The organism is Limosilactobacillus gastricus PS3, assembly GCF_000247775.1.
GTDB classification, from domain to species: domain Bacteria; phylum Bacillota; class Bacilli; order Lactobacillales; family Lactobacillaceae; genus Limosilactobacillus; species Limosilactobacillus gastricus_A.
Map to the genome: position 1 here is coordinate 1 of NZ_AICN01000042.1, position 54,932 is coordinate 54,932.

The window sequence follows — 54,932 nt, forward strand, 5'->3', positions numbered from 1 at the left end:
GGAATACCCACCACCTTATAGATATTCGATTTATTTTTCTTTAATATTTTAATAATAACCATATACGCACTTTTTTCACTGGAATACCCACCATAAATACTAGTTGGTTTATCCTTTTTTAGAGGTATAAGCTTATTTTTTTCATGAGTATATACTGTATCATTAAAAAGTTTACCACTATACGAATATACTTCTTTTGACACGAGCATATATTTGTATTTATAAACTTTTTCCAGCTCTTCAATCATCTCATGATGACTCCCAACAATTTCACCATCATCATTACTGATAATGTTAATACTGTCATCTTCGAGATCATGCAAGAAATTAAAAGATTTTAAATTTTGTTTCCCACTAAATTTTTTAAATTCGCCATAAACAAAATAGCTACGTAGTTTAGGATATTTTTTATATAAATAATTCCCAATAAATGTTGATAAATAAGCATCCATTCCATGATGATAGTCATTAATATTCCGGTTTTTAAACAATTCCAAGAATCCGCGTAATTGTGAGTTCAAAGCAGCTTTGACAACAATTATCTTAGTATCATCATTTGAATATTGATCATTCAGAATGTTCGCAACTAATTTAATAACCTGACGCGTTTCAACTAACTGTCGATTAATAAAACCATTTTGACTATACTTATTTATTTTCCCAGGAGTAAGGGTCAAGCTTTGGTACTTCTTTCGAGAAATTAATCGATTATCCAATAGCTTTTCCCACCATGCAAGTCGATCTGGTGCCCAAGATTGATCCATTACATAATTGGCTGATTTCCCATTATTAATTGCACCTTTAACTAGTACACGGTTATCTAATGAATCGTCCTTGATAAAGGATTGCGGAAGAATATGGTCTATTTCATATCCACGGCTAATCTCATCAATATTAATTGGTTCACCAGTATACATATCTCTCCCACCTTGAGTGAAGTACAGATATAGACGGTCAGAGATAGATGTAGCCTTCCCAAGCTCTCCTTTTACAGTTGTGGAAACAATTTCATCTGAAACCTGTCGATAAATTGCAGATAATGTAGCTCGCCGGCTTCTAGTCCGACTACTTTCCTGCTCTTCTCGAGCGAATTCAAGTGATATCGATGTCGGAGCATCACCATGCATTGCCTTTTGAATATCTTCAACCACTAATAGAACTTGACGAATCGCCTTTTTATTCTGTGGTGACGTATATGCATCAGCCAGCACATCTTCTACATTATTATTAGAAAGCTCCTTTGTATTAAGATCATTAATTTGCTTATTAAAGGCAGCTTCAGCTTGGATTTGCATAAAGTTCTTCGGACTATTCCATAGGGCATCTATAATTCGCTGCCCGTTCTCGTCGTGAATCCCTGTTAAGAGCCTCTTTGATAATCTCCCCCACCCGCGGTACCGAAGTTTTGCTACTTCTGATCTCTCTTGGTCAGTTAACCAATTAATTTCAGATAACTTGCGCTCAAAAATCTGCTTATCTTCAAAAACAGTTGACCAGTGAATCATTTTCTCAAAATCATCTTGAAGGTCTTGGTCATCGATTCGGTCAGCAAAGATCTTTTTTAAATCAATGTAGGAATCAAGCGAGGAATTAAATTTAGTTAGGTCACTAAAACCTGTAATGTTCAGATGATTAGGTTTATTTAAATTGCATACAAGATAATTATGGAACTTTTTAGTGGAGATAGACTTAGCATTCTGGAATAAATCCCGATATACTTGATGTTTTTCATCTGTAGTTAGATGTTCGCCATTAATCCTAATATTATTGAGTTCATTTAACACAGTAAATTTCTCATACAAGAGGCTTTTGGCAGGCAACACATCTTCTCCAATTAGATAAGTATCCTTGGTAGTCATCCGGTTGATGAACTCTTCAGCCGATTTATCACGGTCCACCACTTGATCAAAGTTCCACGGTGTGATTTCTTTTTCGTCACTCTTTTTAACCATCCATGCAAAATTACTTTGATCTTTAGTAACCATAGGTCCTACATAATACGGGATCCGAAAAGCAACTAACTCACTAAGCTTGTACTTAGCAACTCGTTGCCGATTTTCGTTTGGGTTGAGGGTTGCTAACCAAGGATAATATTTTGCTTGGTTTTCAATAATTTGATCTAACTCATTTTGGTGAAGTTGATGCGGAATAACTCCATTAGAACCAGTCCGCTGCTTTGGCAAGAATTCTCCTTTTTCTTGCCATTCTTTAACGCGTGTTTTTAATTCACCATCAAACAAAGTAAGTACTTTTTTGTAAAAATCATCAGAAGATAATTTCTTAAGCCGATCTGATTCTAATTTTCCATTTACATATTGACTATATAAGTCGTCAAACTTTACCCAATTATCTGTATGTTTTAATTGATCTTTTATTTCTTTTAAATGATCACGGTGCAAGTTGTACTTTTCAATCATTGATTGAGAAAGTGTTTTCCCATCAGGGACAATCTCGTTTAATGTTATCCGAGAATATAAAATTTTTATGTTGTCTAAAATACTCCCACGATCGTCATCAACTTGCTCAGAAATTGATGCTATCTTGTCATCAGCATCATCACTATCTAGTTGAAAATCATCTAAATCTTCATCAGATTGAAGGACAACCTTAAATTTAGTTTTATAACCAAATAGAGCCTTGCTAAATTGAGTAGACCAGTCTTTATCATTATCTTGCGAAAGTTTTGTCGCTAATTGTTTTTGCTTATCTAATTTCCTGGTATTTTTATCAAAAAATAATTCTTGAATTTCGTTATATAGTTCACTAGGGATCTGAGGAGCTTTTTCCTCGCCACATGCACTAATAAAAGCAGAATTAATATCATCAAAACGGTCCGATAAATTAACTTCTCCAGTCTGAAAATTACCATTAAACAGGAAATTACCACGATATTTAACAATATGATGCAAAGCAAGATAAACTTCCCTTATATCGAATTGGCGATTTCCCGTCATTAAAGCATTCCGAAGATGATATATCGTCGGATACTTTTCCGTCCATTCTCTAATCTCCTCTTTGGTTTTTTCCGGAAAAATTAAATTACCGCTATATTGTTTTCTATCATCCTTTGGTGACAGATTTGATTCTTTTAATCGCGCAAAGAAAGTTGGATCAACTTTTACTATTTCTGGATCAAATATCTCTTCTAATAGATTAAGACGCCATTTTCTCCGACTATAGCGACGCCTCGTTGTCCGGTATCCACGCCTTTCTGCAGCGGTCTTTCCTTCTTCAAATAACCGAACTCCAATTCCCTTTTTACCTTTGACCCGCATGATTTTAAAATCATCATCCATTACGGCCCAGCCGATCGAACTCGTCCCTATATCTAAACCAAGGTGATATCTTTTCCCCATGTACCCTACCTCTTCGTTAATTATTACGCTTTTAATTATATTCCTGATCAAGCACATAATCAAAACGCTTTCATTTATAAAAGTAGATCTATTTACTCTTATAATATCTATACATTTTATTTGCTAATGAAATGTTTCGCTTCGTATCGTCGTTATATTTTTATACTTCTTTATACTTTAAATCTAGTTTTATACTTCTTTATACTTTCAAAAAATCGCCGAGCAGTTTCCCACTCGGCGATTCGTGATTCTATCTTATTTCCCGTTTCTTTAATGATGCTCTGCCACCGATTAGTCATCCAAAATCGCCAGCAATTCATCCTTATCAAAACTGGTCGTACTCATCTGATCACCACTCAGCACTTGATCAGCTAAGGCTTGCTTCTTATCCTGCAATTCCTTGATCCGTTCTTCAATCGTGTGCTTAGTAATCATTTGGTAAATCGTAACGGGATTCTCTTGACCGATCCGGTGTGCTCGGTCAGTCGCTTGGTTTTGCGCCGCGGCGTTCCACCATGGATCATAGTGAATCACCACATCCGCGCTAGTTAAATTGATCCCCGTCCCTCCAGCCTTGAGCGAGATCAAAAAGACCGCCGGTTCGTCTTGTTCGTTAAACTGTTTCACCCGCCGCTGCCGTTCCTGCTTATCCACGGCACCGGTAATCGTTTCCGTTTGAATCCGCTCTTTTTGGAGTCTTTGGGCAATAATATCCAGCATTGAAGTAAATTGTGAAAATAAGAGAATTTTATGACCGTTCTCAATTTGATCCTTAATTAGGGCAATCGTTTGGCTTAACTTCGCTGACTTGCCCTTATAGTCATCATACACCAGGTGCGGATCGCAACAAACCTGTCGTAAACGGGTTAATTCGGCTAAGATTTCAATCTTATCGCCCTTAAAATCGGTCTCATCACTGGTTTGGATCCGTTTAATCAGTTGATCCGCCCGAGCCCGATAGAGTTTCAATTGAACTCCACTCATTTCGGCATATTCAACAATTTCGGTCTTAGCCGGCAAGCTGGTTAAGACGTCTTTTTTCAACCGTCGCAAGACAAAGGGACCGATTAACTGACTCAGCTGGGCGCGTTTTGCCTGATCATCATTAAAAATAATTGGCTCTTCAAACCGTTTCGAAAAGTGTTGATAAGTCCCTAAAAAGCCTGGCATTAAGTAATCAAAAATACTCCATAATTCACTCAAGCGGTTTTCAATTGGCGTCCCCGTGAGGGCAAAGCGCTGTTGGGCATGAATCAATTTGACGGTTTGCGCCCCAATCGTCCGTGCGTTCTTGATCGTTTGCGCTTCATCAATAATCTGCACTTGGAATTCTAACTGATCATAAAGGGCAATATCGCGTTTCAAGGAATCATAAGAGGTAATGAAAACATCATATTGATCACTCTTAGCCAATAACTTGCGTCGTTCAACTTTACCACCACCGAGAGTCGCAATCTTCAAAGATGGGGCAAATTTATGGAATTCATCTTGCCAATTATAAACAACTGACGCCGGTGCCACGACTAGACTTGGCAGCTTTTGCTCCTGATTGATCGCTAACAATAAAGTGATGATTTGGATCGTTTTCCCTAATCCCATCTCGTCAGCTAAGAGACCACCAAAGTGATAATGATTCAGCGTCATCAACCATTGAAAGCCCGCTATTTGATATGGCCGCAGCTTTGCTTGAAGGTCCTGTGGAACCGTAAAGCTTCCTACTTGGTTCTGATCGAAATCACGGATCAATTTGGCATAGTGGTCATCAGTTTGATAGGTTAAATCATTTTGCTCTTGCAGACTTTGATTTAGGGCGAGGGCTTGATAAGCCGGTAGTGAGATATCGCCTTGATCCACCTGATCAGCGTCGACTCCTAAATCTTCCAACGTATGAGCCAGAGTAGTTAAGGTTGTTGATTCAACCCCCATGTAATCACCATTTTTTAATTTAAAATACGGACGCCGTTCGTGATAGGCTCGCAAAGCTTGGGCAATATCAGCCGAGTCCATTGCTTCGCCCGCCACTGACAGATTCAAAAGACCACTTTCTAAGGAAATCCCCACCGTTAAGTTTGGCTTATGATCGATTTGGCCGATTAACCGTTGGAAGGGTTTGGTGACTTGAACCTCCCCAAAATCCTCTAGTCGCTTGAGTCCTTGGTTTAAAAAGGCTACTACCTGCTGATCTTCTTCGAGGGGCAGGATTAACCGCCCCTGACGAACCGCTTCAATGGGTAAATATTGGACTAGGACATCTTTAACCGGCGCTTCTTGAGCCGGATCACGCTGGCTATCGTCAGCTAATTGCTCAAACAAGGGATATGCTTGATCCTGATATTGCACCATGGCTTGACCTTCAATTGCATCCGCCGCTAGGTCAAACTTAAAGGTAAATTTGGCATCAGGTAGAATGTATTGATCAATTTGTGGATCTTCATTTAGGGTCAAATCCACTTTATCTTTTATCTTTGGTAGCACCTGACGATAGAAGGCATTCAAATCACTGGCATCAAAAGTATAGTGATCATTATTGGCTAGACCAGCTTGGGCGATCTGACTCGGATTGAGATTCGGATAGGCGACCCAGTCACTTCCATTAAAGTCGTAATACCGCTCATGACCACGGATCAAATCCTTATCGGGAAGGTTTTCTAACTGCATGGTCAACATTGGTTGGTCGTTAATCAATTCAAGGCCTAAGTCCGCCGTTAATTTCCGATCATCAACGCTGTAGTTAACAAGTTGGTTAAGCCGATTATCAATATAAACTTCTCGACCGCTTGCTAAAGCATCATCAACCTGGTCGGCAATGACATCCTCCACCATCAGGTACATATCGGTACTACCATAGTTGTGCTTTTGGTCGGTCAGAGTATTGTACATGGCGGTCATTTCATCCATGAAATCAAACCAGTAGCGACTATCCTCATCTAAGCTCTCGAGATCGATCACTTCATTGAAATATTTTCCTAAAATTACTGGTTCTCCCCGTTTAACCACGGTCACAAAGACTTCTGTGCTTTGTAGTTTATACATATGGTCTGGCGTCCCTACCTTAAAATTCAGGCGCGTCCGTTCGCTATAATAGTCTAATTCAATGTAAGGCCGAATTAATTGCTGATCATGATTAGTAGCTAAGTCAAACATGTCCAGCAGATATGAGCCCGCCTGGTTGGTTTCCGCTTTAGGTTGATGGGCTAGATAGTAATTACAAAGGCTAACTGTGGCCACACCCGCAAATAAATCGAGGTCATCATCTCGTCTTTGTGGGCCAATGAAATAATCCATTTTTTGCCCATCGTACTTAATCGTGACCTGGTGAGGAACCCGATCAATCATGATCAAAGTCATGTATTCAAATTTGTCCTGTCCCTTAGGATGATACTGCTCTTCCAAAACGACGTGGCGGCCATTATATAATTTCACTGCCTGGCGAAGCTTATCGACCTGATGTGGACTCGCTAGTAACTTCGTCATAAAGGGCGTAGTCTTAGCCATAATTTCTAACTGCTCCGTCCACGAGGTTGGGATCAAGTCGCCTAATGGTAGTACCTTATCAGCGTCGACCTGTCCTTGATGGTCTAAAGCCACTGCCACGGCCGCCATATGTTTACATAGTTCGTGGTCCTCTGCATAGGGGCAATTACAGGTAATCCATTTAATATGTTGCTCATCTAAGATTCCACGAACCCGGTATTCATGATCACTCGATCCTTGAACCGTCGCAGAAAAAATTTGTTCATCCCATTCAATCGGCCCCACTTTACCCTTTTCAAAATATTCTTGTCCGCGCTCAAATATCCGCGGGGTAAATGATAATCCTAAAACTTTTGGCATGGCTTCTCCTTTTTAATGGTGGTATTTTGTTGAACGTCCTGCTCCAACTCGAATCAGCAAATTTTCCTCAGTTAATTTCTTCAACAGGCGATTTATCTTACTACTTGAAAGACCGGTTAATGCCACCAAATCCCTCTTCGATAAGTTTTCATCAGTAAATTGTTCCAAAACTAACCTTTCATCTGCCGTTAAATTTTGATTATCAACGACCGGCAAGACGACCCGAATCGCATTTTCGGTAATAAAAAATTGCGGTTGTTGCAGGCTATCTTGATAAGCAGCTTGAATCCGTTTAATCCCCGTCCCAAACATTTCAATATAATTTAACCGGAAAAAGACATTGGCTAAGATCGGATTCCGAGGAACTGAAATATAACCTTTTAAGTATTCAGCTTCGCTTATTCCAAAGGGCAAACCACCTGGTGACACAACTTCTAGCCGATTTTCATACATCGACACCTGGATATTAGCTGCTACATCCCAGGTCCGATGAACTAATGTATTAGCAATCGTTTCCCGAAAGGCCTCGATTGGAATCGATTGTCGTTTTTTCCGGTTTATCCCTTTAATTACTTCGTATTCGTAATAATCCCGAAACTCAGTAATTGATTGGTGAAATTGAGTGAGGATTGAAACATGATTTATGGTTTTGCGCTTTCGAATCTCGTTTTCATTTTGTCCAAAACGCACCATATCAATACCAGCAAATCGATTTTCATCAGCTAATAATTCTGCAGCGTGATTGTAACCTGATGATTCTGAATACAAATTCAAAGTCTTCAAAATGTCTTGGTTAAACTGATCAATCCCAGTTTTTTCTAATAATTCCTGTCTTAACTGAGTGAACTTTAAATCATCAACCATTGCCGGTTGTTCATCATGAGAACTCGAAACCCCAATTAACGTTAATCGGTTCAATTCACCACGTGATACGGGAATTGATGCGGTATCGTTACGCTTGTATGCTTTTCCTTTGTACAAATATGGTTTTTCCATTCCCTCCTGTACTTCAAGAATGATAATTTTATCATCATCGATTGACAAAGAGTAATTAGGTTGTGGACTAATGCTATCGTTGATTCGATTTTCAATATCTAAACACGTCTGTTTAGGATTATCTATTCCGATAACTTGTCCCTCATCATTAATACCAAACTTAATTTGGCCTGTTCCATAATTGGCGTATGCGCTCACTGTTTTTAGAAAAGTATTGGAAACCGTTGCCTTAAACTCAAGTCCTCGTGTTTCTTTTATCATCTAGCGGTCCACCTTAGCATTTTATTACGATAATCGTATCATCGTTGCACCATTTTCGCAACGATTATTATATTCGTTACATTATATTTGACACGATTAGGGAAATCGTTGCATTTGTTTTGCGACGATAATTACTACAGACCAAAAAAGTAGAAAGATCCCTGATTTTACAGTTTCTTTCCACCTTATTTTCTTTAATCACACTAGTAATTACGGTCAAAAAGCGTACTCCTTGAGTCTAACTACGAATTTCCGTCGGTCCGTGCCGAACCAACATTCATTCTGAGTTAGCCTTATGGAATGACTGAATGCTTTTCCCCAGCTCCATTAGTTCTCATTAAAAATCTTCGCAAAATTACTGGAGACATCCTGATTCTGCGTCACTGTCCAGACGTCATTCCCATTGGTCGTCTGGTTAACCAAGGCGACTGGTTGCCCGTTATGAACACAAAAGGCGTAGGTAATCCGCCCCTCCGCTTTGCCAGAATTGTAATTATAAATGGCCACCACATTGTAATCGTATGGTCCCTGTCCATTCGGGGCCCAGCCCATTGAAATTTTGGTTTCCGTACCGTTTCCAGCCCCCTTGGCTGGCGTTGATTGGAAATAGGCTATGTCGAAATCATCAGGATAGGTCATCCCAGAAGCCGACTTAATACTGTTGGTCCCGTCATACTTAACATAACTTTGACCCATTTTAGGGGCCCAGGAAGCCATAAAGTTGGCTAAAGCCTGATCTTTACTCGTATTCCACAAACTAGCTGAAGAACTAGTCGAGCTGGAACTCACGCTTTGTTCACTACTAGCCGTACTGGCCTGACTGGTCGAGCTAGTTGAGCTGTTAGTTAAAGCTGATTGGCTAGTATTCGGCCGTTGGAACCACCAGATACCGAGCCCCACTACCACGATCAAAGCAAGGACTAAAGCAAGCCAAACGCCCTTATGCTGTGGTTTAGTTTGATAATTGGCTCGCGATTGGTTACCTCCCTGCACCGGTTGACCACACTGCGGACAAAAAGCATCATCCGGCGCTAATTTGGCCCCACATTTCCCACAAAAATTCATTTTCTTCTCCCCTGTTTCAATTGATCTTTGACTTTGCCACCCGTAAGCCACTTAAGAAGTTAACCGTTAATTGGGCAATTTCGTCAGGACTTTCTTTAAAATCACTCCCGACCCACAATTCAATATTAGAATAAATTGTATTGGCCGTAAAGTTGACATAGTAAGCAATTTTATCTTCGATCCCCATCGCATGTAGCTTATTTTCCAACTCATTAATATGATTCTGGATTAAATGTTTAATAATTCGTTGCAACTGAGGCAATAAATCATTTTGATCCAACAATTTAAAGGTTTCCTGATGATGATAGATAAAGACAAAGGCCTTTTGCATCGCTTCACTTAAATTAGTTGGACGATTGGTCTTTCGTTCCTGCTGCATTTCATCATATAAATAAAAAGCAATCACATCCATTTTATCATCAAAATTACGGTAAAAAGTTTTGCGCCCGACTTCGGCTTCCTGGCAGATTTGTGTCACGGTCAGTTCGGCAAAGGATTCGGTTGCTAACAATTTCATCATAGCTTGGCTAATCCGCTGTTGGGACTGGGTTACCAGTTGATTTTGGCTATGTTTAAACATGACCCACCTCACTTAATTTGTGTCATTTAAGATTTTTTCCTTGTTTATTCATATATTTATCCCTATAATAGCACCGTTGTCCAAATGACACAAATGAGTCACTTTAGGAGGGATAAGATGAATTCAAATCAACCAACCGATATTTACGGCAAGCCTTATCACCGGGGCCTCTTCGTTGCCGTCTTTCTAATTGGGGCCTTTGTTATGGTCCTCAACCAAACGGTGATTTCAACGGCCCAACCAGCCATTATGAAAAGTTTTGACATCGGAACTTCCACTGTCCAATGGTTAACCACAGGTTTCTCCTTAGTTAACGGGATCATGATTCCGATCTCGGCTTGGCTAATGACCCGCTTCAGAACTAAGCCCCTTATTTTAGTAGCTTTAGCATCCTTCTTTGGCGGAACTTTAGTTGCCTTTTGCGCTAACTCCTTTGGGATGTTACTAGCCGGGCGATTAATTCAAGCCTTAGGAGCCGGAGCTATTATGCCCTTAATGCAAACCGTCTTCTTAACGATTTATCCACCGGAACAACGGGGAGCTGCCATGGGGATCAACGGGATCGTGATTGGTCTCGCACCTGCAGTTGGGCCAACCCTTTCCGGATGGGTCGTTGATAGTATGACCTGGCGGGATCTCTTTGGGATTATATTGCCAATCGTCGCTGTAGCTTTCATTGGTTCTATCTTCTTCATTAAAGACGTCTTACCAATCAAGAAAACCAAGCTCGATCTCCTTTCAGTCATTACCTCAACAATTGGTTTTGGGACCTTACTTTACGGTTTCTCCAATGCCGGGACCGATGGTTGGACCGATACCTGGGTCTTACTTGAAATCTTAATCGGGGTCGTCTTCGTCATTATTTTTGCTTGGCGGCAATTAAAGATGGACGAACCATTCTTAAACTTACGGGTCTTTAAATCCGTTGAATTTACTATGGCTGCCTTGATTTCTGCCGTCGCTACTCTGGCGATGACTGGTGCTGAAATCATCTTACCTTTATATATTCAAAACTTACGGGGCATTTCCGCTTTCCACTCTGGATTACTGCTCCTACCTGGGGCCTTGATGATCGCCGTCATTGCACCGATTGCCGGACGAATTTTTGACCGCTACGGGGCAAAGGATATGACGATTCTAGGGATGTTCTTACTGTCAATTGGAACGGTGCCTTTCTTCTTCCTTACCAAAGATACTTCCATGGCCTACATTGTTATCTTCTACGCCTTCCGAATGGCCGGGATTGCTATGGCCCTCATGACCGTTACGACCGCTGGGATGAATGCCTTACCAATGGAATTAATGTCCCATGGGACCGCTAGCAACAACACTTTCCGTCAAGTGATGTCTTCTATCGGGGTGGCCGTGATGACTTCAGTCTTGACCAATGTCACCAAGAACGCGATGCCATCGAGCTCCGTCTTACACAACACGCCCCTTAAATATCGGGATGAAGCCATTAATGCGGCGCTATCTGGATATCACGCTACCTTTATCCTGGCAACCGGATTTGCTGTTGTGGCCTTAATTCTTTCCCTCTTCTTGAAATCCAAACCGAACCGGTCCACTGATATTGATGTAGATAAATTAAAGGAGGCCAAATAATAATTCTTGCTATTTTAATTATCGCCCTCATTTTAGCCTTCATCTTCCTGGTATTACCAGTCATGAAGGGTTCTAAAATTGTCGGCTTTGCCTTCTTACTCGTGGTGATTGCATGTTCCGTGGGGATTATCGCTAATGACACCTATCATTGGGGAATGAAAGAACAAACGACCACCAAGACTTATCAGCTAACTTCTTCCGCCGGTTCGTCATCTTCTACCAATATGTTACTTTACCAAGGACTTGGAAATGGTTCTGAAAAAGTCTATGTGTACAAGACGACGGCTTCTAGCAAACGCCAAGTAATGAAGACGACTGATTCATCGGCAAAAGTTACCAGTACCACTGGTCAAGCGGTCTTAAAACTGAAAACGACTCGCTATGTCTATAAGAACGGGTTCTACAAGGCCCTCTTCAATCTGGTCTTTGATAATAATGGTCAATTGAAGCATCGGACTTATCAATTTGAAGTTCCTGACTCCTGGTATGTTCTCAGTGTTAAGCAAGCCCAAAAGCTGGCAGCGGCAGCGCAAAAAGACCCTACCGGCATGCAAGCAGCCATTGCCAGTCGGGAGCAAAGTATCGTCACAGCTGAAATGACGAAGAATCCAACGATGTCTACCGAACAGCAACAAGCACTTACTACTAAAGCCACTAAACAAGCGACGATGGAATACATCAATAGTTTGAAATAGTTAAGTTAAAAAGCAGGCATCGAAAATCGGTGCCTGCTTTTGATCATCATGTTGAATTTCCCACTAATTATGTTTAAAATAAGTTATATAAAAAGGGATTCCTAAAGCGAATCCCCTGTAAGCCCGCTTTAAAGGCGGTGGCTTAGTTAATTAGCTTATAAAAGCCGCTTTAACTCGTCCAAAGTTATAGGAGCGGCTTTTATAATGCTTATTTCTTCATAATCATCGCTACCAAGGTTGCAACAGCAATCATCAACGATAACGTTTGAAACGTCGTCATTATAATGGTTGTCCTTACTAATGGATTTCATATTAATCTCCTTTCGTATGACAACCACCGTCCATAAGACTTGCTTACGAAAATTATTATATTTGATTATTATTACTATATCAATTTGAAATAGCTCGTTAAAAGCAGACATCGAATTTCGCTGCCTGCTATTTTTAAGACTAATCAACAAAAAATGCGTCTGAAAGAATTACCCCTTTCAGACGCATTTTTGTTATTTAGCTTTCCGTAGACTGGACAAATACATTAAGATCAAGGCCGCACCACCGACACATCCAAGGATAAACCATGATTGAGCCGAAGTCGATGCCACATTAGCGTAGTAAAGCATATTATTGTAGATATCCATTGCAAAGCGCATCGGAACCCATGAGTAAATGCCGTACCGATAGAATCCACTCAACATTTCTGGAATGTATGACATGGTTCCCATCCCGAAGAGCCAAACTAAAATGAGTAGTGGTCAACCTTTCATTCCAAACCAATCTAAGACGCAGGCTTGAATCAGGTAGAAGATAAAGGTAATCCCAATAAAGTTAGCAACAAAGATCCAGAAGTTTGGCAGATAAAGATCTAAAGCTAAGCCTAAGCAATAGAAGACAACCGACGTAACAACTGTAACTAAGCCCCCACCTAAAATCTGACCAGTGATTGATTTTGCAGAAAGGACATCGTGACCACTCATCTTCTTGTGTTCACGCTAGAGTAGGATCGAAGTAATTAAACCAGCCATCCATGAAATTGCTGTGATTAACAATGGTAACATTCCGCTAATCGTCTTATCTTTAATTGGGTGAACGGTCTTGACGGTCGTCTTAATCGGACTGGTCAAGAAGGACAATTGACTGGTAGCAACCGAAACATTATTTTGCGTTAGAACACTCAATTCTTGTTGACTAATTCGAGTCGATAGAGCTTGACCCATCTTGGTAAAGGCCGTGGTTAAAGCTGAACTAACCGTGGCATTTGCCCCAGCATTCACCTGAAAGTCGATCCCGGCTTGTTGAGGGAGGTTAGCAGCATTAGCATTAGTCGTGGAAGTCTTCGCAGCGATGACCATCGATTGTAGATATTGCGTTTGGGAAGCTAAGTTCTTAGCAAAATCTTTTTTAATCACGATCGCCCCGTAGTACTTCTTGTGATTAAAGTCTTTCGTTAATTGCTTTTGACTATTCACTGTCGTCAATTTCAAGGTTGCATCATCATCTTTGAACTGATTTTTTAAGCGCTTCACGATTTGTTGCGAAGTGGTTGAATGATCCAGATCCACCACGGCGACTGGAATTTGTTGAACCTTCACCGTGCTCCGGGAACCGATCATCGCAAAGGAGAAGACGGCGATCACCACCGCAACTAGTAACAGATATAACCAATACATTTTATTTTTGAAGATTTCGAACATATTTCTCGCTCCTCTTTCTTTTGATAAGTCTAGGATAAAAAGAATCTAGCCTTGTCACAAGAAGCAGAAATCGTTACTATGTATAGTTAAGATACACTATGTTAAAGAGTGTCGTTTAAAACGACATGAAAGCATAAATTAATGCAGGTGAAAAATGACTGATTTACGGACCCAACGCACCCAGAAAGCTATCGCTGACGCCTTTGTTAAACTGGTGAATCAAACTTCCTTTAGAGAAGTAACCGTTTCAATGATCGCTCAAGAGGCTATGATTAACCGTCAGACCTTCTATCGTCACTATGAGGACAAATACCAACTAACGCGTGCCTTGTTAAGTGACTTCATTGCCGATTACCAAGCGGAAATTAATCGTATTATCCCAATGGTTAAGGATAACAATAATTTCCGTAGTCGCTTACTTCATCTCCAGCCCATTATCGGTAATTTCCTACTCAGTCGTATCGAACTCGTCAAGGCGCTGCGGGGGATTAAGTTTGACGATTTTAATTATGAAACGGAAGTAACTAAACTTTATCGTGAAGTCATTCAAGAATTGTTTAATCACGGTGATCCCCTGACCGCTTTTCAAGAAAAGGTAATGACTAACGTCTTACTAACCGTGATTGACTATCTGATTGATAATCATGAACTGCCTAGCAAGACTGACATTGAGGGCATGAAAACTATTATTCTGAATGTGTTTAATTAGTCTGGTTTGACAAATGGAGGTCGCTACCATGTCCGAATTCTTAATTACTTTATTTTTCGTTCTTGTTGGCGTTGCCTTGTACCAAATTTGTAAGTATCTTTTCCTCAAATTCAAGAATAAATAAAGCTCTCAAGCAAGCCTGAGAGCTTTATTTTTATATACTGATTTAACACCATTCGCTAACCTTACATGAAATGATTACATTATTCCCATTCATCATCCAATATCTCATCATCCCCAGTTATATCATCCGTTTGCTTAATATCGTTTTTAAACCAATTACCCTCAAATGGATTTTTATGAGCTGGACGATAAGTAATGATTCCGTTTTCCTTTATTTCTGCAGTATATACTGCCCCTAATTTAACATTAAATGACTTTGGAACGGTTAAAACAAGTGAATCTCCAACCTCTCGAACCCGAATAGTCATTCCAATCACCTCCGTATACACTTGGCATATGTCTCACCAGTAATGTACCAAAAATAGATTCATCGCTCTTTTTTGATTGGTCTTAACTTCTTAAGCTAAAATTGACTATCTGAAGCTATCAATAGTTTTACCATCTTCAGACTTCCAATGAATCCAGCCGTCTGTCGATCCACCAACAACAAAATCTGCGGCTAGTGAAACAGAACCAAAAGAAACATTTTCAGTAACAATCCCATTTCCATCAATATAATCGCTTCGTTGAGCACTTATAGATGATGGGACCGAATTAGTCTCTGTAATGGCAGCTTGTCCTCCCGCTAATACAACATATCGACCATTTTGTACCTTTAACCGACAACTAGTTTCAATGCTATCTCGTTTAATTTTTCGAGTTAAATAATAAACACCATCTGGTATTTCTTGACTACGTTGATCATCTTTATCTTGCTTTACTGCATCGTTAAATACTTGATCTTTACTAATTTCATCAGGAAAGACCTGCTCTCCATCAAATGACGATAATAATTGAATAACTAATTCAACATCCGTGGCAAACAATTCTGTATCAGCGACTCGAGACTTAGCAAATAAAGTATGCAATAGTTGTTCTTTCTCATCATACTCATCAACCTTAATGGCGTAACGACGCTTTAACCCGACAACATTAGCATATCCATTTGATTCCAATGCATTCATTCATTGGTTAAAATTACCTGGACCAGTTTTTCCAATCTTAATTAACCCATCAACCACCGTTGTCATTACATATAGTATTCCTTGTGGCATATTAACTCCTACTCTCTAACAACCAAGCTTTCTACAATCCATGTTGATCTCTTAGCTCTGCCAATTTTTCTCGAGCATTTGAATACTGTTTATCTTTAGCTGCTTTGAGATTTCTAATTCTCAGTATAACTGATCCATTTCAAAAAAATCATTTTTGTAATTTCCATTATAATCGCCTTATATAGTTACATTATAGCTTAACCCCTATATATCTTGCTCTAAAAAGGTGCTAACTGACTTCAGAATCAGCTAGCACCTTTAACTTAAATTTTATTCGTATTCAATTGTAGCCGGTGGCTTACTGGTGACATCGTAGAGTACGCGGTTGATATGGTCAACTTCATTGACGATTCGGACCGAGATCTTTTGTAAGATATCCCATGGAATTTGGGCGAAGTCAGCGGTCATCCCATCAATTGAAGTTACCGCCCGAATGCAAACGGCATAATCATAAGTCCGACCGTCACCCATGATCCCGACACTGCGCATACCAGGTAGGGCCACGAAGTATTGCCAGATTTCTTCATCCAAGCCGGCCTTCTTGACTTCTTCACGTAAAATAGCATCCGCATCGCGAACTAAGGCCAATTTCTCTGGTGTAATTTCACCAATGACCCGAATTCCTAGACCTGGGCCGGGGAAAGGTTGCCGCCAAACTAGGTCATACGGAATTCCCAGCTTTTCACCTAAGACCCGCGTTTCATCCTTAAAGAGTGACCGGAGTGGTTCAATTAACTTGAAGCCTAATTCTTCCGGCAAACCACCCACGTTATGGTGGGACTTAATGGTTTGGGCCGTATCAGTTCCACTTTCAATCACGTCGGTGTATAAGGTCCCTTGGGCTAAGAAGTCGGCATCTTTTAGCTTCCGCGCTTCATCATTAAAGACTTCCACGAATTCATTTCCGATGATCTTGCGTTTCTTTTCGGGATCTATCACCCCTTGGAGTTTCCCTAAGAACCGGTCCGCCGCGTCAACTTTGACGATGTTAATGCCTAAGCCATCGGCTAGGGCACCCATCACTTCATCGGCTTCATTCTTCCGTAAGAGACCATGGTCGACAAAGATGGCCGTGAGTTGATCCCCGATTGCTCGGTTCAATAGGGCTGCCGTTACCGATGAGTCCACCCCACCGGAGAGACCTAGAATGACCTTTTTGTCGCCCACTTCTTCGCGAATACTATTGACTTGCAGATCAATAAAATCGTCCATCGACCAGTTGGCTTGTGCTCCACACACGTCAAAGGCAAACTTCTTGAGAATTTCTAACCCGTGATCAGTATTGCGAACTTCGGTGTGGAATTGGAGACCATAAAACTTCCGGTCATCATCGGCCATGGCCGCAATTGGACAGTTTTGGCTGGTGGCCACGACATGGAATCCATCCGGTACCGCTGTAACCTTGTCACCGTGACTCATCCAAACTGCTTGTTCTTTAGGGAGACCATTAAACATGACCGCTTGATCATCAACAACGGTAATATCGGCCCGCCCATATTCGGAATCATCAGCTGCTTCAACCTTTCCACCAAGGTCGTAAGCCATCAGTTGCATCCCGTAACAAATTCCAAGGATCGGAATTCCTAACTTGAAGATTTCAGGATCAACCTTAAAAGCGTCCTCATCATAAACGCTGTTGGGGCCTCCTGAAAAGATGATTCCCTTGGGGTTCATTGCTTGGATCTCTTGGGCGCTAAGTTTGTGCGACAATAATTCTGAATAAATCCCAAAGTCCCGAATCCGCCGGGTGATCAATTGGTTATATTGACTCCCAAAATCCAAGACCAAGATCTTATCAAAATTATCTAAATTGACCTTTGCCACTAGTTTCACTCCTTATGTTTTTACTTTGCTACTAGATATTGTACGGTGAAAGGCGAACAAGGTCAATTCTAAACAGCCGATCATTTCATAAATCACGGAAATTATCAACCTAATTCGGTTCTCGGCGTTTAAGTTGTTATAATAGAGCATAGTAATTTTATCTGGAGGCGCTTATGAGTATATATGGAGAACAAGGTCAATATTTGCCAATGATTTTAACGGAGATCGAGGATCGTCTCCAGGAAATCAATGCGTCATCCAGCCCCAAGCTATACGAGCACCTGATTGGACGGGTTAAAGCCGAAGATAGCATGATCGAAAAATGCCATCGCAAGGGTTTTCCGGCAACCCCTCAAGGCGCTTTACGCGACTGTCGGGATGCCATTGCCCTCCGCCTAGTTTGCAATTTTATTGACGATGTTTATCGAGCCATTGAAGCCCTACGGCAAGCAGATTGGTGTCAGATCGTAACCGAAAAGGACTACATCACCAACGCCAAACCCAATGGTTACCGGTCATATCATTTGATCCTCGATGTAACGACTCCCTATCCCGATGTCGATCAGCAGACTCCTGGTCACTATTTTGTAGAAATTCAATTAAGGACCATTGCTATGGACTCATGGGCTAGCCTAGAACACGAGCTCAAGTACAAGCACAATATCAAAGACGCCGAACGAATTGCCGGCGAGCTGAAACGGTGTGCCGAACAACTAGCCGCTTGTGACGTCCAAATGCAAACCATTCGGCAATTAATTAATGAAGCAGATTAAAGGAGATTATCATGAAAGTTTTAGTGGCTGAAGATCAAGCCGATTTATCGCGCTTATTGAAAATCGCGATTGAACACGAAGGCTTTACCGTTGATATTGCTAATAATGGTCAAGAGGCCGTCGACTTAGCGGCCCAAAATGCCTATGACGTGATGATCTTGGACATTATGATGCCCGTTAAAGATGGGATTACCGCCCTCAAAGAAATTCGGCAAGCTGGCGATGATACCTATATCATCATGTTGACGGCCATGACGGAAATCGATGATCGGGTTAACGGTCTCGATGCGGGCGCCGATGACTATATGACTAAGCCTTATTCCATTAAGGAATTAATGGCGCGGTTACGCACTTTGGATCGGCGGGAAAAACAATATGAACAACCACTCTTGCAGTTTGGGGATTTAACTTTAGATCCCGATGAACAGCGTATCGAAAGCCATAATTCCATTAGCCTTTCGGGGAAGGAAACCAAACTTTTAGCGATCTTCATGTCTAATCCCAACAAGGAAATTCCGAGTCAACAGTTACTCAATACCGTGTGGGATGATGACGATCAGGCTGAGCCGGCCGATCTATGGATCTACATTTCTTATCTACGTCAAAAGTTACAGTCAATTAATGCCCACGTTCAATTAGTCGGTAACCAAGATGGTCCTTTTGCCTTAACCACGCTTGAATAACTTTTTAAGGAGGTCGAGCTTATGATTCAACGTTTCCGTCGCCTCTTTATCTTTATCTCGTCCACTTCCCTCCTCTTTGTGCTGGCCACGATTATGACGGCGGTCATTGGTGTTTCGGTAATTCAAACCAATCGGCAAGTCGATAGCATTATGGATATTTTAGTGCAGCATGACGGCCAATTAGACCATCGAGAAGCTACTCAAGCCGCCAAAAAAAGCCTGGGAAGTAATTCGACTGCCATTAACATTCTCCAGTACCGTTATTTTACGATTTTTTATAACAAATCCGGTTCCGTGAAGAATGTTGATCTTACTAATTCACCTTCATTAACTAGTGAAGACGCTACTTACTTAGCCAAATTAGTGAAAAAGGATAAAAATACTTCTGGGACCATTGATTCCGATAATGCCATCTATGCTTACCGGATCATTAAGAAAAGTGATGGCACCCGCGAAATCATTTTCCTCGATAAAACGACCTTAAATAATGCCACCTTGGCCATTTCTAAGATTGGTTTATGTATTGCCGTTATCGGCTGGGCGCTCTTCACCGTGGTCCTGATCCTATTCTCGAAACGGGCGATCCGACCGATCATTACCGCCGAAAAACGCCAAAAGCAATTCATCACTAATGCGGGGCACGAACTAAAGACTCCTTTAGCGATCATTTCGGCGAATAATGAAATGGCTGAAATGTTGGATGGGGAGTCCGAATGGACGAAAAACAACAAGCAACAAATTAGTCGTTTAACCCGCCTAATCAATAATTTGATTAACCTGGCTCGGCTCGATGAAGATCCTGAGTTCGATTTTCAAAAAATCGATGCCTCGGCCAATGTCCAACGAGCGGTTGATAGTTTCAAACCCCTCGTCGAAAACGAGGACAAACAGTTTAACTATCAGATCAGCAAGGGCATTCAACTGGTGGTTGATGAAAATTATTTTTACGAACTCTGCAATATCCTACTCGATAATGCCGTAAAATACTGTGATCCTCACGGGACGATTACCGTGGTCCTAAAAAAGGAGGGCCGCAACGCTACCTTAGAAATTGCCAATACTTATGCCGCTGGGAAAGGGGTTGACTACTCCCGCTTCTTTGATCGTTTCTATCGGGATAACGAAGCGCATACCACCAAGGGACAAAGCGGCTTTGGGATTGGTCTCTCTATGGCTCGTAACCTAGTCACCATCTTTAATGGTCGGATCAACGTCACTTATCGCAAAGACCAAATCGTCTTTGTAACTAAATTTAAATTAGCCCGTTAAGCAAAAAGGCAGCCCAGCTGAGTAACCTACTCAAGCTGGGTTGCCTTTTATAGTATCAATATATTAACTAATCCAATTTAGCACCATTGGAAGCAATCACCTGTTGATACCAATAGAAGGAATCTTTCCGGGACCGTTGTAAGCTTCCATTACCTTCATCATCTTTATCAACATAGATGAATCCATACCGTTTTGACATTTGGCCCGTCCCGGCTGACACAAGGTCGATACAGCCCCATGGGGTGTAACCCATCAGATCAACCCCGTCTAAGGCTACGGCCTTTTCGACTTCTGAAATGTGACGCCAAAGATAATCAATCCGGTAGTCATCATGAATTCGCCCATCCTCGGTAACTTGATCATAAGCACCCATGCCGTTTTCCACGATGAATAAAGGCTTATGATACCGGTCAGTTAACCAATTCAAGGCATACCGCAATCCTTCTGGATCAACTTCCCAATCCCAATCGGTTTTATCCAGATATGGGTTATCAACTGTCGATTCATTTAAGTCTCCTAAATGATCCGCATCCACTTTCTTAGCTGAAACGGTCATGGAATTGTAATAAGAGAAGCCGACATAATCAACTGTGCCTTCGCGTAACACTTGGCGATCTTCTTCAGTAATGTCTGGTCGGTAGCCCTTTTGATTTAAATAAGCTTCGACTTCGGCGGGATATTCCCCATGAACATGCACGTCCGAGAACCAGTAACGCCGTTGACCGACCCGCTGGGCTAGTAAAGCATCATCTGGACTGCAAGTAGCGGGATAAACCGTTTGGAAATTGATCATACAACCAATTTGCAGGTCTGGATTAATCTCATGACCAATTTTGACCGCTAAAGCACTGGCAACCAATTCATAGTGCGCTGCTTGGTACATGGCCGCTTCTCGATCTTGACCATCCTTAAAGATGATCCCTGAATTCGTTGCCATCAAAAAGGCATTATTAAAGGCACTTTGATTATCAATTTCATTAAAGGTCATCCAATACTTGACCTTATCTTGATAACGTTCAAAGACTACCCGAGCGTAACGAGTGAAGAAGTCGATTACCTGGCGGGATTGCCAGCCACCATACTGCTCGACTAAATGCCAAGGCATTTCAAAATGATGCAAGGTAATAACTGGTTCAATCCCATATTTATGACATTCATCAAAAAGATCATCATAAAATTTTAAGCCTGCTTCATTCGGTTCTTCCTCATCGCCTTGCGGAAAGATCCGGGTCCAAGCAATTGACGTCCGGAAACATTTAAAGCCCATTTCTGCCATTAACTTAATATCTTCTTTGTAATGATGATAAAAGTCAATTGCTTCATGATTGGGATAGTTCTTGCCCGCAATGACCCCATCCGTGATCTCACGCGGCACCCCATTGGCCCCCGCCGTCATGACATCCGCCACTGATGGCCCTTTCCCGTCAACATTCCACGCACCTTCTAATTGATGGGCAGCAACGGCACCACCCCATAAAAAGCCTTTCGGCATTGCTGTTTGATACATTAATGAAACCTCCTTTAGTTGCTTTGTTTATGAACATTGAGATAGTGAACACAGGCATAGATCGTAATAATGGCATAAGCAACGGTACTTAAAATCATGATCCCACGCGGCGATCCCAAATGAACCCATTGCGCTAACGTATCGACCACCGTTGGTGAAATCGCACAACCAACATTTACTAAGACTAAGACAATCGTGGTGGCTAAGTTAACTGAGTTTTGCGGAGCGGACCAATCAAGCCAATTATACATATAAGGGTTGGCCATCCCGAAACCAAAACCTAGAACAATCACTCCCGCATATAGGACCACTAGATTAGTCGCGAGTGAGATAATCAAAAAGCCCAGGGTAGCCAATACAAAGCCGAGTGGAAAGACTAGATCATGCATCTTTTTGAAGAAGTAACCAAAAGCTGCCCCAATCGGAATCGAAATCAAGGTTGAGAACCCGGCAACAATCGCAGCGGTACTGGCGGTCCCAAATTTACCGGAAACAATCAAACCCGGTAATTCATATGAAATCGGCATATAGAAAATGTAGATGAAAAACATCAAGCTGGCGATTAAAATTACCTTCCCATTGATGCTTTGTTTCTCTTTAGGTTTGGCGGCTATCGCTGCTTGCTCTACGTGAATTTCTTGCCCCTTTAAAGGCACAAACAGCAAAAACATGATTAAAGCCGGCACAACTAAGAAGTAAATAGCAAAGGCCGCATGCCAGCTAATCGTTACTAAATAACTAACCAAGAAAGAAGCAATCGCCCCACCGACAGACGGCATTACGTTTTGAATTCCGACCATGGTGGCTAATTTCTCTTCATCATCGCCGTAAAATTCTGGAATTAAACTGTAGGCTAATGAGTTAAATAAGCCAATCCCAAAGCCTAGTAAGAAACGAGAAACCAAAATCGGGGTATAAGCCCCACTAAACATGGGGAAGACCCCCGCTACCAAAGTGATCAATAAACCCACTAACATGGTGGATTTTTGCCGCATTAATTGGACTAAAAAGGGACTAACTACCAATCCTAATACAATCCCAAAATTAGGAACCGTTGACAGCATTTGTACCCCGGCTGCACTAACTCCCGGAAAGGCCGAATACATTAATGGCAAAGCCGAAGAAATTTGCGGTGCGATCATCAAAAATAGGGAAACCGATAATAGGGAAACCATAAAAATCAAGCGGTCTTGTGGTCGTTTTGTTTTCATAGGTCAAACCTCCAATCTAGACCAAGTATTGCTTAAAGAAAGCCACTTCTTCATCCATTGCTTGCAGGGCCAAGGCGTCCTTTTGATTACAAATAAAGACATGTCCTTCAGGGTGCTCATCATCACCATACGACTTAGTGACATGACTAAGCCCTTTAGCACGTAGAAAACCGTCAAACTTCATAGTTTGGTCCCGAATAAAGTCCTCGTTGGCCGTAGTCATAAAGGATGGTAGGAAGTCTGTTGTAATATACTTTTCGGTATCTATCATGTCATGGAGCTTATGATCATTGAGCACCTCGTCCGTGAAGTATCCGGTCACGGCTCCTTCTAACATCCCTTCATCTAAGGTAAAGAAAGCCGCACTATTAAAGGCAACTGCCCGTATCTTGAGCTGGGTTAATTCGTAGCCAAACAAGTCCCGATATTCAGGATTAGTGAGAATCGTGACATATTGTTCGGCCATTTGACCGCCCGCCGAATCTCCCATTAGGAAAACGTTTTGCCGATCTAACTGATATTCATTAGCGTGTTCATCCACCCAATGCAGATAGCGATTGACATCATCCATTTCCCCCGGGAATTGCACTTCTGGAGCCAGGCGATAATTAGGATTCACAAAGGCAAAGCCCCGTTTAGCCAGCCCCAAGCCAAAGAATTGATATGTTTCTTTCGTTCCATAGCACCAACCACCACCATGGATATTGATAATCAACGGAATTTTACCCTTGATGTCATCTGGTAGGTAGATATCTAAACGATGCCACTTGGGGTCTGGTCCATAAGTCAAATCATTGTGTCGGGTTACTCCCGGAATTTCCGTTGGCAATCCGGCATCCCGTTGGTCATCGCTTTCCTTAAAGGCCACTCGGAGATCTGAAATTGCTTGTTTCGTTGCTTCATCAACCACTATAAATCACCTCTTTATTAATAATTACCTTCATTGTAGAAAAATTAATTACTAAAATAAATAATGATATTAACCACTTTTTGGCGCTGATTGACTAATCGAGAGTCTCACCATTCACGGTTAACAACAAGTTATATAGGGCCCCATACAGATTAGCGTCGTTATTGAATTTAGCGGCAACGATTTCGGGTTGTTGAAAGGTTTGCTGAATAATCGGGTACTTGGCAAAAATTGCTTGATAGGCTTGGCGGATTCCTTGGATCACCTTGGACTGGGCTGAAATCCCGCCACCAATAGCATACTTATCAAGATCCACCACAAACTGCACATCCATGATTAAAGTTGCGATCCCGTAGCAATAATCATTTAGAATCGCTTGGGCGGCTGCATTGCCATCCTCAATGGCCTGAAAAGCCTTGAGTCCATCTGTCTCGTCGTCATTACCGACGACTTGATTGATCCGTTTAATCATCTCAACAGCCGACCCAATCCCACCGACAAAAGCATCATTAAAATCACTCGCATGGTAGTTAAGGTTAACAAAGCTCAGTTCTCCTGCTTGATAATGGGATCCGGCCACCAGATGACCATTCACAATAATGCCGCTACCTACCCCGGTCCCTAAGACGATGGCAGCACAATTTTGCTCGCCCTTTAAACTCCCTAACCAATTTTCTGCTAAGGCTGCCGCTTTTCCGTCATTCAGGCCAATAATTGGGATCGTTAATTCATGAAAATGTCTTTTCAGATCAAGACCATCTAAAAAGGGTAAGGCACCCCCAAAATGGATGGTGGTCTTTTCAATTTGCCCAGGCGCACAAAAGGCCAAGCCTTTAATCTGATCATGGTATTGCTCCACGATTTGATCGAGCGCCTGCAAGAAGTTTTCCCGGTCTTGCGGGGTTTTGATTTTATCTTTCTCGATAATTTGACCAGCAGCGCTAATTAAGGCGTACTTGAGATTCGTTCCCCCAACATCGATGCTTAAGTAATTCATTTTCGGCCTTCCTTTCTAAGTTCAGCAGCAGATTTGCCATATAGTTTTTCCAAGGTTCGATTCATGGTCCGAATTCCACTAAATCCCGTTTGAATCGCGATCATCGTTAAGTTCAACTTTGAGGTTCGGAGACGTTGTCGTGCATGTTGTGCCCGAACGTTATTAATGTATTCACCAACCGTCTGACCCATTTGCGCCTTGAAGAAACGCGCGAGATACTCTTTGGAGATGCCACAAAGCTCGGCTAAACTTTCTAACCTAATGTCACTTTGGTAATTGTCGTTAATGTATTTCGTAATGAGATGGATCCGTTCCATCGAGTAATTACTACTTCGCCCATATTCACCAATCTTATCGACCGTAAAATAAGTCAGCAATTTACATAAAACTTCATCCGTCAGGCACTGTAAGCGTAGATTCTTCAACCGCGAGGTCGTCAAATAGTTTTTCGAAATTTCTAATAACAAACCTTGCAATTGGGCATAAGCGGCTTTTTGGATGTCACTAAATTGACTAGGATCATTAATAGAGATTTGCTGCTGATCAATTAATGGATAGAGTCCCATCACATATTGATAGGGAAAAATTATCGATAAAGCCCGATCACCAGCTTGACCCTTGGAGTAAATTTGATGCAACTCTTGGGAATTAACCACTAAAATATCCCCGGGTTTGGTATGGAATTTTTGATTCTCAATCTTAAATTCCGTAATCTCACCACGAATGGTATAGCTTAATTCAATCGATTGGTGCCAATGCATGGCAATCCGATCGGTCCCTGACCCTTGATGTAGATACAACCAACTGTTAACGGGACCATCAACGGTCACTTGTTCATGTCTTGACTGATTTGGCATCGTCCTCCTCCTTTCCATGAATTAACCTAATTTTAAAAAGGGCTGCTTGGCAAAACAAGGCTGATCTTGATCTGTTTTGGGCGTTCATTAACCTAGTTATTTGCTAAAAAATAAGACGCTTGAAAAATCCAGGCGTCTTACGAATTTAATCCTAACTTAAATCATTCCCGTTTGATTGAATGACTTTCTGGTACCAATAGAAGGAATCTTTTGGATAGCGGTCTAGCGTCCCTTGACCTTCGTCATCTCGGTCCACATAGATGAATCCATACCGCTTGGACATCTGACCAGTCCCAGCTGAAACACAGTCGATACAGCCCCAGGTTGTATAAGCCCGCAAATCAACTCCATTGCCAACTGCGGCATCCATGGCTTGAATGTGTTGGCGTAGATAATCAATCCGGTAGTCATCATGGACGGTCCCATCTTCAAATTTATCGACGGCCCCCAGTCCATTTTCAACCACCATCATTGGGAGGTGGTAACGGTCATACATGGTTTCTAGATAATATTGCAGACCAGTCGGGTCAGTCGCCCAACCCCATTCTGAGTATTGTAAGTATGGGTTCTTGGCTCCAGCTGCGAAGTTACCACCCACTTGATCCTTCACTTCATGGGTTGTGACCATGTTGGACATGTAATAAGAGAAGGTATACATGTCAACTTTCCCCTTTTGTAGATCTTGACGGTCTTCTTCCGTAATGTCCAATTCTACATGATGTTCATCCCACAGCCGTTGGGCAAAGCTTGGGTATTCACCCTTACATTGGGCATCGCTACAATAGAGAATATTTTGTTCCCAATTATAACGATTGAGCATGATGTCTTTTGGATCTGGTGAACCTGGATAGTAAACAATCCCGCAAATCATGTTTCCTACGACATTATTCGGATCAATTTGGTGGGCTACTTGCACTGCTTTAGCCGAAGCCACAAATTGATAATGTAATTTTTGGTAGTTGTGTTGATAATCTTCATCATTGCCATCACCACCAAAAGTACTTAAACCGAGCAGTGCTGAATTAATTTCATTAAAGGTTAACCAGTACTTCACGAGGCCCTTGTATTCCTTAAAAAGGGTGGTGGCGTATTTGACATAGGCATCAATCATGCCTCGATCTTGCCAGTCATTATACTTTTCACTTAAGGCGAGCGGATCTTCATAGTGCGAGATCGTGACTAAGGGTTCAATATCATACTTACGTAATTCCTCAAAAACTCGCCGATAAAAATCAAGCCCGGCTTGGTTAGGTTCCGCTTCACTGCCATTGGGGAAAATCCGTGTCCAAGCAATGGAAAGGCGGTACACTTTAAAGCCCATTTCGGCAAACAGTTTAATATCTTCCTTGTAGCGATGATAAAAGTCAATCGCCACATGGTTAGGATAGTATTCATCTTCAAAGACGGCGCCCTTGGCTCCTTTTGGCAGTCCTTGTCCTGGTAAAGCCACTTGTTTCCCGCGTTGCCCATTTAAGGTATAAGTCAGATAACGGGGCGTTTCTAAGGAACCGGCCGTTTGAATATCAGTGACGGACAGACCTTTCCCACCTTCATCATAACCACCTTCAACTTGGTTGGCAGCAACCGCGCCACCCCATAAGAAATCATCACGAAAATTAGCCATCATTTTTCTCCTTTTTTTATGATAATTCTAGCACTTCATCACCAACTGCCACCGTATCTTTAGCAACGGCTTTAACCTCATGGTATTTAACGGAGTTCGTTACGACCATTGGCATGGTTGGATCATAACCAGCTTGCTTAATTGCCGCTAAATTAAATTTAACTAATGGATCACCGGCTTTGACCGCTTGACCTTTTTCTACTAAGGTTTCAAACCCTTTTCCTTGAAGGTTAACTGTATCCATCCCAATGTGCATTAAGATCTCCGCACCAGCTGCCGTTTGCATTCCAATCGCATGTCCAGTTGGGAAGACTAAGACCACCGTCCCATCAGCTGGGGCCCGTAAGAGACCTTCGGAAGGCACAAAGGCTAATCCTTTCCCCATCGCCTCACTGGAGAACACTTCATCTTTAACCTCGGTCAATGGTAGAGTTTGCCCATTAACTGGCGCATATAGTTTCGTTGGTTGGTTGTATTCAGCCGCGTCCTTAGCAGTTTGTTCGGCGGCCCCGCGCTTAACATCGGCCGCTTGTGCTCCGACTTCCGTCACTGCAGCAGCCTGTAATTCTGCTAATTCTTCCTTCGAATCCACTGCACTCTTACCAAAGATAAATTGTAGTAACAAACCAGCTAAGTAGGAAACAATTACGGAAATTAACCACCAGATTAAGGACGAAGTCACATGACTCTTCCCAATCACCATTGGGAAGGCAAAGACACCCATTCCGGCCATACTAAAGGCTTTTACACCACCTAAAGCAAATGGAATAGCGCCGATCGCCCCACCGATACAGGAGAGGATAAAGGACTTTTTCCGTGGTAAGGTCACCCCATAAATGGCGGGTTCGGTCACCCCAAAGATCCCTGAGATTAAAGCAGGAAGCGCAATCGCTTTGGTCTTGGGATTCTTGGTTTGGAAGATGATCGCCGTAACAACCCCAATTTGCGAGAAACAAACTGAAACGGAGAACAGTAGCATTTGATCCCAACCTTGGGATGATAATTCGGTATAAAAGGCCGCCACAATTCCCCAGTGGACCCCAAACATAACCAATACTTGCCAGAAGCCACCAACAATCACGGCTGCTAAGATAGGACTGAAGTTGATAACCGCTTGAATAGCTGCGGCGATAATATCAGCGATCCAGGTCGCCACCGGTCCGATCACTAGGAAAGTAATCGGCACGGTGATCAAGAGCGTAAAGAATGGGACTAAGAATAACTGAACCACCCCTGGAATCAACTTTGTCACAAACTTTTGAACATAAGAAGCAAACCAAACGGCTAATACAATCGGAATCACCGTGGAGGAATAGTTCATCAAGATGACCGGAATCTTTAAGAAAGTCGCATGAATTGGTGATTCAATGATCGATCCTTTGAAGAGAGTCATTAAGACGGTTTTAGAATTATATAGCGAAAGAATGTTAGGGTAAACCATGGCCGCCCCAATCGCAATCCCAATAAATTCATTCACCTTAAACTTCCGGGCAGCGGTAAGCCCCAAAATAATTGGCAAGAAATAGAAGAAGCCATTCCCGATCGCATACAGGATCGTGTATGTTCCAGAAGTTGTAGAAATCCAGCCAAAGGAACCCATAGCCGAAGTCAAACCTTGAATCATCCCGGCAGCTGCCATGACACCAAGGAAAGGCGTAAAGATCCCCGAGATTAAGTCAATGAAACGATCCATAAGTGACATATTAGACTTATCTTCGTAGTCATCAGCTACTTGACCACCACCGGTTAGACCGCCAACGGCCAAGACGTCATCGTAGACCTTATCAACGTGGGTCCCGATAACCACTTGATATTGTCCACTGGACTTTACCACAGTCACAATCCCATCATTGGCCTTTAATTGATCATCATTGGCCTTGGCTTCATCTTTTAATTTAAAGCGTAGCCGTGTCGTACAATGCACCACCGAAATGATATTTTCTTTTCCACCAACATTATCAATAATAAATTGCGCTAAATCGCGATATCCATTATCTGCCATGAGATAATTCCTCCTTATTTATTAGCAAACAAAAACCTGAGTTGCCAAAACCAGGTCACTATGTCACCATAGCCACTTCGTTTTGACTCCTCAGGTTCATGCCAGCAATGTTGTAACACACCTAAACTGTCAATTATTGTTCTTCTTGATAATTAGTTACTCGCCAGACGTGGAGAATTAAAAAGACTCGTTCATCTGGTGATAAATCCCAGCCCATTTGATTTTTGAGAAAGACCGCAATCCGGTCAACACAGGCAACCGCATCGGGATACTTTTCTTGAATGACCATCATTAAGGATTGATCTAAAGCTTGCCCATTAACCTTGCTGTTGGTTAATTGACGGATCATAAAAGCCCTTAGATGACCGATAAAACGGGTAAAATTAAAGGAATCCGGATCTAATTGGATTTGGTATTGATACTGGACAATATCAATAATTCCCTTAATTAACCGCGAAATTTTCATCGTATCTTGAATGGTCGTGCCATTGGACTCGAGGTTAACAAAATGTTGGGTTAACATCACCGCTTCCCCTTCATCTAAACCCGCTCCCGTCATCCCATTAATCAGCATCAAGGCTTCCTTGGCCACGGCATATTCTTTTGGAAAGAGCCGATTCGTCTCCCAACTAACCGTCGCTGAATCCAAATTGATCCCGTCTCGGGTTCGTTTGATGGCAAAATCAATGTGATCTGCCAAAGACAAATATTGATAATCAGTAAAGGAGCGGGATAGTTGGTCCTTAACCAATTTTTCCACCCGATTAACGACTTCCACAATTTCTGGCGATAGCTGGGTGGCCGTATTTAAGACCGTTTCTTCTTGATCCGCCGCTTTAAAGCGCCGCTCAATCTTTGCTAGATCAATTTCATCCCCACGATGTTTCCCAAAACCTACTCCCTTGCCGATCACAATCCACTCGGTTTGTTGATCGTCTTCAACCAAGGCGGCGTTATTATTAAAATTTTTAACGAATTTCATTCATAGCCTCCTTCTGTTGGAATAAAAAAGCCTACACTATCTCCTGAAAAATCAAAGGAAAAATGTGTAGGTTAATGCCTGGTCGAACCAGTAACACACGCTTTATTCGTGATTATCATACCAATCTATGTAAGCGCTGTCAATAGCTATTCCACATTAATCTTCCCGTAAATAAATCTTATCAATCCGATGATTGTTAGTTTTATGCAAAATGATGTCGGCGCGATTCCGCGTTGGCAAAATATAATCATCTAAATTCGGCAAATCCACCGTTTGCCATACTCGATGGGCCATTGCTAGGGCTTCTTGACGATCACCTTGCGCATATGAATAGTAATAATTAGTGGGGTCTTGAAAGGCCGTATCCAAAAGGGTATTAAATCTTTCCAAATACCACTGCTCAATCAGTTCCGCTTGTGCATCCACATAAATGGAAAAGTCAAAGAAGTCACTCACGTAAATCCGTTGCGCCGAAGGTAACTGTAATACATTAATCCCTTCCACAATTAACAGGTCTGGCTGATCGATGATTTGAACTTGATCCGGAACCACATCATAAACTTGGTGTGAGTATATCGGCGCGGCCACCTGTTCCTCTCCGGCATTTACATCATTTAAAAAGGTGATTAACTTATCCATATCGTAGGATTCCGGGAAACCCTTGCGATCCATAATGCCCCGTCGTTCTAATTCCGCATTGGAATATAAGAAACCATCCGTCGTTAACATCTCAATTTCTCGATCCGGCATTAGGCGTTGCAACAAGATTTGTAATAACCGGGCCGTCGTACTTTTCCCCACCGCTACGGAGCCGGCAATACCAATAATAAATGGGATCCGGCGATTCGGTTTATGCAAAAAGGTCATTTTCTGCAATTGCATTTGCTCATAATTTTGATACTGTAACTGAATCAATTTGATTAGTGGCAAATAGACTTCTTGCACATCTTTTAAGGAAATCTGATCGTTAACTGACTTAATTTCATCTAGATCCGATTGCGAAAGCAGTTGGGTCCGACTCGGGTAAAAACTATACCAAGTCGGTCGGTCAAAACGATCGTAATTTATCCACTCATCCATCTTGTCGTCCTCATTCATTTGGAATGCTATTATTTTAACACTAATTCTATGAGAACGCTTTATTTGTCTTTGTAAGTAAAAAACGCGACCATGACTGATCGCGTATGGCAACTATTTCTCTTGTTCATGAAACAACTCTTCATGTGTTCCCAATCGAATGAATCGAAAACTTCGCTTTTTCTGATTAGGAAAGTAAATAACCAGTAACCCAACTTTTCCATCTAAAAGATGAAATTACATACTCCCCCGATAATTTAGATTGTGATTAGTGAGAACATGCGGATTATACTCATCTGGAATCTGACCATTCTCAATTATCTCCTCCACAACTATCTCCTCCACAACCGCTTTAATCTCGTCCACTAATTCTGGCACTAACCTTTTCCAATAATTAAAGTCATTATAAAATTGTTTTTCATAAATGACAGTATACATACTCGTTACTCCCCATGATTTAACAAGGCATTCATCGCATCCCTGACGTTATTAAACTGCTCCCCCTCATCTTTAATCAGACCTTCTTCTTCGGCTAAGGCTTTAATAATTGCCCGACGTGTTACGGGATTCATCATCTCATCCTGCCCATCATTTGATTTGATTTTAAAAGGCACTTCTTTTTGGATTACCAATTGTTTCACAGCTAAATTCAGATACGCCGTTAATGTTAGCCCCATTTGATTAAGTTCTTTTTCGGCTTCCTCTCGCAGTTCTCGATCTAGCCGAATGGTTGAAGCAACTTTTGACATCATATTACCTCCTTTTGCCACCTTTTCTATACCTAAATTATACCTACAATATATCGTTTTAACAATCAAATGCTTGTTACATCAAAAAAACGCGACCAAGACTGATCGCGTTTTGAAACTACTTAGTTGGATACTTCAAGGAAGTCGAACTAGTCAGTTCTGGAGCGTCCGTTGAGTAATCGGTATCCTTTTTATCGTTTTGATAGTACAAACTTGTCTTGAGCTTTTCTTGAATCTTCTTCAAACTACTCAAGCTCTTCTTGACGTTATAAGTAAAGTTCTTCTTATTCACCTTGGTGAATCCTTTTAACTTGTAGAAACGTAGCAAATCACCATTTAAGACTTTATCAGATAGTCCTAATTCAGTCGTCACTTGCTTTTGAATCGCTTTAAACTTCTTCTTTTGAGCAGCTGTCGGATTCTTAATTTGCTTACCCGACTTAGTGTAGAAGTATTGACCACCATACTTCGTGTATTGTGGAGTTACCCAACTACCATTTCTAAATGGCACAATTTGATCATTTTCTGATGACAAGAGGTCTTGACCGAACTGAATGTACTTATTGGAACTGATCCCCAAGAGGTCCTCCAAGGTTGGTAAGACGTCAATTTCACCACCATAAGTCTCATTGATACCACCAGAAATCCCTTCACCATTAATGATTAATGGAACTTTTTGCCACATCGCTAGGTCATAATTAGTGACCGACTTCTTGCCAAGAATCTTGGCAATGGCATCCTTATGGTTTTCGGAAATCCCATAGTGGTCTCCATATAAGACCAGCACCGTATTCTTCCGTAAGCCCGTTTCATCTAAGTAAGTTAATAACTCCCCAACGGCTTGATCCAAGTAATGGGCCGTTTGCACATATGGATCCACGGTGTTGTCCCCGGTCGTTAACTCAGGGAAGTCCGTGTTCTTCTTATCAATTAAGTATGGATAGTGATTCGTCACCGTAATCAACTTCGCATAGAAGGGTTGTGGTAACTGTTGTAAGTAATGGGCCGCATACTTCATAAATAGCTTATCTTTAGTCCCATAACCAACATCAGAATCTTTAACTTCTGGGAAGAAGTCCTTACTAAAGAAGTATTGATACCCGAAGGACTTATAGGTGTTATCCCGGTTCCAAAAACTTGGCGTGTCCCCGTGGAATGAAGCCGTGGTGTAACCTAACTTTTGTTCTAATAAGGCCGGCGCCGCTTGGAAGGTATTTGATGTCCCCAACGTACTCATGGCCGACCCTTCAGGTAACCCATATAAGGAGTTCTCCAGCATCATCTCGGCATCGGAAGTCTTTCCTTGACCAACCTGATTAAAGAAGTTACTAAAGGAAATCGAATTAGATGAATTATAAAGCGAGTTAATATTAGGCGTGACCTCTTGGCCGTTTACCTTATAGTTAATCAAGAACTGTTGGAAACTTTCCAAGTGGACGATAATGATATTCTTCCCCTTGATCGTTCCGTAATACTGCATATTAGGCGCAGCATAGTTCTTCTTAATATAGTTTAAGATCGGGGTTAAATCCTTTGAAGAAGCCTGTGACCGCACCATACTGGTATGCGTGGTCTTCACCCCATCATAAATCGTGTAAGCTTCTAACCCTAAGTACTTCACCAAATAATTATTATCAAAGGTCCGCGTTAATAGTTGGCTTCGATCAGACTCCGCCATCCCTAAGTTAACTCCAAACAAGAGAAATGCTAAGGCCGAGATCGTCAAAGAATAACGCCGCTTGAAGTAGCGCATATCAATCCGAATCAAATGGAAAGCTAACAATAAGATTAGCAAAATGACATCGGCATAGACGAAAAAATCAGATGGTCGAATAATCTGTCCTAAACTAGTCCCTAAGTTCCCCGAAGAGGTCCCGGACCCTTTAATCACGTTTAGGGTAATAAAATCGGAGAATTCCCGATAATACAAGATATTCGCAAAGAGCCAAGTTGATAATAGAGCATTGATAATAATCATCAACCAGTAGGAAAGCCGTCCTCGGAAATAAAGGGCGATCCCAATAAACAGTAGCGTGGCTGGGATGGTGTTAAAGGCCAGTAAAAATTCTTGAACCGCACCACTTACTCCCAAGTTAAACTTGGTCTGGTAAGCCCAGTAGCTTTTAATTGCAAATAAAAAGACTACCAGCAGGAAGAACCCTAATTTGGTGTTCAGCCCCCGCCGAATTTTTTGCAATAATAATCTCATCTTTTTTCCTCCAGAGAAAAATCTCAACGCTCCTATCATACTATAATGTTGGCGTCCCTGCTGTGGAATTTAAAAACAATAATAAAATTTAAACTTTATCTCAACATCCCTATTATACCGGCTACGGTCAAGGGGTCAATTTGATCCATTCTCACAATAAGAGACCGGGAAAAAAATCTACCCAGTCTCTTATTGGCGTTGATATAGACTAGCATCCACCTCATCAATCAACGGACTTACTGGTCCAATACTGGTGACCGTTAAGGCATGCATGGCGCGAGAACAAATCGTGTAAATTAATTGTCGCTCGGCATCACCATGATACTGCTTGGCATTCGCATTCCAAACAATGACGGCATCAAATTCCAACCCTTTGGCTAAGTAAGACGGCACGACAATCGTCCCTGGCACCAGACGCTGATTCTCCGTGCGAATCAGGGTGACCTGCTCGCCCGCCGCCTTTAGAAGTTCAGCAATTCGTTCGCTATCGGCTAAAGTCTTCCCGATGATAGCCGTTGTATCATGAGCCGCTTGGTAGCGGTCTAAGGTATTAACTACGGTCGCCACCGCCGTTGATTCGTCCGCTAATTCTAAGACTCGCGGCAGTTCACCTTGACGCTCAAAGGCTTCAATCCGCTCCCCATTCACTAAGAGACCCTTGGTAAAGTCAGTTAGCTGTTGCGTAGAGCGATATGATTTGGTTAATTGAATGACCTTCGTATTGTCTTCACCAAACATTGTACCTAACTCTTGTAGAAGGGTATGGCTCTGTTCGTGGGTAAAGATGGCCTGGTTTAAATCACCTAGCAAAGTAAACTTGGCTTTCGGGAAGTTAAATTGTAAATAAGCCAATTGGAAGGCATCGTAATCTTGGACTTCATCCACAAAGACAAAGCGAATCTCACGTTGGCCGCGTTTCCCCGTTAAAAGGTCGTACAGGTATAAGTAGATCGAGACTCCGCTTGTACTAATTCGCTTTTCTTTAAAGGCCATTGTTTGCTGATCAAGATACTGTTGCCATTCTGCAGGACTAATATCAAAATCAGCAATATTAACTAACTTCGGCGTCACCCGCAATAAATGCAGATACTGCGCGTTGATGTTCATCCACCGATTATGATCAATCGCTTTTTTGACGGGTCGCAAAGCATCCATCACAATCCGCCGCGCTAAGAATTTACGCTCCGCTTCTTCACTTTCAAATTCTCCCGGATGTTCATGTAAGGCCACGTCTAGGTCTTCCTTACTCATCGTTTGAATTGCTTCTTCAACCCATTTGGACCGCATTTCATTCCCAATCCGACTATTCAAAATCTTAATAAGACTTTCTTTGGTCGCATCTAGGCGATTACCTAAATGATAATTGCGATTAAAAGAATAATAAATTTCGGCGATCTTTTCCTTACTGAAAAATACCCGCCCCCGAAACATAATGTTTTTAAAGCGCAAATGATGATCTAGTCCTAAATGTTTAGCATAACGAGTGACAGCATTAAAATACTTCAAACTGGTTAATAGTTTGGTAGCTTTTTGATGCACTACTTCTTGATCGGCTTCAAAACGTTCTTGAATCGTGGCGACTTGTAACCGTGGAACCCGCCGTCCCACATATTGATAGTAAGTCATTTGGATCATATTATGTTCCCCAAGTTCCGGTAAAACCTGGTCAATATAATCATTAAATAACTGATTTGGGCTAAACATAATTACTTGCGAGGCCGTTAAATTCCCTCGATAGCGATACAGCAACCACGCCACCCGTTGCAGAACCGCCGCGGTTTTTCCTGAACCAGCCGCTCCTTGAACAAATAACAAACGGGCATCCGTATTCCGAATAATTTGGTTTTGGGTTCGCTGAATGGTTGTAACAATACTCTTCATCTTGGTAGAGGAATGATTATCCAAGGCCGATAACAGCATCTGATCCGTAACAGCTTCTTCAGTATCATACAAGGTCACGATGACGCCATCTTCAATTTGAAATTGGCGTTTTAATTGAACGTCTACTGTTTGAACCCCATCTGGCGCTTGGTATGATACCTTCCCCAACTCTCCTTCATAATAGATAGAAGAAATCGGCGCCCGCCAATCATAGACGAGGAAATGATCAGGTTGATCAGTAAAAGAGGCGAGACCGATATAAATCGTTTCTGCTTCAGCATCATCCGTTTCTTTAAAATCAATCCGGGCAAAGTAAGGCCGACTTTCTAAGCGTTCCAGCGTCTCCAAAAGATCAGCCGCATGTTGCCAAGTATTCTCCCGTTCATCCAGCATTTGCTGTTGGGCGCGCACCGACATGGCTGTATCCATCATTCCCGAATAAGTAGTGGTGTTCATGCGAATATCGTCAAAGCCCTCCTTGATTTGACCAATATCCGTCTTGGTATGTCCTATCTTTTCCTCCGTCGCCACCTTGGCACGTCGAATTTCATCAATGACGTGGTCCAAGTGCTCTTGTTCATATCGCTTTGGATCTGTCATAGTACCCCTCCAAAATAGTTTGATGATCTATTATAGCACCCTCAAGGGCCGAATAGCTTTAATTATGTTAAAATATGGTTAATATGACTTTTGAAAGGGTGTAAAAATGGCAATTGATGTATACATGGTTCGTCATGGTCAAACGTACTTAAATGAATTTGGGAAAATGCAAGGTTGGTCGGATGCGCCCCTTACCGATCAGGGCTGGAAAGATGCTAAACGGGCCGGGGAAGCTTTAAGCGAGATCGACTTTGATTTTGCTTTCACTAGCGACCTCAAGCGGGCCATCGACACAGCTCAAACAATTCTGCGTAATCATCCCACTAAGATCCAAAAAGCCACGCCGAACTCCGCTTTTCGGGAATCATTCTTTGGCTATTTCGAAGGCCTGCACAGTGGCTTTACAGCGACTACTATCGGTGGGGCGCTCGGCGTCAAAACTTGGGAACAACTTACCGAACAAGTTGGGATTGAGAAATCACGGGATCTAACTAAAGCGGCAGATCCCTTCAAGCGGGCCGAAGATAACCGTGATTTCTGGGAACGCTTAGCACCAGGCTTTGAAACCTTACGATCCTTGCCGGACCAAAGTAAAGTTTTATTAGTCTCGCATGGGATGACCATCCGTTCGATTATTAGTAAATATGGTCAACCAGGCCAAGCACTCATTGCCCCACAAAATGGAGCCATTACCAAATTAGTGATTACACCTACAGATATTAAAGTTGCGTTTTATAACCAATTAACCATTCCACAGGGAGATGAAGCTTAATATATGGAAACCACCAAACCGAATCTTGATCAAATTATCATTATCGGCTTAGATACGGGCCAAAGTAATTTCGATTACACCATGAATGAGTTAGTTGAACTTGCTAAAGCCAACAATATGCAAGTCCTCGATCGCTTGGATCAAGCACTGGATCGTCCGAATGCGGCTACCTATTTTGGGAAAGGAAAGGTCGAAGAATTAGCTAATTTGACCGCAGCTTTAAAGGCAACCACGATTGTTGCCAATGACGAATTATCGCCGAGTCAAATTAAAAATCTAACTGATGCAACGAAGACGCGAGTCATTGATCGCACCGCTTTAATCCTCGAAATTTTCGCTCAACGCGCCCAATCTCGAGAAGCAAAGATTCAAGTCGAAATTGCCCAATTACAATATCGCCTTCCCCGCTTACGAACGGCTAACAATATTACCCTCGACCAACAAAGTGGTGGTGGAGCCGGTATGTCCAACCGGGGGGCTGGGGAAACGCAAATGGAAATGGACCGGCGAGTGATCCAACGCCACATTAGCCATTTACGAAATGAATTAAAAGAAATCCAGAAATCAGAAGATACCAAACGGAGTCAGCGTGATAAAAGTGCGATCCCTACGGCAGCCCTAGTTGGTTATACCAACGCTGGAAAATCAACGATTATGAATCAGCTGGTGGAACGGTATGGCGTTTCAGTCGACAAACAGGTCTTTGAAAAGGACATGCTTTTTGCCACGCTAGATACTAGCGTTCGCCAATTAACTTTAAAAGATCAAAAACGTTTCTTATTAAGCGATACCGTTGGTTTCGTCAGCAAACTACCAACCCAACTGGTAGAAGCCTTTAAATCAACCTTAGCAGAAGCCGCTAATGCGGACCTCTTAATTCAAGTAATTGACTATTCAGATCCTCATTATGAAGAAATGATCAAAACCACCGAAAGTACCCTTCACCAAATCGGGATTGAAGATATTCCAATGGTGTATGTTTTCAATAAAGCTGATCGGACTGCGGTTGAGTATCCGGTGATGGAAGGTGAAGACCGGATTGTCATTTCTGCCAAGGATGCTGCTTCGATTGATTTATTAGAGCAAATTATCCGCCAACATCTTTTTAAGGATTACCAAACTGCCACCTTATTAGTTCCCTTTGCTGAAGGGAACGTTGTTTCTTACTTGAATGAACATACTAACATTTTAGAAACGACCTACGAAGAAGCTGGCACGCGTCTAAAAGTCGAGCTATCAAGCGAAGATTTACACCGTTTTGAAAACTACCTAACTGAATAGTCTAAGGAGTACGTTATGACAACGAAGCAAGAATACATCGAGCAACTTAGATTGGAAGCTCATCCCGAAGGTGGTTGGTATCGGCAAGTCTACCACAGCGCTAAAAGCGTTTATGACCAAACTTCCTTAGCCAGTCGCTATCAATACACCTCCATTTATTTCATCTTAGATGGTAGTTCCCCTTCGCACCTGCATCGCTTATTACATGATGAAATTTGGTATTATCACGACGGTGCCCCGATTGTGGTTCACTGTTTTTCACCCAATGGAGATTACACCGCCGTTAAGTTAGGTCGAAATCTGGCAGCGGGTGAACAACTTCAATTTAGGGTCCCAGCCGGCACCATCTTTGGTTCCGAAGTCACTGACCCCACCTCATTTGGTTTTGTGTCTTGTGCTGTTGCTCCAGGTTTTGACTATCATGATTTCGAACTCTATACACAAGCTCAATTATTGCCAATCTTTCCTGAACAGGCGAACATTATTAAACGACTGGCTTATCAAAATTTACCTTAAATCAAAAGGAGACGCGTCAAAAACGTCTCCTTTTTCTTTGTCTATGAATTTAATTGATTTTAACTTTATCGTTAATTGCTTTGGCTACTTCAAGATCCTCGCCATCAACTCGTGAGGCCACGGCCCAGTAATAAAAGAAGATCGAAGCAATGATAATTACCAAAAAGTCATAGGGGTATGGAATCCAATTAATGCCCCCAAATCCATTACTACCTAGATATGAGATCGCCGAAATAAAGATCAGATAAACTAACATCCATAATGACCCTTTCAGCTGGATTTTTAGCGACCGGTGGTTATAACGCAATTCATAGTAAAAGTAGATCGGCAAGCCCAGTAAGACGACTAAAATAACTTCAATCGTGGTTGGCCACATCGCCCAATAAATGACTAATCCGGTCAAAATAAATGAGAGTGGGGCTACCCAAGATAAATGTTTGGAATTAAAAGGCCGTTTAAAGTTGGGCCGCATTTTCCGTAAGGCCACGGTCGTCACGGGACCCGTAGCATAGGCCACAAAGGTCGAAATTGACACGACCGTGGCAAGCTTGCTCCAATCCCGAAAGAAATAGACTAAGACCATTGCCACTAGCAAATCTGCCACCATGGCCAAGCGGGGAATCATGTAACGCCGGTTCATCCGCCCCAGCCAAGCCGGTACGTTTCCATTGCGAGTCATTGCGGCTAAAGTCCGCGATGAGGTGGCAACAAAGGTTACTCCAGTCCCGAAAGGAGATACTAAGGCATCCATGTATAGCAAGATCGACAGCCAATTAATCCCTAAAAGTACCGCTAAATCAGCAAACGGTGAGGAGAAATTAATTCCATGCCAACCGACTTTCGTAAGCATCCCCGATGGTACCGCCGCGATGAAGGCTACCTGTAACATAATGTAAATCACAGCTGTGATGGACAGTGAAATCCAGACCCCCCGGAAAATATTTTTCGAAGGATTAACCATTTCACCCGCCATATTAATCACGGTTTGAAAGGCGTCATAAGATAAGATAAGATAATTCCGGAAACGGCAACGGCTTCAAAGATCCCGCGGGTGCCAAAAGGCATGAAATCACCAAAGTTGGTGGCGAGATGATTTTCATGGAAACCTGACCATAGCAAAACTAGAATGGTCAAGCTAGGGATCACTAACTTAAAGACCGACACTAAACTGGTAAAATGCGTTAACAATTTCACCGACCAGAAGTTAATCAAGGTGAAAATAATCATAATCGCAAAGACCAATAAAAGTCCCTTGGTCGTGATAACCCCATTGTGCATGAATTGCGCCGTCCAATTGGCCCAGGCCCAAGGCCAGCTACTCATATACTGAACACAAGCAACCGCTTCAATGGGAATTAAGGTAATAAGTGATACCCAATTAGCCCAGGCCGCAATAAAGCCTAATAATGAGCCATGACTATACTGAGCAAATCGACTCATTCCTCCACTTTCGGGGAACATGGTTCCGAGTTCCACGTAATTAAAGGCAATCATGATCATGACCACAGCCCCAATTACCCAGGAAATAATGGCTGATGGACCAGCCACGCGGGCCGCCGCTCCTGAGCCAAAGAGCCATCCCGAACCAATCAGAGAACTGAGCGCCAACATAACCCCGGAAAATAAACTTATTTGATGTTTTTTCACGTTTCTACTCCTTACTAATTCACAAATTATATCACAATCCCTTTTTTACCCGGCCTTAAATATGCTAGAATATTTATTGAAACCGCTTACCAATACTTTTGAGGGGGTACTCAAATAATGGAACTTACCGTTACTAAATTTGGTGAATACCAAGATCAAGACGTAATGAAATACACCATGACCAATGATCATGATGTGCGGGTTAGTATTTTGAATCTGGCCGGGATTTGGCAAGAATATAGCATTCCTACTGCTGATGGTCATCAAAATCTCTTATTGAGCTCGGACAGTGTGGAAGGCTTTATGGGCAATGGCCTTTGCTTGAATAAGCTAATCGGCCGAGTGGCTAACCGAATTGACCACGCCACTTTTACGATTGATCAACAGACTTACCATGTCGAGCAAAACGAAGGTGAGAACAACATCCACGGTGGCAACAATGGTTGGAAAGAAAACTTTTGGGAAGTGGAAACTAAAGAAAGTGCTGACAAACTTCAGATTGTGTTAAGCAAACAATTTACGGAAGCAATGGACCATTTTCCGGGAACAGAAACGGCCAAGGTAACCTACACTTTAGCTAACGACAACAGTCTCTCCATTGATTTTGAAGGATCTAGTGATCAACCGACGCTCTTTAATCCAACCAACCATACTTACTGGAACATCAGCGATCATAATGACGTCACTGGTTTGGAGCTACAGTTAAATTCGACTGACCACTTAGCAGTTAATACTACCAAGATTCCTACTGGCGAACGGATCGCCAATGCTGGCACCCCATATGATTTCCAGCAATTCAGCTCTCTTGGCCAAGCTTTATCGGCAATGCAAGCTACTAGCGATGAAGGAGGCTTTGATGATTATTTCGAAGTCACGCCAACTGATGCCAGCACCAATCAACCCGTCGCTCAGCTTTACGATCCAGAAACTAAGCGGCGGATGAAAATGTACTCGGATCGCAATTCGGTCGTGATTTATACTGCTAATGGCTTATCCGGTGACTTAGGGCTAAGCAAACCGGCGCAATCCTGGTTAGCGATCGCCATGGAAGGACAAACTTTGACTGATGCCATCAATCATGATGACTTTGGCAATATCGTTCTCCGTCCCGAAGCGCCTATGCATAATCATTTACGCTACGAAATTGAATTTTAAATTTCATATTAATAAAGGCTGACGATAGCAAGGTTTGGGCCCTACTTCGCCAGCCTTTTAATATGCATTCTAATCTTTAAATCTCGCGATTAGAGAATTTATACAAAACCACGGCAATCCACGATGAAATCAAGGAAGCCAGAATCGCCACCAAAATCACGTTGGAGCTAAGATTCATCACCCAATTGATTTTTAAAATCGATTGCAAATTTTTCAAAAGATTATCAAACACGATTTGATATATAGTTACATAAATCAAGGTCCATTGAATGTAATATTCAATCAAAGTGAGACTAGTGATTGAAAAGGACCAGCGCCGGTGCAATAACTTCAAGAAGCCATATAAGATAAAACCACATAGAATTAAAATCGCACCAAATAGAATGAACAAAGAGCCAATTTTAAGTTCGGTGATCAAATTCGTGAAGAAATAAGAAATCGCAACTGCAATCAAAAAGACGAAGGTGCTAATTATCACCATCATCGCCAATAAACCCGCGGCAGTGATAAAAACATAGCGTTCTTTTCGATGATGCTCCGCAATTACGATCGTCACCATGATCACGAGCAATAAGAACCATCCCATTGCCTCACCTCTTGGCTTGGCGATTCCGGTAAGCAACCTGGACGATCAGCCCGAAATCAGCATCCGTCAGAATCGGGCTCCCACTACGTCCCGGCATTTTCTGCGGACCGCCAGTAATATAAACGTTGGCTAGATATAGTTCATAAGCCTTGGCCGCCGTATTAATCTCAGTTAATCCGACCTTAGTGATGTGCCCAACTGGCCGGCGCTCCATCTGGTTAATCCCAATATAGACTTCATACTGACCAGTTTGGGAATTGTGTTCTAATTCAAAAAATGGTGGTTGCTGGCCCTTATTAACAGCCGGCACTCCCTCACCCGTGGATCGGAAATGTTCCGTAATCCCTTCAGCATCTAGGCCATTATAGTCCACGGCAATCAACTTGCGAGCTACTAGATCATCAACTACATCCCGTAAATTCTGTTGCTCCTGTTGGCTAATCTTCACTTCTGTTTGGATGACATCTTCATTAGCATATAGACCGTTCGATTGATTCATTGCCAACATCGCTTCCCGCCGGGCTAAACGTTTCCGATCCTTTTCCTCGGGAGTTTCTGGCGAAAAACCAGTTAATTGGGTTAATTTCGGCGATAGAAAGTCCCATCGCGAAGTACGTCCCAAATAATAATAAACAATATTTAAATAGAGATAATAGGTGATCACAATTACCGCTAGGCAGTATAAAAAGCCTCGTAACCAAGATTGGTTCTTGAGCAGCATGAAGGTAACGTAGATCAGATACCCATCCCCTAATAAAGCCACAATCGTATAAATCCGATTTTTGACCTTAACACTCATGTTGAAATAGCCCAGGGAGCTATTAATCATGTCTAAAAAGGTAAACATCTTGGCTCCTCCTAGTTATTGGTTCCCGTCGTAGTGCCAGTCGTGCCGGTCGTGCCCGTATCAGTAGTAGTTGTAGTTGCTCCAGTTCCTTGTCCGGTATTGGTCGTGCCCGTCGTTGATGCTGAAGAAGATTGGGTTTGATTTCGCGTTGTCGTCTGACTACTTGACTGACCAGCCGTGTCATCTAGTGAGTTATTCTGATCATTGGATGACCGTTGATCACTACTCTGATCACTCATACTCGAGTGATCGCTACCATCACTGCGCATTTGGTCACTGGACGTCGAAGAACTAACGCTACTTGTTGAGCTTACTGAGGCCCCATTATTGGTATGGGTAGCCAAGTTAACCCCAACATTCGTTGCTCCTAAAGCTAATACTAGTGATACCAAAGCAAATGGTGTTATAAACGGTGGTATTTTCATTACCATATTACGGCCTCCTTATCAGGTCCTCTATTATAACGTTAAATCACCATAAAACAGCAGTTTAAACATAATTTTTATGTGAATTATTCATGCTTCTTAGCGCAATCAGCACACCGTCCATATAATTCAAATTCATGGCCCGTAATTTCTGCTCCCGGCAACTGGGCTTGATAAAATTCTAAATCAAAGGGTTTCATGTGGATTTCGGTTACCCGTCCACATTCTTGACAAATAAAATGATGATGGTGTTCATGAGCTTCTTGATCACAGCTTAGTTTAACGGCTTTGCCATGACTCCGTTGCGTAATTTCAACGATTCCTGCTGTTTGAAACTCTTCTAAATTACGGTAAATCGTATTATGACTAACCCCTGGATACTGTTGACGCATTAACTGATCAACGTAAGTTACTTCTAGATAGCGTTCTGGGGAGCTAGCTAAAATATCAATTAAGGATTGGCGCTGTTTGGTTAATCGCAACTGACTCCGCCGAATTAAAGCAACAGCTTGTTCACTTAAAGTTGCCATAGTTACTCCTTTTAGTCTACTAATTCTCGTAGGACCAATCGGTCTAATTGTTGCCGAGTGATCGTCCAGTCCTCATTATTAATCACATACGCCCGATCCGTCAATTGATCTGGTAGGGTCAGATCGCGTTTAAATTCCTGACTATTAATCCGCGAACGAATAGCTTGAGAATCATCACCACGCATTTTTAACCGTTGCACTAAGATATCAGGATCGGCAACCGTTAAAAAAATTACCACTACTTGCGCCCCGAGTTGTTGACAATAGGTCAAGGCCCCTTGAGAATCTAAAACAATCACGGCTGCTGGATGCCCCTGCCAGGCTCGTTCTAAAGCTTCCCGTGATGAACCATATTGATAATGATCATATTCAACCTGTTCCAACAACTCTAAATGTTGAAAACTATCGGGACTCTCAAAATAATAATCGACCCCATCTACTTCTCCAGCCCGCGCTGGCCTTGTTGTATGGGTAATTACTTTGGCGATTTGGTATTGGGCTTGTAAATAGGCTTGAACCGTTGTTTTACCAGTGCCAGCCGCGCCCACGATTACGAAAACTTTCTTCATTATTTTTCTAACTCCACCAAATGTTGATTAACCTGATCCAGTAAGGATTTCAAATTATCATAGGTCAATCGTTGGCGGGCAGCTTGATAGTTAAACCAACCAGCATTCGCAATTTCTTCAGTCTGGAGATTAAGCTCAGTATCAGTCGGGACGGGCGCAGTATAGAGGGTCATTTCCTTTAAATTTCCATTTGATAGATCATATGAAGTTGCAACTTGAAAACTTGAATCAATTTTTAAGTGCAAACTGGTCTCTTCTCGAATCTCTCGCGTTGCCGCAGTCACCAGATCTTCTCCCGCTTCTACATGACCCTTGGGAAAGCCCCAAAAGTGTCCCGGATTTTGACTCTGTAATAATAAATATTCAATTCCAGTCGCCGTCCGCCGATAAACGACGGCTCCGCTTGTGATCTCAGTTGCCATTTTAACCCCCTCCTAATCTTTATCTCATTGACTTTTAATTTAGATGCCGGTATAATGTACTAGTATTTTACTACATAAAGCTAAATAAGATGGAGATTGTTATGAGTCAAAATATTTTCCGAAAAGAATCCTTGGCTACTTACCTAGGATCCGATAAACAATTTGTCAAATCCATGAATGGAATTGACCTGATGACTCTGGGGATTGGAGCGATTATTGGAACTGGGATTTTTATTTTACCAGGAACCGTGGCCGCCACAACCGCTGGTCCTGGAGTAACCTTATCGTTCTTCTTTGCTGCCATTGTGTGTGCTTTAGCAGCAATGTGTTATGCGGAATTTGCCTCCGCCTTACCTGTTGCAGGGAGTGCCTACTCATACGGTAACGTCGTTTTTGGAGAAATCGTTGGTTGGGTGCTTGGCTGGGCCTTAATTTTAGAGTACATGTTGGCAGTGGCCTCCGTTTCAACGGGTTGGTCTGCCTACTTTGCCTCTTTTATTGAAAGTTTTGGCATTAAGATTCCAACCGCTCTTTCAGGTCCATTTGATCCTGCTCACGGTACCTACATTAATATTGTGGCGGTTTTGATCGTCTTATTCGTTGGTTGGATTCTATCTCATGGAATTAGTACTTCCATTAAAATTAACGACGTCATGGTGCTGGTTAAATTAGCCATTATTGTCATCTTCATCGTTATCGGAATCTTCTTTATCAAGCCTCATAACTACCATCCATTCCTCCCATACCATCTCTTTGGATCCTTAAAGGGAGCTACCACGGTCTTCTTCGCCTTTCTTGGTTTTGACGTGGTTGCTGCGTCATCGGCCGAAGTGAAGAATCCGCAAAAAAATATGCCAATTGGGATTATTGGTTCCTTAATCGTGGCAACCGTACTCTACATGGGAGTTTCAATTGTCTTGACCGGGATGGTTAAATACACTCACCTCGACGTGGCTAACCCGGTGGCCTTTGCCTTGAAATACGTTAACCAAGGTTGGTTAGCCGATCTACTTTCACTGGGGGCATTGGTCGGGATGTTTACCATGATGATCTCGATGACTTATTCTAGTTCCCGGTTGGTTTACTCGATTGGTCGGGATGGTCTTTTGCCAAACTTTATTAGTAAGTTTGATGAAAAGCACCAAGCTCCTCAACGGGCACTTTGGATTGTTACCATTATTATCGCTTTCATGGGTGGATTTGTTTCCCTTGATCAATTAACTAATTTGGTTAACATTGGTACTTTGCTAGCCTTTACCGCCGTTTCCTTTGGGGTCATTCCGCTACGCAAGCGATCGGATATCAAAAATGATGGCTTTAAAGTCCCTCTCTACCCGGCCCTACCAATCATTTCCGGTTTGGCCTGCATTGGGATGATTTGTCTCTTGTCTGCCGAAACTTTAATCAATGCTGCCATTTGGTTTGTTCTCGGTTTAATTATTTACTTTGCCTACGGATACCGGCACAGTAAGTTAAGTCACCTTTCCGATAAATAAGTCTTGATAAGGCTGTGAAGAAACTTATTTTTTGTTTTCTTCACAGCCGATTTTTATTTATAATTAAGAAAAATTATTTAGGAGGCTCACTCATGACCACGTTTTATTGTTATTCCCGTTGTAGTACCTGCAAAAAAGCTCAAAAGTGGTTGGATGAACACCAGGTTGCTTATGACCAACAAGATTTAGTTGAACAACCACCAACTAAAGAACAATTTGTCGACTGGCTAACCAATAGCGGTCACCCCATCAAGTATTTTTTCAATACAAGTGGTCAACATTACCGTCAACAAAATCTCAAAGAGCGGGTCAATGATCTGACTATCGATGAAGCCGCTACGCTCTTATCTACCGATGGTAAATTAATTAAACGTCCTTTAATGGTTGATGGACACCAGTTAACCTGTGGCTTTAAAACCGATATCTATGAAGAAACCTGGTTAAAGTGAGGAAGCGCTAATGAAAATCAATCAATTCGCTAACCAACTTATTCCGGGATGCCAACCCTTAACGGAATTAGCGCAATTAAGATTATTAACAACCGACGAATTAGAAACTTGCCAGCCTAAAGAACTGTGGCAACGTCTCTTATGGCGTGTTGATTGTAGTGGAACAACCGACGCTCAACACCAACTGCACCTCCATGACTACTTAGCCACCCCATCCATGGCCTTAGATGAATGGTTAGCCAACGACCAACCGATTACGGATGAAATCTTTGCTCGCGTCGCCCTACAATTATTAGATTTTGAACCCGCTTTAGATTTCTCATTAGCTGATCCGCTGGCCGACGCCCAACGAATGAATCTTCAGTTACCGACTTACGAGCTTTGGAATCAAGCCGCCGTAGCCCGTGGCTTCTACCAACTATTGTTAACACGTACCAAACACGGTCAAACTTGGTTAGACTATTTAACTGGTCAGGGACTTTTAACATGGACCTATCAATTACCAGCAAAACAAAAACCGTTGTTAGTTAATGGTCAGCCCATCGCATGTTTCGATCCACACCAATTCATTTATGAGGTAGTCTATGTTGAAATGGACCACGACACTGACTTTGATGGTCAAGCAGACCTGATCAAAGTCGAAATTATGCGGCCGGCCGACTCTGATCACGGTCTAAAAGTTCCGGCTGTCTTCACCGCCAGCCCGTATAACCAAGGAACCAACGACCGTTGGGGCGAAATTATCACCCATGATGTCAACCAACCTTTAACCCATCTAGCTCTCGATCACCAGGCTCCCCAAGAAACTAAATTTACCAATCCCCAAAGATGCCAAGCGGTAACCGGACACGCTCAAGTTGCCACCGAGACTTTTAGCAATACCCCCGGCTACACCCTTAATAATTACTTGGCGCCTCGTGGGTACGCTATTGTATATGCAGCTGGGATTGGCACCAAAGATTCGGATGGACTCCAAACTTGTGGGTCTCCGGAACAAACCGAATCAATGAAGGTCGTCGTGGAATGGCTCCATGGGATCCGGCACGCCTATACTGACCGCACTAGTGGGATCACCATCAAAGCTAGTTGGTGCAACGGCAACGTCGCCATGACGGGTCGTTCTTATTTAGGAACGCTATCGACTGCCGTTGCGACCACGGGTGTCCCGGGACTTAAAGCGATTATTAGCGAAGCCGCAATCTCTAGTTGGTATGATTATTACCGGGAAAATGGTTTGGTGATGGCCCCCATGGGCTTTCAGGGAGAAGATGCCGACGTGCTGGCAGCTGAAACCTTTAGTCGAACTAAACGGCCCGCCGATTACCAACGTATCGCGGCCATCAACCAAAAGTATTTAGCTCAAATGACCAAAGCCCAAGATCGGGCTAGTGGCCAATATAATGATTTCTGGCGGCAACGAGACTATCTTCCCCACGTTAAACAAATCAAATGTGACGTCATGATGGTCCACGGCTTAAACGACTGGAACGTTAAACCGAGCAACGTTAAACATCTATACGATCGCTTGCAAAGTCTTCCTGGAGATCACAAATTAATCTTGCACCAGGGAGAACATATTTATATCAACGCCTTTCCATCCCTTGATTTTTCTGAAATGGTTAATCTTTGGCTAGCACAAAAGCTGTGGGAAGTCGATAATCATGCCGATCAACTTTTACCTAATTTAATCGTGCAAGATAATGTTAAAGCCCAAACTTGGACGACTTATGACCATTGGAATGCTCCGGCTCATCAAGTCGCCTTAGGTAATGAAACGATTCAATTTAGTGATCGGCAACCCGAAGCTCAGTACCAGCAATGGTGCAAAGACCCTAATAAATGGGCAAAGGTTTTGTTAAGTAAACCCAATCGCTTTAGTTACTCGATCCCATTAACCGCGCTCTCAAGTAATTACTATCAAGGAACCCCTCATCTATCGCTCACTGTCCAATCATCACTTGATCATGGTATGATCAGCGCCTACTTAGTTGATCGGGGAAGGGAACGACGACTAACCATTAGTCCAACCATGGTTGAACGCCAAGGAATTCAGCTGGGCTATCATTGGCAAACGGATGATCTGAGAGATTTTAAACTCCAATCCCAACCAAGTGATTATAAAATGATTTCATTTGGTCACGCCAACCTTCAAAACCCCCATGACCCTGAATTTGCCATTGAGCTCGCTGCCCATCAATGGGTAACGGTTGAATTTGATTTACAGCCGATCTTCCATCACCTCGCTAATCACCATCACTTAGAATTAGTGATCTTCGGAACTGATTACCAAATGTCTTTGCGAGGAAACGAAAATATTACTTATCAAGTTGATTTAAGTAAGAGTAGCCTCACCTTGCCATTTTAATTATTCGGTTTAAAATAAAATTATTTTATTGATAGGAGCAGCTCATGAAAACAGGAACAACTATTATTACGCTCGACAACGGCTATCATCTTTGGACTAACACCCAAGGAAGCGGAACGATTCACTTATTATGTTTACATGGTGGCCCCGGTGGAAACCACGAATACTGGGAAGATACCGCTGCACAATTAAAAGCTCAGGGACTGGACGTTCAAGTTCACATGTATGACCAATTAGGTTCTCTATATTCTGATCAACCTGATTATTCTGATCCTGCAAATCGGGATCAATTTTTAACCTATGAGTATTTTTTGGATGAAGTGGAAGAAGTTCGCCAAAAGCTTGGCATTGACCAATTCTATTTAATTGGTCAAAGTTGGGGTGGGCTCTTAGTTCAAGAATATGCGGTTAAGTATGGTGAACACCTCAAAGGCGCAATTATTTCTTCAATGGTTGATGAAATTGATGAATACGTTGAACACGTTAATCAAGTTCGCGAAGAAACCTTGCCAGCAGAAGAAGTGGCCTTTATGAAGGAATGTGAACGAACTAATAATTATGATAATGAACGTTATCAAAAAAATGTCCAAATCTTAAACGAAGGCTTTGTCGACCGAAAACAGCCATCCAAACTTTATCATCTAATGGACCTTGGTGGTACGGCTACCTATAACGCTTTCCAAGGTGACAATGAATTCGTCATTACTGGGAAATTAAAAGACTGGCATTTCCGCGATCAACTACCAAAAATTAAGGTCCCAACCCTTTTAACTTTTGGTGAACATGAAACCATGCCCCTAGCCACGGCACGAACAATGGCTGATATCATCCCGCATGCTCGTCTCGTAACGACACCTGATGGCGGACATCATCACATGGTTGATAATCCAGATGTCTACTACCGGCACTTAGCTGATTTCATCCGCGATGTTGAAAATGACCACTTTTAGTCAAAACAACCTGAGAAGAATCGTAATTCTTCCCAGGTTGTTTTCTTTTTAATCGATCAACTTTAAACATTCTGCTTTCACTAGTGGAAACTGCTGATAACCATCACTCGTAAGAAAATGGCCACCCGTTGATAACTCAATTAACTTCGCAGCTAAACGCTGGGCCACCTGAACCGCTAAATCAGCTGGCGCAATGTAATCATCCCGAGCGGTAATAATGGTTGCCGCACTGACTTTGGTCTTAATTTGAGCATAATCTAAGGGCGGCTGACAAAAAGCCTCTAATTGTGGATAAGCTGGCAAAGGCTGATCAAAGGCGCCAACCAGTACCAACCGAAGATCCTTAACGGTATTTTGTTCGATATAGCGTAACGTGGCTAAACAACCTAGACTGTGGGCTACCAACAAGGTCCCAGCAACTGGATTCATTTGTTCTTCCATCGCTCGCTCCCACTCCAGCGGATCAGGGTCAAATGGTTGCGGTAACCATAGTCGCTCTAGGTTCACTTGCGGTTTTAAAGACGCTTCTAACCAAGGAAACCAATCATCATCTCGGGTCGACGTCCCATGAATTAAATATCCGACTTGCATAAAGATCCCTTTCTATAATAAACAGCGATGCCAAATAGGTTCTCCACCATTCTAACATCGCTGCTTATTTATCTCATTCACTTAGATGATCTTCTAATTGCCCAGTAACTCCTGAGCAATGTTACTTTATTTCGTGTAATCAACGTCTTTCGTTTCTTTAGTTAGCAACCATGCCACTACCGAAACAACAGCCAAGGCTAGCATGTAATAACCAGCTGAGTGCAAGCCATATTCTGCAATCAACCAGGTCGTGATCGAAGGTGCTACCGCAGCACCAACAACGGCTGCCAAATTGTAGGTAATTCCCGCACCGGAGTAACGAACCTTAGTTGGGAATAATTCTGGAAGCACGGCACCGACTGGTCCATATAAGGATCCCATAACCAAGAAACCAAGGCCGAGGAACAACAGCATCCCAAACATATTGTGTTGGCCTTCAAGAAAGTATGGGAAGACCAAGGAGTAGACAACCAAAGCTACCGAAGCGGTTAACAAGACCTTCTTCCGGCCGATCTTATCAGCTAAAATCGAAGTCAGCATAATCAAGGCCGCAAATTCAACAATCGCCCCCATTAGTAATAGCAAAAATTCTGAATGGCTAAAGCCTAAGGACGTAGTTGCATACGACAAGGACCAAGTTGTCAAGGTAAAGAAGAGCGCATAAGTTGCACCCATGATGAAGGTCCCTTTAGCAATTTCCCGCCAGTTGGACTTGAAAACTTCCTTCAGTGGCGACTTAGTAGTATTGTCTTGTTCTTGCGCCAGCTTGAATAATGGCGTTTCTTGAAGGCGCCGCCGGACATACAAACCAATAAAAACTAGGACTGAGGAAGCCCAGAAAGGAATCCGCCAACCAAAACTAGTCATTTGGGCCGGTGTCAAAACATTTTCTAAGACAAAGAAAAGGCCATTACACAAGAAGAAACCAATCGGCGCCCCAACTTCTGGAAAGGCTCCGTATAAGGCCCGCTTATCAGCTGGCGCATTTTCAGTGGCCACCAAAACGGCCCCTGACCATTCACCACCAAGACCGATTCCTTGAACAAAGCGGCAAAGGCACAAAAGTAATGCACCCCAAACTCCGATTGAGTTATAACTTGGGATAAAACCGATGGCCACGGTAGCGACCCCCATCACCATTAGAGAAACCACTAAGGTCCGTTTCCGTCCTAATTGATCACCAAAATGACCGAATAAGAAGGAACCCACTGGACGAGCAACAAAGGCCACCCCGAAGGTAAGTAAACTTAAAATCGTGGCCAATAAAGGCGTCATTTGCGGGAAGAAGACACTGGGGAAGTATGCGGCAGACGCCGTTCCATAAGCATAAAAGTCAAAGAATTCAATGGCTGTTCCCATTAAAGAGGCTAAAATAACCGTTTTGACTGGATCGGCTTTAAACTTAGGTAATGTTGTGCTGCGAGCTTGATCGTTCGTTACATCCATAAAATATTTCCTCACTTTTCATTAAGCTTCTCTAATCAAACAAAAAGCCAGTTAACTGATGAACAGCTAACTGGCTAACAGATTTCCCATTAACAAGTTGACCATCCACATCACTAAAACCGGTCACGGTGATGCAGACAATCTCAAATAGATCCGCACCACCTACTGAATAATGACTCGGATAATAATTTGACGATTAGTTTGTAAAAGACTTGTCAATGTCATCAATCTGTTCCTCCTTGATTTGATGTTTTCAAGATTATCATTAGCAAAATTAGAAGTCAATAAGAAAATTAAGTTTTTTTAATTTTTAACATCTTTTCGATCCTATGCTATGATCTTGATAGACTTTATACAAAAAGGATGTAACCGAATCCATGATTACTAATTTTATTTTCGATATTGATGGAACTTTGATTGATACCAGTGAGATGTACATGCCGGCAATGATCATGGCCTTGGCTGATTTTGGTTATCATTATTCCCCAGAAGAAGAGACTAAATACCAAAAAGAACTTTTCGGGATCACTGGTCACGATTCACTAGTCCAACTAGGTATTCCTGAAGATCAATTATCCGAAATCCTAACTCGCTGGAATGAGTACACAAACCAACGAAAAGCTTATATGCGTTCCTTGCCTGGAATTGCGGAGGCCCTGGACCAATTAGCACAACGTCCACAAACTCAATTAGCCGTCGCAACCTCCAAAAAGGCCCCTGAATATGCTGATTTCACCCAGCGGTTTGCCTTTGCTAAATATTTCAAAGTGGTGATTAAAGAAGAAGACACCCGTAAACACAAACCCGATCCTGAACCATTATTAGCAGCTATGCAAGGGCTCGCAGGAAACCCTGAAAATACGATCTATGTTGGCGATACCATCAATGATCTTAAGGCCGCCCATGCTGCTGGAATGAAGTTTGCGGGGGCCCTTTATGGTAGTTCCCAACCGGAAAAAATCCAATCCGCTGACTTTTTACTCCATCAACCAGCTGATTTATTAACCATTAAATAACTATCTTTAAATAGCTTATGATATCGTTTGATGAAGCCAGGCGCAATTGGTACAATCGACACTATGATGAATCGAATTAAAGCTTATCTTAATTACAAAATTATTATATCAGCGGCCTTTTTGTTGCTGGCTTTAATGATTATTGCCGGCTTAGCACATATTTCCACGGTTGATGATACCAAAGCGCAAGCAGTGGCTAGTTCGCAATCAGTTAAAAGGGCTAAGGCTGCCCAAAGTTCCTCAACGATTGACTGGCAAGGTTCTTCCGAGAAAAAGGCTTACCCCGATGTCAATAAGTATCCGAATATGTGGATCAAAGTTTCCATCAAAAAGCAGCGCGTCTACCTTATGAATGGCCAAAAGGTGCTATATACCATGTATTGTTCGACTGGCTCTAAGGAAAGCCCAACTCCAACTGGAACCTTTTACATTCAAAGTGAACGGGGCGACTTCTTTTACAATGCCGAAAGTGGGGAGGGAGCCAAAAACTATGTTTCTTTTCTCAATCATGGTGAATACCTCTTCCACTCTGTCCCGACCGATCAGAACGGGAATTTCATTGAGTCGGAAGCAAAGGAACTAGGAAAAAAATCCAATTCCCATGGTTGTGTTCGACTATCAGTCGCTGATTCAAAGTGGTTCTATGATAATATCAAAGAAGGAACTAAAGTCGTCATTAAGTAAGACAAAAAGTCGCCTCGAGGG

General features: G+C 42.3%; 48 protein-coding genes and 1 pseudogene. 16 read left to right on the top strand and 33 right to left on the bottom strand.

Features of this window, described 5'->3' with window-relative positions:
• The 5 genes from cas9 to PS3_RS04895 form a co-directional block, all read right to left on the bottom strand.
• On the bottom strand, positions 1–3,356 hold a 3,356-nt coding region (gene cas9 / locus PS3_RS04875), incomplete at its 3' end, for a type II CRISPR RNA-guided endonuclease Cas9 (RefSeq protein WP_040468214.1).
• Between the two features lie 291 nt (positions 3,357–3,647).
• Positions 3,648–7,190, bottom strand: coding sequence for a DEAD/DEAH box helicase (locus PS3_RS04880; RefSeq protein WP_040468215.1), 3,543 nt, complete (start codon positions 7,188–7,190; stop codon positions 3,648–3,650).
• A gap of 12 nt (positions 7,191–7,202) precedes the next feature.
• A complete protein-coding gene (locus PS3_RS04885) occupies positions 7,203–8,447 on the bottom strand; it encodes an ATP-binding protein (protein WP_235719986.1) in 1,245 nt (414 codons plus the stop codon).
• A 327-nt stretch (positions 8,448–8,774) separates the two neighbouring features.
• On the bottom strand, positions 8,775–9,512 hold the full coding sequence (locus PS3_RS04890; protein ID WP_050950843.1) for a DUF4767 domain-containing protein: 738 nt from the start codon (positions 9,510–9,512) through the stop codon (positions 8,775–8,777).
• A 16-nt stretch (positions 9,513–9,528) separates the two neighbouring features.
• Complete coding sequence (locus tag PS3_RS04895) at positions 9,529–10,092, bottom strand: TetR/AcrR family transcriptional regulator (RefSeq protein WP_040468217.1); 564 nt, start codon at positions 10,090–10,092, stop codon at positions 9,529–9,531.
• Positions 10,093–10,209: 117 nt separating this feature from the next.
• On the opposite strand from PS3_RS04895, the gene PS3_RS04900 reads away from it, so the two are divergent.
• Positions 10,210–11,697: an MDR family MFS transporter gene (locus tag PS3_RS04900; RefSeq protein WP_007122225.1), complete on the top strand. Its 1,488-nt coding sequence runs from the start codon at positions 10,210–10,212 to the stop codon at positions 11,695–11,697.
• Between the two features lie 62 nt (positions 11,698–11,759).
• The gene (locus PS3_RS04905; RefSeq protein ID WP_050950844.1) at positions 11,760–12,392 is read left to right on the top strand and encodes a DUF4811 domain-containing protein; all 633 of its coding nucleotides are present in this window, start codon (positions 11,760–11,762) and stop codon (positions 12,390–12,392) included.
• A gap of 503 nt (positions 12,393–12,895) precedes the next feature.
• On the opposite strand, the gene PS3_RS04915 is transcribed toward PS3_RS04905, so the two are convergent.
• From PS3_RS04915 to PS3_RS04925, 3 genes are read right to left on the bottom strand one after another with little or no spacing between them, the layout of a single operon-like run.
• The gene (locus PS3_RS04915; RefSeq protein WP_040468221.1) at positions 12,896–13,105 is read right to left on the bottom strand and encodes a hypothetical protein; all 210 of its coding nucleotides are present in this window, start codon (positions 13,103–13,105) and stop codon (positions 12,896–12,898) included.
• Between the two features lie 39 nt (positions 13,106–13,144).
• Positions 13,145–13,366: a hypothetical protein gene (locus PS3_RS04920; protein WP_040468222.1), complete on the bottom strand. Its 222-nt coding sequence runs from the start codon at positions 13,364–13,366 to the stop codon at positions 13,145–13,147.
• A 15-nt stretch (positions 13,367–13,381) separates the two neighbouring features.
• Positions 13,382–14,083, bottom strand: a complete 702-nt coding sequence (locus PS3_RS04925) for a YhgE/Pip domain-containing protein (protein ID WP_040468224.1) — start codon at positions 14,081–14,083, stop codon at positions 13,382–13,384.
• Positions 14,084–14,237: 154 nt separating this feature from the next.
• Between PS3_RS04925 and PS3_RS09855 the strand changes: the two genes are divergently transcribed.
• On the top strand, positions 14,238–14,792 hold the full coding sequence (locus PS3_RS09855) for a TetR/AcrR family transcriptional regulator (RefSeq protein ID WP_050950845.1): 555 nt from the start codon (positions 14,238–14,240) through the stop codon (positions 14,790–14,792).
• Between the two features lie 203 nt (positions 14,793–14,995).
• Here PS3_RS09855 and mazE read toward each other — a convergent pair whose 3' ends face one another.
• The 3 genes from mazE to guaA all read right to left on the bottom strand — a co-directional run bounded on the left by mazE (position 14,996) and on the right by guaA (position 17,833).
• Positions 14,996–15,223, bottom strand: coding sequence for a type II toxin-antitoxin system PemI/MazE family antitoxin (gene mazE / locus PS3_RS04935; protein WP_050950846.1), 228 nt, complete (start codon positions 15,221–15,223; stop codon positions 14,996–14,998).
• 105 nt (positions 15,224–15,328) lie between these two features.
• Positions 15,329–15,910 (bottom strand): DUF4357 domain-containing protein, encoded by a 582-nt coding sequence (locus PS3_RS09860; protein WP_176662258.1) that lies wholly within the window; start codon positions 15,908–15,910, stop codon positions 15,329–15,331.
• Between the two features lie 369 nt (positions 15,911–16,279).
• Positions 16,280–17,833: a glutamine-hydrolyzing GMP synthase gene (gene guaA / locus PS3_RS04945; protein WP_007122226.1), complete on the bottom strand. Its 1,554-nt coding sequence runs from the start codon at positions 17,831–17,833 to the stop codon at positions 16,280–16,282.
• 173 nt (positions 17,834–18,006) lie between these two features.
• Between guaA and PS3_RS04950 the strand changes: the two genes are divergently transcribed.
• Genes PS3_RS04950 through PS3_RS04960 form a run of 3 tightly spaced genes read left to right on the top strand, consistent with a single transcriptional unit; the run spans position 18,007 to position 20,558 of the window.
• Complete coding sequence (locus tag PS3_RS04950; RefSeq protein ID WP_007122227.1) at positions 18,007–18,606, top strand: GTP pyrophosphokinase; 600 nt, start codon at positions 18,007–18,009, stop codon at positions 18,604–18,606.
• 11 nt (positions 18,607–18,617) lie between these two features.
• Positions 18,618–19,289: a response regulator transcription factor gene (locus PS3_RS04955; RefSeq protein ID WP_007122228.1), complete on the top strand. Its 672-nt coding sequence runs from the start codon at positions 18,618–18,620 to the stop codon at positions 19,287–19,289.
• A gap of 21 nt (positions 19,290–19,310) precedes the next feature.
• Positions 19,311–20,558, top strand: coding sequence for a sensor histidine kinase (locus PS3_RS04960; RefSeq protein ID WP_007122229.1), 1,248 nt, complete (start codon positions 19,311–19,313; stop codon positions 20,556–20,558).
• Positions 20,559–20,625: 67 nt separating this feature from the next.
• On the opposite strand, the gene PS3_RS04965 is transcribed toward PS3_RS04960, so the two are convergent.
• From PS3_RS04965 to helD, 13 genes are all read right to left on the bottom strand, one after another.
• Complete coding sequence (locus PS3_RS04965; RefSeq protein WP_007122230.1) at positions 20,626–22,065, bottom strand: 6-phospho-beta-glucosidase; 1,440 nt, start codon at positions 22,063–22,065, stop codon at positions 20,626–20,628.
• A 14-nt stretch (positions 22,066–22,079) separates the two neighbouring features.
• On the bottom strand, positions 22,080–23,276 hold the full coding sequence (locus PS3_RS04970; protein ID WP_040468227.1) for an MFS transporter: 1,197 nt from the start codon (positions 23,274–23,276) through the stop codon (positions 22,080–22,082).
• Positions 23,277–23,292: 16 nt separating this feature from the next.
• Complete coding sequence (locus tag PS3_RS04975; RefSeq protein ID WP_040468228.1) at positions 23,293–24,186, bottom strand: alpha/beta hydrolase; 894 nt, start codon at positions 24,184–24,186, stop codon at positions 23,293–23,295.
• A gap of 94 nt (positions 24,187–24,280) precedes the next feature.
• Complete coding sequence (locus tag PS3_RS04980) at positions 24,281–25,183, bottom strand: ROK family protein (RefSeq protein WP_007122231.1); 903 nt, start codon at positions 25,181–25,183, stop codon at positions 24,281–24,283.
• Positions 25,180–26,040, bottom strand: coding sequence for an AraC family transcriptional regulator (locus PS3_RS04985; protein WP_040468229.1), 861 nt, complete (start codon positions 26,038–26,040; stop codon positions 25,180–25,182). Before PS3_RS04985 ends, PS3_RS04980 begins: the two co-directional genes overlap by 4 nt.
• Before the next feature lie 151 nt (positions 26,041–26,191).
• Positions 26,192–27,664, bottom strand: coding sequence for a glycoside hydrolase family 1 protein (locus PS3_RS04990; protein WP_007122232.1), 1,473 nt, complete (start codon positions 27,662–27,664; stop codon positions 26,192–26,194).
• Between the two features lie 16 nt (positions 27,665–27,680).
• Positions 27,681–29,666, bottom strand: coding sequence for a beta-glucoside-specific PTS transporter subunit IIABC (locus PS3_RS04995; RefSeq protein WP_007122233.1), 1,986 nt, complete (start codon positions 29,664–29,666; stop codon positions 27,681–27,683).
• Between the two features lie 133 nt (positions 29,667–29,799).
• Positions 29,800–30,648, bottom strand: coding sequence for a PRD domain-containing protein (locus tag PS3_RS05000; protein WP_007122234.1), 849 nt, complete (start codon positions 30,646–30,648; stop codon positions 29,800–29,802).
• A 156-nt stretch (positions 30,649–30,804) separates the two neighbouring features.
• Positions 30,805–31,728, bottom strand: coding sequence for a type I pantothenate kinase (gene coaA, locus PS3_RS05005; RefSeq protein WP_040468230.1), 924 nt, complete (start codon positions 31,726–31,728; stop codon positions 30,805–30,807).
• Between the two features lie 234 nt (positions 31,729–31,962).
• Positions 31,963–32,163 carry a hypothetical protein gene (locus PS3_RS10265; RefSeq protein WP_050950848.1) on the bottom strand — a complete coding sequence of 67 codons (201 nt, stop codon included), beginning with the start codon at positions 32,161–32,163 and terminating at the stop codon, positions 31,963–31,965.
• A 5-nt stretch (positions 32,164–32,168) separates the two neighbouring features.
• Positions 32,169–32,474, bottom strand: a complete 306-nt coding sequence (locus PS3_RS05015; RefSeq protein ID WP_050950849.1) for a type II toxin-antitoxin system RelB/DinJ family antitoxin — start codon at positions 32,472–32,474, stop codon at positions 32,169–32,171.
• A 118-nt stretch (positions 32,475–32,592) separates the two neighbouring features.
• Positions 32,593–34,683 carry an LTA synthase family protein gene (locus PS3_RS05020; protein ID WP_007122236.1) on the bottom strand — a complete coding sequence of 697 codons (2,091 nt, stop codon included), beginning with the start codon at positions 34,681–34,683 and terminating at the stop codon, positions 32,593–32,595.
• Between the two features lie 189 nt (positions 34,684–34,872).
• Entirely contained in the window at positions 34,873–37,164 is a 2,292-nt protein-coding gene (helD, locus tag PS3_RS05025; RefSeq protein ID WP_007122237.1) for an RNA polymerase recycling motor HelD, read from the bottom strand.
• Positions 37,165–37,270: 106 nt separating this feature from the next.
• Between helD and PS3_RS05030 the strand changes: the two genes are divergently transcribed.
• The 3 genes from PS3_RS05030 to PS3_RS05040 are packed head-to-tail and all read left to right on the top strand — an operon-like array spanning position 37,271 to position 39,733.
• Positions 37,271–37,936: a histidine phosphatase family protein gene (locus tag PS3_RS05030; RefSeq protein WP_007122238.1), complete on the top strand. Its 666-nt coding sequence runs from the start codon at positions 37,271–37,273 to the stop codon at positions 37,934–37,936.
• A 3-nt stretch (positions 37,937–37,939) separates the two neighbouring features.
• On the top strand, positions 37,940–39,217 hold the full coding sequence (gene hflX / locus PS3_RS05035) for a GTPase HflX (RefSeq protein ID WP_007122239.1): 1,278 nt from the start codon (positions 37,940–37,942) through the stop codon (positions 39,215–39,217).
• A 15-nt stretch (positions 39,218–39,232) separates the two neighbouring features.
• Positions 39,233–39,733: a cupin domain-containing protein gene (locus PS3_RS05040; protein ID WP_007122240.1), complete on the top strand. Its 501-nt coding sequence runs from the start codon at positions 39,233–39,235 to the stop codon at positions 39,731–39,733.
• A 49-nt stretch (positions 39,734–39,782) separates the two neighbouring features.
• Here the strand turns inward: PS3_RS05040 and PS3_RS05045 are convergent.
• Positions 39,783–41,344: pseudogene (locus tag PS3_RS05045) on the bottom strand (APC family permease).
• A 153-nt stretch (positions 41,345–41,497) separates the two neighbouring features.
• On the opposite strand from PS3_RS05045, the gene PS3_RS05050 reads away from it, so the two are divergent.
• Complete coding sequence (locus PS3_RS05050; protein ID WP_007122241.1) at positions 41,498–42,535, top strand: aldose epimerase family protein; 1,038 nt, start codon at positions 41,498–41,500, stop codon at positions 42,533–42,535.
• Between the two features lie 76 nt (positions 42,536–42,611).
• On the opposite strand, the gene PS3_RS05055 is transcribed toward PS3_RS05050, so the two are convergent.
• The 6 genes from PS3_RS05055 to PS3_RS05080 all read right to left on the bottom strand — a co-directional run bounded on the left by PS3_RS05055 (position 42,612) and on the right by PS3_RS05080 (position 45,914).
• Positions 42,612–43,121, bottom strand: a complete 510-nt coding sequence (locus tag PS3_RS05055; protein ID WP_040468233.1) for an SA1002 family membrane protein — start codon at positions 43,119–43,121, stop codon at positions 42,612–42,614.
• 4 nt (positions 43,122–43,125) lie between these two features.
• Positions 43,126–43,968, bottom strand: coding sequence for a DUF6681 family protein (locus tag PS3_RS05060; RefSeq protein WP_007122242.1), 843 nt, complete (start codon positions 43,966–43,968; stop codon positions 43,126–43,128).
• A gap of 11 nt (positions 43,969–43,979) precedes the next feature.
• The gene (locus tag PS3_RS05065) at positions 43,980–44,399 is read right to left on the bottom strand and encodes a hypothetical protein (RefSeq protein ID WP_040468235.1); all 420 of its coding nucleotides are present in this window, start codon (positions 44,397–44,399) and stop codon (positions 43,980–43,982) included.
• An 80-nt stretch (positions 44,400–44,479) separates the two neighbouring features.
• Positions 44,480–44,923, bottom strand: coding sequence for a Fur family transcriptional regulator (locus tag PS3_RS05070; RefSeq protein WP_007122243.1), 444 nt, complete (start codon positions 44,921–44,923; stop codon positions 44,480–44,482).
• Positions 44,924–44,934: 11 nt separating this feature from the next.
• Positions 44,935–45,492 carry a guanylate kinase gene (locus PS3_RS05075; RefSeq protein WP_007122244.1) on the bottom strand — a complete coding sequence of 186 codons (558 nt, stop codon included), beginning with the start codon at positions 45,490–45,492 and terminating at the stop codon, positions 44,935–44,937.
• Positions 45,492–45,914: a bis(5'-nucleosyl)-tetraphosphatase gene (locus PS3_RS05080; protein ID WP_007122245.1), complete on the bottom strand. Its 423-nt coding sequence runs from the start codon at positions 45,912–45,914 to the stop codon at positions 45,492–45,494. Before PS3_RS05080 ends, PS3_RS05075 begins: the two co-directional genes overlap by 1 nt.
• 101 nt (positions 45,915–46,015) lie before the next feature.
• On the opposite strand from PS3_RS05080, the gene PS3_RS05085 reads away from it, so the two are divergent.
• From PS3_RS05085 to PS3_RS05100, 4 genes are all read left to right on the top strand, one after another.
• Positions 46,016–47,410, top strand: a complete 1,395-nt coding sequence (locus PS3_RS05085) for an APC family permease (RefSeq protein ID WP_007122246.1) — start codon at positions 46,016–46,018, stop codon at positions 47,408–47,410.
• A 92-nt stretch (positions 47,411–47,502) separates the two neighbouring features.
• A complete protein-coding gene (locus PS3_RS05090) occupies positions 47,503–47,859 on the top strand; it encodes an arsenate reductase family protein (RefSeq protein WP_007122247.1) in 357 nt (118 codons plus the stop codon).
• A 10-nt stretch (positions 47,860–47,869) separates the two neighbouring features.
• Positions 47,870–50,224 carry a Xaa-Pro dipeptidyl-peptidase gene (locus tag PS3_RS05095; protein WP_007122248.1) on the top strand — a complete coding sequence of 785 codons (2,355 nt, stop codon included), beginning with the start codon at positions 47,870–47,872 and terminating at the stop codon, positions 50,222–50,224.
• 44 nt (positions 50,225–50,268) lie between these two features.
• A complete protein-coding gene (locus PS3_RS05100) occupies positions 50,269–51,174 on the top strand; it encodes a proline-specific peptidase family protein (protein WP_007122249.1) in 906 nt (301 codons plus the stop codon).
• A 48-nt stretch (positions 51,175–51,222) separates the two neighbouring features.
• Here the strand turns inward: PS3_RS05100 and PS3_RS05105 are convergent, their stop codons facing one another.
• Together PS3_RS05105 and PS3_RS05110 are read right to left on the bottom strand one after the other, a co-directional pair.
• Positions 51,223–51,765 (bottom strand): RBBP9/YdeN family alpha/beta hydrolase, encoded by a 543-nt coding sequence (locus tag PS3_RS05105; RefSeq protein WP_007122250.1) that lies wholly within the window; start codon positions 51,763–51,765, stop codon positions 51,223–51,225.
• A gap of 126 nt (positions 51,766–51,891) precedes the next feature.
• Positions 51,892–53,211, bottom strand: coding sequence for an MFS transporter (locus tag PS3_RS05110; protein ID WP_007122251.1), 1,320 nt, complete (start codon positions 53,209–53,211; stop codon positions 51,892–51,894).
• A gap of 377 nt (positions 53,212–53,588) precedes the next feature.
• Here PS3_RS05110 and PS3_RS05115 point away from each other — a divergent pair, with 377 nt between their 5' ends.
• Both PS3_RS05115 and PS3_RS05120 read left to right on the top strand, forming a co-directional pair.
• The gene (locus tag PS3_RS05115; protein WP_007122252.1) at positions 53,589–54,227 is read left to right on the top strand and encodes an HAD family hydrolase; all 639 of its coding nucleotides are present in this window, start codon (positions 53,589–53,591) and stop codon (positions 54,225–54,227) included.
• 66 nt (positions 54,228–54,293) lie between these two features.
• Positions 54,294–54,911 (top strand): L,D-transpeptidase, encoded by a 618-nt coding sequence (locus PS3_RS05120; protein ID WP_412768442.1) that lies wholly within the window; start codon positions 54,294–54,296, stop codon positions 54,909–54,911.
• The last annotated feature ends 21 nt before the right edge of the window (positions 54,912–54,932 follow it).

Excerpts from the sequence above, each read along its gene's own strand:
- PS3_RS04880 (WP_040468215.1), bottom strand. The coding sequence starts at position 7,190 with ATGCCAAAAGTTTTAGGATTATCATTTACCCCGCGGATATTTGAGCGC.
- PS3_RS04885 (WP_235719986.1), bottom strand. The coding sequence starts at position 8,447 with ATGATAAAAGAAACACGAGGACTTGAGTTTAAGGCAACGGTTTCCAAT.
- PS3_RS04890 (WP_050950843.1), bottom strand. The coding sequence starts at position 9,512 with ATGAATTTTTGTGGGAAATGTGGGGCCAAATTAGCGCCGGATGATGCT.
- PS3_RS04895 (WP_040468217.1), bottom strand. The coding sequence starts at position 10,092 with ATGTTTAAACATAGCCAAAATCAACTGGTAACCCAGTCCCAACAGCGG.
- PS3_RS04900 (WP_007122225.1), top strand. The coding sequence starts at position 10,210 with ATGAATTCAAATCAACCAACCGATATTTACGGCAAGCCTTATCACCGG.
- PS3_RS04905 (WP_050950844.1), top strand. The coding sequence starts at position 11,760 with ATGAAGGGTTCTAAAATTGTCGGCTTTGCCTTCTTACTCGTGGTGATT.
- PS3_RS04915 (WP_040468221.1), bottom strand. The coding sequence starts at position 13,105 with ATGTCATACATTCCAGAAATGTTGAGTGGATTCTATCGGTACGGCATT.
- PS3_RS04920 (WP_040468222.1), bottom strand. The coding sequence starts at position 13,366 with ATGAGTGGTCACGATGTCCTTTCTGCAAAATCAATCACTGGTCAGATT.
- PS3_RS04925 (WP_040468224.1), bottom strand. The coding sequence starts at position 14,083 with ATGTTCGAAATCTTCAAAAATAAAATGTATTGGTTATATCTGTTACTA.
- PS3_RS09855 (WP_050950845.1), top strand. The coding sequence starts at position 14,238 with ATGACTGATTTACGGACCCAACGCACCCAGAAAGCTATCGCTGACGCC.
- mazE (WP_050950846.1), bottom strand. The coding sequence starts at position 15,223 with ATGACTATTCGGGTTCGAGAGGTTGGAGATTCACTTGTTTTAACCGTT.
- PS3_RS04950 (WP_007122227.1), top strand. The coding sequence starts at position 18,007 with ATGAGTATATATGGAGAACAAGGTCAATATTTGCCAATGATTTTAACG.
- PS3_RS04955 (WP_007122228.1), top strand. The coding sequence starts at position 18,618 with ATGAAAGTTTTAGTGGCTGAAGATCAAGCCGATTTATCGCGCTTATTG.
- PS3_RS04960 (WP_007122229.1), top strand. The coding sequence starts at position 19,311 with ATGATTCAACGTTTCCGTCGCCTCTTTATCTTTATCTCGTCCACTTCC.
- PS3_RS04965 (WP_007122230.1), bottom strand. The coding sequence starts at position 22,065 with ATGTATCAAACAGCAATGCCGAAAGGCTTTTTATGGGGTGGTGCCGTT.
- PS3_RS04970 (WP_040468227.1), bottom strand. The coding sequence starts at position 23,276 with ATGAAAACAAAACGACCACAAGACCGCTTGATTTTTATGGTTTCCCTA.
- PS3_RS04980 (WP_007122231.1), bottom strand. The coding sequence starts at position 25,183 with ATGAATTACTTAAGCATCGATGTTGGGGGAACGAATCTCAAGTACGCC.
- PS3_RS04985 (WP_040468229.1), bottom strand. The coding sequence starts at position 26,040 with ATGCCAAATCAGTCAAGACATGAACAAGTGACCGTTGATGGTCCCGTT.
- PS3_RS04990 (WP_007122232.1), bottom strand. The coding sequence starts at position 27,664 with ATGGCTAATTTTCGTGATGATTTCTTATGGGGTGGCGCGGTTGCTGCC.
- PS3_RS04995 (WP_007122233.1), bottom strand. The coding sequence starts at position 29,666 with ATGGCAGATAATGGATATCGCGATTTAGCGCAATTTATTATTGATAAT.
- PS3_RS05000 (WP_007122234.1), bottom strand. The coding sequence starts at position 30,648 with ATGAAATTCGTTAAAAATTTTAATAATAACGCCGCCTTGGTTGAAGAC.
- coaA (WP_040468230.1), bottom strand. The coding sequence starts at position 31,728 with ATGGATGAGTGGATAAATTACGATCGTTTTGACCGACCGACTTGGTAT.
- PS3_RS10265 (WP_050950848.1), bottom strand. The coding sequence starts at position 32,163 with ATGTATACTGTCATTTATGAAAAACAATTTTATAATGACTTTAATTAT.
- PS3_RS05015 (WP_050950849.1), bottom strand. The coding sequence starts at position 32,474 with ATGTCAAAAGTTGCTTCAACCATTCGGCTAGATCGAGAACTGCGAGAG.
- PS3_RS05020 (WP_007122236.1), bottom strand. The coding sequence starts at position 34,683 with ATGAGATTATTATTGCAAAAAATTCGGCGGGGGCTGAACACCAAATTA.
- helD (WP_007122237.1), bottom strand. The coding sequence starts at position 37,164 with ATGACAGATCCAAAGCGATATGAACAAGAGCACTTGGACCACGTCATT.
- PS3_RS05030 (WP_007122238.1), top strand. The coding sequence starts at position 37,271 with ATGGCAATTGATGTATACATGGTTCGTCATGGTCAAACGTACTTAAAT.
- hflX (WP_007122239.1), top strand. The coding sequence starts at position 37,940 with ATGGAAACCACCAAACCGAATCTTGATCAAATTATCATTATCGGCTTA.
- PS3_RS05040 (WP_007122240.1), top strand. The coding sequence starts at position 39,233 with ATGACAACGAAGCAAGAATACATCGAGCAACTTAGATTGGAAGCTCAT.
- PS3_RS05050 (WP_007122241.1), top strand. The coding sequence starts at position 41,498 with ATGGAACTTACCGTTACTAAATTTGGTGAATACCAAGATCAAGACGTA.
- PS3_RS05055 (WP_040468233.1), bottom strand. The coding sequence starts at position 43,121 with ATGGGATGGTTCTTATTGCTCGTGATCATGGTGACGATCGTAATTGCG.
- PS3_RS05060 (WP_007122242.1), bottom strand. The coding sequence starts at position 43,968 with ATGTTTACCTTTTTAGACATGATTAATAGCTCCCTGGGCTATTTCAAC.
- PS3_RS05065 (WP_040468235.1), bottom strand. The coding sequence starts at position 44,399 with ATGGTAATGAAAATACCACCGTTTATAACACCATTTGCTTTGGTATCA.
- PS3_RS05070 (WP_007122243.1), bottom strand. The coding sequence starts at position 44,923 with ATGGCAACTTTAAGTGAACAAGCTGTTGCTTTAATTCGGCGGAGTCAG.
- PS3_RS05075 (WP_007122244.1), bottom strand. The coding sequence starts at position 45,492 with ATGAAGAAAGTTTTCGTAATCGTGGGCGCGGCTGGCACTGGTAAAACA.
- PS3_RS05080 (WP_007122245.1), bottom strand. The coding sequence starts at position 45,914 with ATGGCAACTGAGATCACAAGCGGAGCCGTCGTTTATCGGCGGACGGCG.
- PS3_RS05085 (WP_007122246.1), top strand. The coding sequence starts at position 46,016 with ATGAGTCAAAATATTTTCCGAAAAGAATCCTTGGCTACTTACCTAGGA.
- PS3_RS05090 (WP_007122247.1), top strand. The coding sequence starts at position 47,503 with ATGACCACGTTTTATTGTTATTCCCGTTGTAGTACCTGCAAAAAAGCT.
- PS3_RS05095 (WP_007122248.1), top strand. The coding sequence starts at position 47,870 with ATGAAAATCAATCAATTCGCTAACCAACTTATTCCGGGATGCCAACCC.
- PS3_RS05100 (WP_007122249.1), top strand. The coding sequence starts at position 50,269 with ATGAAAACAGGAACAACTATTATTACGCTCGACAACGGCTATCATCTT.
- PS3_RS05105 (WP_007122250.1), bottom strand. The coding sequence starts at position 51,765 with ATGCAAGTCGGATATTTAATTCATGGGACGTCGACCCGAGATGATGAT.
- PS3_RS05110 (WP_007122251.1), bottom strand. The coding sequence starts at position 53,211 with ATGGATGTAACGAACGATCAAGCTCGCAGCACAACATTACCTAAGTTT.
- PS3_RS05115 (WP_007122252.1), top strand. The coding sequence starts at position 53,589 with ATGATTACTAATTTTATTTTCGATATTGATGGAACTTTGATTGATACC.
- PS3_RS05120 (WP_412768442.1), top strand. The coding sequence starts at position 54,294 with ATGAATCGAATTAAAGCTTATCTTAATTACAAAATTATTATATCAGCG.